The sequence below is a fragment of the Allobosea sp. GW821-FHT09G06 genome, from assembly GCF_059416005.1.
Map to the genome: position 1 here is coordinate 562,358 of NZ_JBWKOI010000003.1, position 43,574 is coordinate 605,931.

Here is a 43,574-nt window from a genome sequence, read left to right on the forward strand (position 1 = left end):
TCGGCTGCCCGCACGGCACCGGCACCGGCGGCTCGAGCTATCCGGACCTGAAGCAGGAATTCAACGCCGAGCCGCATGTCCGCGGTATCTGCTCGATGGCCCGCGCCCAGAACCCGAACTCGGCCAACAGCCAGTTCTTCATCGTGTTCGACGATGCCCGCTTCCTCGACAAGCAGTACACCGTCTGGGGCGAGGTCGTCGAAGGCATGGACAATGTCGACAAGATCAAGCGCGGCGAGCCGGTGCGCGACCCCGACTCGATCGTCTCGATGAAGGTGATGGCCGACGCGGCCTGACCTTCGATACTTTGAGGCGAGCCCTCATCCCGGGACGCGAGCGGCGCTCGCGGCCCGTCGGGTGAGGGCTCGTTGCGTTTTGCGGGAAGGACGTTCCGACCGTGGATGTCGATCTCTTCGATTTCGACCTGCCCGAGGATCGTATCGCGTTGCGGCCCGCGAGCCCGCGCGATGCGGCGCGGCTGCTCGTGGTGCGCCCGGACGCGACCGAGCCGCTGGAAGATCGCGGCATCCGCGACCTCGTCTCGCTGCTTCAGCCCGGTGACGCGCTCGTCCTCAACGATACCCGCGTCATCCCGTCCCGCCTGCGCGGGCGGCGCTATCGCGGCGCGGATTCGGCGCGTATCGAGATCATGCTGCATAAGCGTGAAAGTGAGGATCGCTGGCTCGCCTTCGCCCGGCCGGCCAAGAAGCTGGCGCTTGGCGAACGCGTGGTTTTCGATTCGGAAGCCGCCAGCAATGCTTGCGAGCTTGGCCGCCTGCAGGCCGAGGTCATCGCCAAGGGCGAGGGCGGCGAGGTCGAGCTACAGTTCAGCCTGACCGGCGCCTATCTCGACGAGGCGATCGCGCGGCTCGGCGAATTGCCGCTGCCGCCCTATATCGCCGGCAAGCGCCCCACCGACAGCGCCGACACCGCCGACTACCAGACCAATTTCGCCCGGAAGGACGGCGCCGTCGCCGCCCCGACCGCAGGGCTGCACTTCACGCCGGAACTGCTGGCGGCATTGGACGCGCGCGGCGTCAGCCGGCATTTCGTCACGCTCCATGTCGGCGCGGGCACCTTCCTGCCGGTGAAGGCGGGTGATACCGACGACCACCGCATGCATGCCGAATGGGGCACGGTCTCGCCCGAGACCGCCGCGGCCCTCAACGCCGTCAAGGCGAAGGGCGGGCGCATCGTCTGCGTCGGCACGACCTCGCTGCGCCTGATCGAGAGCGCAGCAGTCGAGGATGGCACGATCCGGCCCTTCTCGGGCGATACGGCGATCTTCATCACGCCGGGGTACCGCTTCCGCGCCGTCGACCTGCTGATGACGAATTTCCACCTGCCGCGCTCGACGCTGTTCATGCTCGTCTCCGCCTTCTGCGGACTCGACATGATGAAACGGGCCTATGCCCATGCGATAGCAGCGAATTACCGCTTTTATTCCTATGGCGACGGCAGCTTGCTGTTTCGGGCGGCCCCGGCGAAGGCCTGAGATGCCGATCCGGCTCGCATTCCCGGCTTGAAAATGCTACCGGGCTCCCAACAGGGATTTTGACAGTCAAATGGCCGATATTTTTCGCGAGATCGATGAGGAAGTCCGCCGCGACAAGGCAGCGGAACTCTGGAAGAAATATGGCTGGGTGATTTCCAGCCTCGCCGTGCTGGCGGTGCTGGCCGTTGCTGGTTGGCAGTTCTGGCTGCATCGCGAGAATCAGGCCTCGCAGGCCGTCGGCGCGCGCCTCGAAGCCGCGCTGAAATCCTCGCGCGACGGCGACGCCACCCAGGCCGAGACCATCCTGAAGGAGCTCTCGGCGACGGCGCCGGCCGGGTATCGCCTGATCGCCCGCTTCCGCCTCGCCGCCGAGACGGCCAAGCGTGATCCGGCCGCCGGCGTGACCGCCTTCGATGCGCTCGCCAACGACGCCTCGCTCGACCAGACCTATCGCGACCTCGCCAAGCTGCGCGCCGGCATCCTGCGCGTCGATCTTTCCCCCTATGCGGAGGTCAAGGCGGCGCTGGAGCCGCTTGCGACTGCGCAGGGTGTCTGGCGCCACACGGCGCGCGAATTCCTCGGCATCGCCGCGCTCAAGGCCAATCTCTTCGAGGATGCCGGACGCTGGTTCGATGCCGCGATCACCGATCCGCAGGCGCCGCAGGGCCTGCGCCAGCGCGTCGAACTCTATCTCGCCCTGGTCCGTGGCGGCCCCGTCACGGTGAAGAACTGAACCGGAGCCTCGCTCCAATGGCGCCGCCGCCCCGGTCTTTCGCTTCGGCGGCCGGGACGACGGCGAAAATGTGTGAAATCTGATGACAGCCATCGTCGCCCTGATCGGGCGCCCCAATGTCGGCAAGTCGACGCTGTTCAACCGGCTGGTTGGCAAGAAGCTCGCGCTGGTCGACGACCGGCCGGGCGTGACGCGCGACCGCCGCGAGGGTGATGCCACCCTCGGCCATCTCCGCTTCAAGGTGATCGACACCGCCGGCCTCGAAGAGGCCGACAAGGATTCGCTCGCCGGCCGCATGCGCGCCCAGACCGAGACCGCGATCGCGCAGGCCGATGTCGTGCTCTTCATGATCGATGCCCGCCTCGGCATCACGCCGATGGACCAGCCCTTCGCCGATCTGGTGCGCCGCTCCGGCAAGCCGGTCATCCTGCTCGCCAACAAGGCCGAGGGGAAGAAGGGCACCGACGGCATCATCGAGTCCTACGGGCTCGGCCTGGGCGATCCCGTGCCGTTCTCGGCCGAGCATGGCGAGGGCACCTCGGACCTGCTCGAGGCGCTGATGCCCTTCATCCCCGACGAATCCGAGGATGAAGACGAGGAAGCGGCCTGGACCGACGTTCCCGCGGCCGATTCGGACGGCGAAGAAGATATCGATCCCGATCGCCCCTTGCGTGTCACGATCATCGGACGTCCGAACGCCGGCAAGTCGACGCTGGTCAACCGGATGATCGGCGAGGAGCGGATGCTGACCGGTCCGGAGGCCGGCATCACCCGCGACACCATCTCGGTCGACTGGGAATGGCGCGGCCGCAAGGTCAAGCTCTTCGACACCGCCGGCATGCGCAAGCGCGCCCGCATCGAGGAGAAGCTGGAGAAGCTCTCGGTTGCCGATTCGCTGCGCGCGATCCGCTTCGCCGAGGTCGTGGTCGTGCTGCTCGACGCGACCATCCCCTTCGAGAAGCAGGACCTGACGCTGGTCGACCTGACCGAGCGCGAGGGACGCTCCGTCGTGATCGGCCTCAACAAATGGGACCTCGTCGCCGACAAGCAGGGCCTGCTGGCCGAGCTCAAGGAGAAGGCCAACCATCTGCTGGCGCAGGTGCGCGGCGTGCCGATCATCCCGCTCTCCGGCCTCGCCGGCGAGGGCATCGACAAGTTGATGCAGGGCGTGTTCTCGGCTTATGGCGTCTGGAACCGCCGCGTCTCGACCGCGCGGATCAACCGCTGGCTCGAAGGCGTGCTCTCGGCCCATCCGCCCCCGGCCGTGGCCGGCCGACGCATCAAGATCCGCTACATGACGCAGGCCAAGGCCCGGCCGCCGACCTTCGCGCTGTTCGGCAACCAGCTCGACCATCTGCCGGTCTCCTACACGCGCTATCTCGTCAATAACCTGCGGGATGCTTTCGAGCTTCCGGGCACGCCGATCCGCCTGCATCGTCGCGGCGGCGCCAATCCCTATGACAAGGAGCGCAAGGGCTGATGAGGCAAGGGGCATGAGGATTGCGGTCGTCGGCGCCGGTATCGCCGGGCTTTCCACCGCCTGGTCGCTGAACAAGCGCGGGCATGAGGTGACGCTGTTCGAGCAGGCACCGCAGATCCCCAACCCCTATGCGGCCTCCGGCGACCAGCACCGGATCATCCGCAGGGCCTATGGCGGCGCCGACGGCTATGCCCGCACCATCACCGAGGCCTTCGAGGCCTGGGGTGAGCTTTGGGCCGATCTCGGCAGGCAGCATTACGCGCCTTGCGGCGTGCTCGGCATCTCCCAGACCGAGGGCGACGAGGGCGAGGAGTATCGCGAGGGCCTTGACCGCATGGCCTCGCCCTACGCGCTTTACGACGCGGCCGAGACCGCCCGGCGCTATCCCTTCATCGACGCTGCGACCATCCGCTACGCCTATCTCAGCCCCGAGGGCGGCGCGCTCTTCCCGGCGCGCATCGCTGCCGACATGGTGCGCCTGCTGCGCGAGCGCGGCGTCACCTTGCGCGAGGGCGCGGCGGTCATTTCGATCGATCCCGAGAGCGGCCGCATCGTCCTTGCCGATGGCGAGGCGGCGAGCTTCGACCGCATCGTGGTCAGCTCCGGCGCCTGGGTGCTGAAGCTCCTGCCGAAGCTTGCGGACGTGCTGACGACCTATCGCACGGCCGTTGCCTATCTCGCCACGCCAGATGACCTGAAGGCCGCCTGGGAGGCGGCGCCGGTCATCGTCGATGTCGGCGGCTCGGTCGATGGCTATGTCCTGCCGCCGGTCGATGGCACCGGCCTCAAGGTCGGCGCCGGCGTGCACAAGCGTCCGCGCCAGCCCGACGAGGAGCGCGAGCCGCGGGCGGGCGAGGGCGAGCAGATCCGCGATTATTTTGCGCCGCCCTTCGCGCGCATCGGCGAGTACCGCGTCGAGCGCGTCGTTACCTGCGCCTATACCTTCACGGCGGACCGCAAGTTCCTGTCGCGGCAGATCGGGCGCGTCACGGTGGTCTCGGCCTGCTCCGGCCATGGCTATAAATTCGGCGCGGCCGTCGGCCGGCGCGTCGCGGCTGCCGTCGAGAGCGGCGATCAGGCCGGCCTGCTGCGCTGGCTGCGGGCCGAGTAGCGATTGCGGGCGCGCATGCTCGAAACCGTCAGCGCGCTTTTCGTCGATGCCGATCGGAAGGTCCTGCTCGGCCTGCGCGCGGTCTGGAAGCAGGCCTGGCCCGGCCATTGGGATGCGATCGGCGGCCGCGTCGAGCCCGGCGAAGCGCTGGAACAGGCCCTGCTGCGGGAATGTCGCGAAGAGGTCGGGCTGACGCCGACACGCTATGAGCTGGTGCTGTCGGAAGCCGAGCGCTTTCCCGAACGCTACGGCGCTGCGCTGCACCACATCTATGTCGTCAGCGCCTGGGAAGGCGGAGCGGCCGTCAATCTCGTCGACGAACACGACGAGATCCGCTGGTTCCGCCTGGACGAGATGGCGGCCCTGCCGAACCTCACCATTCCCGATCTGATCACGCTGGTGCAGGCCGCGCTGGCGCGCGGCTGAACGGCCTCAGACCGGCAATTGCGGGGTCAACACCTTGCCCTGCGGGAAGTCGAAGATCTTGCCGCTCTCACTCCAGTCGGGCGAAGCCAGCTTCACCAGATGCGGCGCCAGCTCCTCCGGCGTCTTCAGCGTCTCCGGGTCTTCACCCGGCATCGCCTCGGCCCGCATCTTGGTGCGCAGCGGCCCCGGATTGACCAGCATGAGCTTGACTGGCGTCGTCGCCGTCTCGGCCGCATAGGTGCGCCCCAGAGCCTCCACGGCGGCCTTGGAGACCGAATAAGGGCCCCAATAGGCCGTGCACTTATGAGCGGCGCCTGAGGTCATCAGCAGCACGCGGCCGGCATCGGAGGCGCGCAGCGCCGGGTCGAGCGCCTTGAGCAGGCGCCAGTTGGCGGTGACGTTGATGTCGAGGACCTTGGCCCAGTCCTTCTCGGTGACATGGTCGAGCGGGCTGAGCGAGCCGAGCACGCCGGCATTGGCGAGCAGGATGTCGAGCTTGCCCCAGCGCTCCGCTACGGCATGGCCGAGCTTCTCCAGCCCGCCGGCATCGGCGAGGTCGAGCGGAACGAGGGTCGCGCTGCCGCCGATCGCGACGATCTCGTCGTCGAGCTCCTCGAGGGCTCCGGCGGTGCGGGCAAGCGCAATGACATGCGCGCCCGCTTCGGCGAAGGCCAGCGCCGCAGCACGGCCGATGCCGCGCGACGCGCCGGTGACGAGCGCGACGCGCCCCTTGAGCGATTGGGTCATGGTGAGAGTTGCCCCGCTTCCCCTACGCCGTCATCCCGGACAAGCCGCGATAGCGGCGCCGATCCGGGATCCATTCCGGAGCGCTGCCGATGAAGGTTCAGGCATGGATCCCGGGTCGGCGCTGCGCTTGCCCGGGATGACAGCCCGTCCGTGAAAAGATCAGCCGGCTTCGGCCAGCAGCGAGATCTGCTGCTTGGCGCTCTCGCCGACCATGTCGGTCAGCGAGGTCGGGTAGTCGCCGGTGAAGCAATGGTCGGTGAATTGCGGCCGGGCCGGGTCGCGGCGCTCATGGCCCATCGCCCGATAGAGACCGTCGACCGAGATGAAGGCCAGCGAATCCGCGCCGACGAACTGGCGCATCTCCTCCAGCGAATGGGTCGCGGCGAGCAGCTTCTCGCGGTCGGGCGTGTCGATGCCGTAATAGTCGGGATGGGTGATCGGCGGCGAGGAGATGCGGAAATGCACCTCCTTGGCGCCGGCTTCCCGCATCATCTTCACGATCTTGAACGAGGTCGTGCCGCGCACGATCGAATCATCGACCAGGATGATGCGCTTGCCCTCGACCACCGAGCGGTTGGCCGAATGCTTCAGCTTGACGCCGAGCTCGCGGACCTTCTGCGTCGGCTCGATGAAGGTGCGGCCGACATAGTGGTTGCGGATGATGCCGAGCTCGAACGGGATGCCGCTGGCCTGGGCATAGCCCAGCGCCGCCGGCACGCCGGAATCCGGCACGGGCACGACGACGTCGGCCTCTGTCGGCGCTTCCTGAGCCAGCACCGCGCCCATCGCCTTGCGGCGCTCATAGATGCTGCGGCCCTTCACGATGGAATCCGGGCGGGCGAAATAGATGTACTCGAAGATGCAGGGGCGCTCCGCCACGGGCGGGAACGGCTTGTGGCTCTCGATCCCGGCTTCGGAGATGATCACGACCTCGCCGTTCTCGACCTCGCGGATGAACTTGGCGCCGATGATGTCGAGCGCGCAGGTCTCGGAGGTCAGGATCGGGCAGCCATCGAGCTCGCCGAGCACGAGCGGGCGGATGCCGAGCGGGTCGCGGGCGCCGATCAGCTTCTTGTTGGTGATGCCGACGAAGGCATAGGCGCCCTCGATCTGGCGGATCGCCTCGATGAAGCGGTCGACGAAGTTCTGCTTGCGGCTGCGGGCGACGAGATGCAGCAGCACCTCGGTATCCGAAGTCGATTGGTAGATCGCGCCGTCGCGGACGAGGTTGCGGCGCAGCGTCAGCCCGTTGGTCAGGTTGCCGTTATGCGCGACGGCGAAACCGCCGCCATGCAATTCGGCGAAGAGCGGCTGGACGTTACGCAGGATCGTCTCGCCGGTCGTCGAATAGCGGACATGGCCGATCGACTGCTTGCCCTTGAGCTTGTCGATGACGCTCGCTTCCGAGAAGGCGTCGCCGACGAGGCCGAGCCGGCGCTCCGAATGGAAGCGCTTGCCGTCGAAGGAGACGATGCCGGCCGCCTCCTGGCCGCGGTGCTGCAGCGCATGCAGCCCGAGCGCGGTCAGCGCCGCAGCATCGGCATGGCCATAGATGCCGAAGACGCCGCATTCCTCCCGCAGCCGGTCGGCATTGGGGTCGAAGGCGTCGTCACGTCCGGTTTGCGAGATCATGTCGCGCTCCACACAGGGGGCTTGAGCTGTCGTTCTACGCGCTAATTAGGGACGGGCTGGGGCAGGTGCAACCGGTGCCGGCGTCGCGGGGCTGCGCGGCTCCTCCGCCGGGGCCTCAGTGCCTTCCTCCGGCTTCCGCTTCTTGAGCACGTTGTTGACGATGACATTCAAGTCCTGCGGCAGCATCGCTTGCAGCGAGCGGCCGGTTTCTTCGAGGATCGGTGTGGCCTTAGCGTCCTTGGCCCAGGCCGGCAGCTTCTCGTTGCCGACCAGCGCGGTGAAGAACAGATAGCCGATCACCGCCAGCAAAAGGCCGCGCGCCGCGCCGAAGACGAAGCCGAGCGTGCGATCCAGCGCGCCGATGCGCGAATCCAGCACGAAATCGGAGATACGGGCCGTGATCAGCGAGACGACGATCAATGTGCCCAGGAAAAGCGCCGCGATCGCGGCGACCAGCGCGATCGTGTCCTGCGCCGAGCTTGCCGGAACATACTGCTTGATGAAGGGCACGAGCTGCGGGTGGAACACCCAGGCCACGGCCGCCGCGGCGATCCAGGAGGCAATCGCCAGCACTTCGCGCGTGAAGCCGCGCACGGCTGCGAGCAAAGCCGAGATCAGAACCACGCCGATGACGACGAGATCGAGAATGGTAACAGGCATTGGGAGGGCCGCTTTGCTGTGGTCAGGTGCCGACCGGCCGGAGGCAGGGCGGCCGTTTCGGCTTTGCTATACGCGTTCCGGGGCTTTCAGTCACCCTTCGGGCGAAGTCATTTCACATCTCTGCGAGGTGCCCGCGCAGCGATATCGGCAACGAGTTCCGTGACATGGCCGAAACGGCGCAGGTTCAGGCCGTTGCCGTCGCCATGATCGGCACCGCCGGCCGGCATCAGCGCGGCCTCGAAGCCGAGCTTGGCCGCTTCCCGGAGGCGCGCTGCCGCGACCGCAACCGGCCGAATCGCGCCGGAGAGCGCGATCTCGCCGAAATAGACCGCTTCCTGCGGCAAGGTCGCGCCGCTGAGCGACGAGACCAGCGCCGCGGCGACCGCGACATCGGCCGCAGGCTCGTTGACGCGCAAGCCGCCGGCGACGTTGAGATAGACGTCGTGCTGGCCGAGCCGCAGGCCGCCATGCGTTTCGAGCACGGCGAGCACCATGGCGAGCCGGCTGTTCTCCCAGCCGACGACGGCGCGCCGCGGCGTGCCGAGCGCTGTCGGCGCGACCAATGCCTGGATCTCGACGAGGACCGGCCGAGTGCCTTCCATGCCCGCGAAGACGGCGGCGCCCGGCGCCGGCTGGTCGCGGCCCGCAAGGAAGAGCGCCGAGGGGTTGGTGACCTCCGACAGGCCCTTGCCGGTCATCTCGAACACGCCGATCTCGTCCGTCGCGCCGAAGCGGTTCTTCTGGCCGCGCAGGATGCGGAAGGAATGCGCGCCTTCGCCTTCGAAGGAGAGCACGGCATCGACCATGTGCTCGACCACGCGCGGGCCGGCGATCTGCCCGTCCTTGGTGACATGGCCGACGAGGATCAGGCAGACGCCTGATGTCTTGGCATAGCGGATCAGCGCCTGGGCCGAGCCGCGCACTTGTGTCACCGTGCCCGGCGCGCTCTCGACCTCGCCGGACCACATCGTCTGGATCGAATCGATCACAACGAGGGCAGGGCGCTCGCCCTGACCGAGCGTCGCGACGATGTCCTCGACATTGGTCTCGGCCGCGAGATCGACAGGCGCTTCCGCCAGCCCCATCCGTTCGGCCCGAAGCCGGACCTGCCCGGTCGATTCCTCGCCCGAGACATAGACGACGCGGCGACCGCCCATGGCCAGCGCCGCGCAGGCCTGCATCAGCAATGTCGACTTGCCGATGCCGGGATCGCCGCCGATCAGCAGCACCGAGCCCGGCACGAAGCCGCCGCCGGTGACGCGATCCAGTTCCCCGATGCCGGAGACGATGCGCGGCGCATCCTGCGTCTCGCCCTTCAGCGTCTCCAGCGCGAAGACACGGCCGCGCGGGCGTCCACCGGATGAGGGCCGGCCGCCGCCGGGAACGGGCGCAGCCTGCGCATCCTCGACCAGCGAGGACCATGTCCCGCAGGCGTCGCACTTGCCCTGCCAGCGGTGATAGACCGCGCCGCAGGCTTGGCAGTGATAGGTCGGACCGCGCTTGGCCATCGCTACTTTGTCATTCCGGGGCACGGCGTAGCCGTGAACCCGGAATCCACGATCGCGCGCGAGCTTTGCCGAGCGCCGTCAAAGCCGCTCACCCGGTCGTGGGTTCCGGGTTCTTCGCTGGCGCGAAGCCCCGGAATGACAAGGGGATTTATCACGGCCTCAAAGCCCCAAATAACGCCGGTGATAGCGGCGGCCGAGGCTGGTCAGGATCTCGTAGCCGATCGTCTTGGCGCCGCCGCCGACGGTCTCCAGATCGAGTGGGCCGCCGATCAGGGTGGCGCTCGCGCCACGCTTGGCCGCATCGGCCGGGGCATTGGTCACGTCGATGATGATCAGGTCCATCGAGACGGAGCCGACGAAGGGGCAGGAGACGCCCTCGATCAACACGGAGCCGCCGGTCGTGCTGTCGGTCCAGCTTCCGTTGCGTGGATAGCCGTCGGCATAACCGAGGCAGATCGTCGCGAGCTTGCGCTTGCCCTTGGCGGTCCAGCGCCCGTTATAGCCGACCTGCGTGCCGTCCTCGACCTCTCGGGTCTGGATGATCGTCGCCTCCAGACCCACGACCGGCTTCATCGGGTTCGGCTGCCCCGGCGTCGGGTTGCCGCCATAGAGCGCATAGCCCGGCCGGGTGAGCTGGTAGGACGGGCAGTCCTTGAGGAAATGCCCGGACGAATTCTTGAGCGAGGCCGGCACTTCGGGCAGGGCCGCCGCGATCTCGGCGAAGGCTGCGATCTGGCGGGCATTGGCCGGGTCGGTCTCGACCTCGGACGAGGCGAAATGGCTCATCACCAGCCCGATTCCCGCTGCCGCGATCACGCCCGAGCGCTCGCGGGCGAGGTTGAGACCCTCGCCGGGCCAGAGGCCGAGCCGGTTCATCGCCGTGTCGACATGCAGCGCCGCCGGCCGGACCTGCGCGCCCGTCTGCCGGAACGAGGCCCATTCCAGCAATTCCTCATGCGAGCCCAGCACCGGCGACAGGCCATGCGCGGCGAAGGTTTCGGCCGCGCCGGGCAGCAGCCCGTTCAGCACATAGATCGTCGCGTCCGGCGCGACCTTGCGGGCCCGGATCGCTTCCGAAATATGCGCGACGAAGAAGCTCTTGCAGCCGGCCTTGGCGAGCGCGGTGACGGCCGGTTCGATGCCGATGCCATAAGCGTCCGCCTTGACCACCGCCCCGGCTTCAGTGCCGGCGCGCTTGCCGAGCAGGCGCCAGTTCGAGACCAGCGCGTCGAGATCGATGGTGAGCGTCGCGCCGTAAGCGGCGGAATCTGGCAGGTCGGCAGGCATCATTCACGGTCCGGCAGGCGCATCTCATCGGCGCGGTCGGAGAAGCGTGTCACATCCGCGTCGAACTGCAAGGCCACCGCGCCGGTGGGGCCGTGGCGCTGCTTGCCGATGATCAGTTCGGCGACGCCGTGCATGGCCTCCATCTCGATCTGCCACTTGTTGTGCTCTTCGGTGCCGGGGCGCGGTTCCTTGCCCTTGAGGTAATATTCCTCGCGATAGACGAACATCACCACGTCGGCGTCCTGCTCGATCGACCCGGATTCGCGCAGGTCCGAGAGCTGCGGGCGCTTGTCGTCGCGATTCTCGACCTGACGCGAGAGCTGCGAGAGCGCGATGATCGGGACGTTGAGCTCCTTGGCCAGCGCCTTCAGGCTGGTCGTGATCTCGGTCAGCTCCTGCACGCGGTTCTGGCTGTTCTTGGACGAGCCGGAGAGCAGTTGCAGGTAGTCGATGAACAGGACGTCGAGGCCCTTCTGGCGCTTGAGGCGCCGGGCGCGGGCCATCAATTGCGCGATCGAGATGCCGCCGGTCTGGTCGATATAGAGCGGCAGTTTCTCGATCTGGGCGGCGACGTCGGTCAATCGAGCGAAATCGCCTTCGGTGATGCGGCCCTGCCTGATCTTGTAGGAGGAGATGCTCGACTGCTCGGCGACGATACGGGTCGCGAGCTGGTCGGCCGACATTTCGAGCGAGAAGAACCCGACGATGCCGCCATCAACGCTCTTGATCGAGCCGTCTTCCTGCCGCTCGCCGCGCCAGGCCTTGGCGATGTTGAAGGCGATGTTGGTGGCAAGCGAGGTCTTGCCCATGGCGGGGCGCCCGGCGAGCACGAGCAGGTCCGAGCGCTGCAGGCCGCCCATGCGCTGGTCGACGTCGCGCAGGCCAGTCGAGATGCCGGAGAGGCCACCGGCGCGCTGATAGGCGCTCGCCGCCATGTCGATGGCGAGGCGCAGCGCCCCGTCGAATTTCTGGAAGCCGCCCTCGTAGCGGCCCTTTTCGGCGAGCTCGTAGAGCTTGCGCTCGGCATCCTCGATCTGCTCGCGCGGCGCCATCTCGACCGGCGCGTCATAGGCGACGTTGACGAGGTCCTCGCCGACGCCGATGAGCTGGCGGCGGATCGCGAGGTCGTAGACCGTCCGGCCGTAATCGGCGGCGTTGATGACCGTCGTCGCCTCGGCCGCGAGGCGGGCGAGGTATTGGCTCGGCGTGATGTCGCCGAGATCGAGGTCGTTGACGAAGGTCTTGAGCGTGATCGGCGTCGCGATCTTGCCGGCGCGGATCATGCTCGACGCCAGCTCGTAGATGCGCTGGTGGATCGGCTCGAAGAAATGGTCCGGCTGCAGGAAGTCGGAGACGCGGTAGAATGCGTCGTTATTGACCAGGATCGCGCCCAGCAGCGCCTGCTCGGCCTCGATATTGTGAGGCTGGACGCGGAATTCCGCCTCGCGGTTGTCGAGGCGGGCGACGAGAGCTGTAGCGGTGGCCATGGCCGTCCCGATAAATCAATGCTGGGTGAATTCAAGCCGACAATCAGCCGCGCAGGCTTGCGGCTTGGCGAAGCTGATTCGGGCAGAGAACTACCTTAACATTCTGACAATCGGTGCCAGCATCTCCCGGTTCCATCCACGCCTTTGCACAGGCTCCAAAATGAAAAAGGCGCCGTGTTGCCACGGCGCCCTTGACTCGATTCGGGAGTGATAAGGCTCAGAGCTCGACGTCGCCGGCCTCGGCCAGCGCCGCACCGACCTCGAGGCCGAGATCGTCGAGATCGAACTTCTCCTGGGTCGTGACGTTCTCGCCGGCGGCCTGGCGATGAGCCTCTTCAGCCGAGCGGGCGATGTTGACGGTGATCGTGACCGAGACTTCCGGGTGCAGCACGACCGGAACGGTGTGCAGGCCGAGCGTCTTGATCGGGGTGTTCAGCGTCACCTGGCCGCGCGAGACGTTGAAGCCGTCCTTGGTCAGGGCCTCGGCGATGTCGCGGGTCGAGACCGAACCGTAGAGCACGCCGGACTCGCCCGACTGGCGCAGGATGGTGACGCTCTGGCCGTTCAGGCGCTCGGCGACGGCGTCGGCTTCCGACTTCAGCTCGAGGTTGCGGGTCTCGAGCTCGAGCTTCTGGCTCTCGAAGCGCTTCTTGTTGTCCTCGGTGGCGCGCAGCGCCTTGCCGCGGGCGAGCAGGTAGTTGCGGCCGAAGCCGTCGCGAACCTTCACGATGTCGCCCATCTGGCCGAGCTTGGCGACGCGTTCGAGCAGGATCACTTCCATGGGTCTTCTCCTTGTTTTTGTCTTCAGACGTGGGTTTCAGGAATGGTTAGGCGGAGGCGGCAGCGCGGCCCGCTTGCGCAGGCCGAGCAGCGTGTCGATGACACCCGCGATCGCGAGCAGCGGCGTCAGCACGGCCTGCATCACGACGAGGGCGACATAGATCGAGATCAGCATCGGCAGCCGCCAGGCGCGGCCACGCGAGATGTCGTGCAGGGTTGCGAGCCCGCTGAACATGAAGGCGGCGAGCAACGCGCCGGCCATGGCCATGGCGGCGACGCCGATGAAGCCGCCCGTCGTTGCGACGAAGCCCGTGGCGACCAGCAGCAGCAGCGCCTGGCGCGGCAGCGTGGTCGACGGGATGAAGGGCCAGGGCCGCGGCAGACGATCCGACATCTTCACGGTGCGGGCCGCGAGCCAGAGATTGGCGGTGATGGTGGTGACGAAGGAGGCGCCGATCCCGAGCGGCACGGCCGGAGCGAGACTCTGCGCCAGTTCCTTGACCTGGACGTCGCCGGGCAGGGCGATCAGCTTGCCGCGCACCATCTCGTTCAGCAGGTTCTCGATCATGCGCGCGATCACCGAGCGGTAGGTCTCGTAATCGGTGGTCATGACCAGCGCGCTGCCGACAGTCGCGAGCGCGGCGGTGGCGGCGATCCAGAGCAGCAGGTTCCCGAGCGGATACCACTCGACCCGGCCATCGGTGTCGCCACGGGCGAGAAGCGCGAGGTAGGCGATCCACCAGGCCGGCAGGCCGATGATCAGGGCGAAGGCGATGCCGCCGGTCGGGGCCAACGCAATGGCCACGGCAAGCGCACCGGCAGCCGTGGCGAACAGCCCGGAGCGGTGGTTCCAGCCCAGCGATGCGATGAAGATCGGGAGGGGAGCGGCCGAGTACAGCAAAGCGGCCAGCGGCGATCCGGTGATCACCACTGAGAAGAGCAGGGCCGAAACGAGGCCCGCGCCGATGCCGACAATCGGAATCATTAAGTCCGTCCTGCTGTCCCGCTGCTCGCAAGCCTTTTGGGCTCGGCAGGGTGAGAGGCCCCTTGGCCTCAACGAACCCGATGGAGTTGCACCGCCGGGCGACTGGTTGATCTTGAAAGCGAGAACCGGAGGCACACGAGGCGCCTCCGGGAATTGTCAGTATCCGGATCCGAATGAACGGATCAGCGGATGACGTAGGGCAGCAGGCCGAGGAAGCGGGCGCGCTTGATCGCCTGGGCGAGCTCGCGCTGCTTCTTGGCGGAGACCGCCGTGATGCGGGACGGAACGATCTTGCCGCGCTCGGAGATGTAGCGCGAGAGCAGACGCACGTCCTTGTAGTCGATCTTCGGAGCGCCTTCGCCCGAGAACGGGCAGGACTTGCGGCGGCGGAAGAAGGGGCGACGGGCGCCAGCGGATGCAGTCGACATTCTCAGGCCTCCGCTTCGGCGGTTTCGGTCGCTTCGTCTTCACGACGCGGACGGTCACGGCGCGGGCCGCGGTCGAAACGGTCGCCGCCACGCTCCGGACGGTCCTCGCGGTCACGCTTCTGCAGCATGGCCGACGGACCTTCCTCGAGCTCCTCGACCTTGACGGTCATGAAGCGCAGGATGTCCTCGTTGATGCGCATCTGGCGCTCCATCTCCAGCACGGCGGCGGAGGGAGCCTCGATGTTCAGCAGCGTGTAGTGAGCCTTGCGGTTCTTCTTGATGCGGTAGCCGAGGGACTTGACGCCCCAGTACTCGACCTTGCGGATGGCGCCGCCATTCGCTTCGATCACGCCCTTGAACTGCTCGACAAGAGCTTCGACCTGCTGCGCGCTGACATCCTGCCGCGCGAGCAGCACATGCTCGTACAATGCCATATGTGGCCTTCCTTGTTTCACCCTGCTTCGCCCGGCGCGGAGCCCTCCGAGCCCTGGATAAGGCCCGACAGGATTTCATCGAAGGCGGAGACACGGGATGACGGTTCGGGAAACGAGCCTGCGCCGATCCTTTCGGACATGCGCCATCCGTTCAGCCTCCGGCCGAACAAGCAGGATGCGGTCGTTACAGTGTCCGGTGCGCCATGGCAACCGGAATCTGCCGGAAAACACCGCTCCAGGAGCGGAAAATTCGGGCGCCGCGCTTGACTTGGCGAGGGAAGCGATGTGACAGCCGCGTCATATAAGACGAATGACTGATAATGAAGACCGGGACGTTCACAGCATGACCACAGCGTTCATCTTTCCGGGCCAGGGCTCTCAGGCGGTCGGCATGGGCAAGAGCCTGGCCGACAACTTCCCAGTCGCGAAGGCGGTCTTCGACGAGGTCGATGCAGCCCTGTCGCAGAAGCTCTCGGCCGTGATGTGGGAGGGGCCTTCCGAGGAACTGACCCTGACGGCCAATGCCCAGCCGGCCCTGATGGCGGTCAGCCTCGCGGTCGTGCGCGTGCTCGAAAGCGAAGCCGGGCTCGACCTGAAGCGCGATGCCGCTTTCGTAGCCGGCCATTCGCTCGGCGAGTATTCGGCGCTGGCCGCGGCCGGCACCTTCTCGATCGGCGACGCCGCCCGCCTGCTGCGGATCCGTGGCGATGCCATGCAGAAGGCCGTGCCGGCGGGACAGGGCGCGATGGCGGCCCTGCTTGGTGCCGAACTCGATCTCGCCCGCGAGATCGCGGCCGCCGCGGCCCAGGGCGAAGTCTGCGAAGCGGCCAACGACAATGGCGGCGGCCAGGTCGTGCTTTCCGGCGCGAAGGCCGCGATCGACCGCGCCATCGTCCTTGCCGGCGAGCGCGGCGTGAAGCGCGCCATGCTGCTGCCGGTTTCCGCGCCTTTCCATTGCGCCCTGATGCAGCCTGCCGCCGATGCGATGCGTGATGCACTCGCCAAGGTTTCGATGCAGGCTCCGGTCGTGCCGGTCGTCGCCAATGTCGGTGCCGCGCCGCTGAGCGATCCTGACGCGATCCGGGCCTCGCTCGTCGCCCAGGTCACCGGCACGGTGCGCTGGCGCGAATGCGTACAGGCGATGGCCGCAGCCGGCGTCACCGATTTCGTCGAGGTCGGCAGCGGCAAGGTGCTGGCCGGTCTCGTCAAGCGTATCGCTGCAGGCGTTACGCCGGTCTCGATCGGCACTGCCGACGATATTGCAGCCTATAAAGCCCGCGGCGCGTGACGGCTCGGGCCCAGAATAGGTAAAGACGGCAGAATGCCGGAAAAGGGAGCGAACATGTTTGATCTGACCGGCCGCAAGGCCCTGGTCACCGGCGCGACCGGCGGCCTCGGTGGAGCCATCGCCCGGACGCTGCATGCGCAAGGCGCCAGCGTCGCGATCTCGGGAACACGCGCGGAAGCGCTGGAGGCGCTGGCGGCCGAACTGGGCGAGCGTGTCGTGATCGCGCCCTGCAATCTCTCCGACAAGGATTCGGTCGAGGCGCTGGTGCCGACGGCCGAGGAGAAGCTCGGCGGGCTCGACATCCTCGTCAACAATGCCGGCATCACCCGCGACAACCTGTTCCTGCGCCTCAAGGACGAGGACTGGGACAGCGTGCTCGCCGTCAACCTGACCGCGGCCTTCCGCTTGTCGCGCGCCGCCGTGAAGTCGATGATGCGCCGCCGTTACGGCCGAATCGTCGCGATCGGCTCGGTCGTCGCCACCACCGGCAATCCCGGCCAGGGCAATTACGCCGCCGCCAAGGCGGGCCTGATCGGCATGTCCAAGGCGCTGGCCGCCGAGGTCGCGAGCCGCAACATCACCGTCAACGTGGTCGCGCCGGGCTTCATCGAGTCGCCGATGACGCAGGCCCTCAACGACAAGCAGCGCGAGGGCATCCTCTCCGGCGTGCCGATGGGCCGGCTGGGCGAGGGCGCGGATGTAGCCGCGGCGGTCGCCTTCCTCGCCAGCACGGAAGCGGGGTACGTGACCGGGCAGACGCTGCACGTCAACGGCGGAATGGCAATGATCTAGGTGCGTTAGCGCCCATTTTAGATCGGTTTTGATAAGTCTGCGGCGCACTCGCCAGCCCGTAAAGGGTGTGTTAACTAGCGCCGTCGCGCTGCCGCTGGGCGATCCGAGGGGACTTGACGAAACCTCGGTTGTTGCGTTTGTGCAGGCTTCGAGCTTTCCGGATCGCGGACATCGTCAGGTGGCGCGGCGGCTCGGAATGAGATCCCTCCACCGCGTCGCACCCCTGCGATGCGTTTTCAGTTTCTAAGTCTAAGGAAGAGACCCATGAGCGATGTTGCCGAGCGCGTGAAGAAGATCGTGGTCGAGCACCTCGGCGTTGAGGCCGACAAGGTCGTCGACGGCGCCAACTTCATCGAGGACCTGGGCGCGGACAGCCTCGACACCGTCGAACTCGTGATGGCCTTCGAGGAAGAGTTCGGTGTCGAGATCCCGGACGATGCCGCCGAGACGATCGTGACCGTCGGCGACGCCGTCAAGTTCCTGTCGTCGAAGAGCGCCTGATCGGCCTTTCGGGTCGGTCTACGCAGAAAGAGCCATGGCTTCTCGCAGTTATCCGATGCGGCGTGTTGTCGTGACCGGGCTCGGCATGGTGACGCCGCTTGCATGCGGCGTCGAGCCGACTTGGTCACGCCTTCTTGCCGGCGCCAGCGGCGCCGGCCCCATCACGAGTTTCGACGCCAGCGACCTGCCGGCGCAGATCGCCTGCAACATCCCGCGGGGTGACGGCAGCGACGGGACCTTCAATCCCGACGAGTGGATGGAGCCGAAGGAGCAGCGCAAGGTCGACGATTTCATCGTCTTCGCCATGGCGGCGGCCACGCAGGCGTTGAAGGACGCCGGCTGGAAGCCGGAAAGCTATGAGGACCAGATCCGCACCGGCGTCGCCATCGGCTCCGGCATCGGCGGGCTCGGCGGCATCTACGAGGCTTCGCTCCTGCTCAAGGAGCGCGGTCCGCGCCGTCTCTCCCCCTTCTTCATTCCCGGCCGCCTGAGCAATCTGGCGGCGGGCTATGTCTCGATCGAGCACGGGCTGAAGGGCCCGAACCATGCCGTCGTGACGGCCTGCTCGACCGGCGCCCATGCGGTCGGCGATGCGGCCCGCATGATCGCGCTCGGCGACGCCGAGGTCATGGTTGCCGGCGGCGCCGAATCGGCGATCAACCGCATCGGTATTGCCGGTTTCTGCGCCTGCCGCGCGCTCTCGACCGGTTTCAACGATACGCCGGAGAAGGCCTCGCGCCCCTATGACAAGGATCGCGACGGCTTCGTGATGGGTGAGGGCGCCGGTGTCCTGGTGCTCGAGGAACTCGATCACGCCCTGGCTCGCGGCGCCCGCATCTATGCCGAGATCGTCGGCTACGGCATGTCGGGCGACGCCTATCATATCACCTCTCCGTCCGAGGACGGTGACGGCGCCTATCGCTGCATGCAGGCTGCGCTTGATCGCGCCGGCATCACGGCCGCCGATCTCGATTACATCAACGCCCACGGCACCTCGACGCCGCTTGGCGACGAGATCGAACTGCGCGCGGTCGAGCGCCTTCTGGCCAATGCGCCGAAACGCCCGTCCATGTCGTCGACCAAGTCGTCGACCGGCCATCTGCTCGGTGCCGCTGGCGCGATCGAGGCGATCTTCACCGTGCTCGCGATCCGCGATCAGGTGGCGCCGCCGACGATCAATCTCGACAACCCGTCCGTCGAGACCGAGATCGACCTGGTGCCGCATGTCGCCCGCAAGCGCGATATCGACTACGCGCTGTCGAATTCCTTCGGCTTCGGCGGGACCAATGCCTCGCTGGTGATGCGGCGCTATCGACCCGAGCAGTGAACCGCTGCGAGATAGCGCGGTTTCGCCATAATCTTGGGTAGAGTTTGCGGCAGCTGCGGCCGAATGCGTGATTCCGCGTTCACAGCCGCGAGGAAACCGGCTCTAATGCGACCGTCCGGCTTCGGTGCGGTGGCTTGTCCACTCCGGCAGGCGCGGTCCAGATGGCACCGTGCCGATATCAATTACCCCGTGCTGCGAGCGTCTTGATCGTGAATGATACGCCCCGCGTCGCCCCGAAAAGCCCGAGCGAGGCCCTCAAGCCCGTAGCGCCGCCCGCGCCGCCGCCCAAGGCCCGCCGCCGCCGGCGCAGCCCGTTCCTGTCGATGCTGAGCGGCTTGTTCACGATCGCGCTGGTTGGTGCCGGCGTGGTCGGTGCGGGCATCGCCATCGTCTCGAACCAGAGCAAGGCGCCGGGGCCGCTCGCCAGCGACCGCACCCTCATCATCCCGAAGGAAAGCGGGCTCACCGAGATCACCGAGCTGCTGCAGCGCGAGGGCCTGATCGAGCACCCGCTGACCTTCCGCATCGCGGCGATCGTCAGCGGCGACTGGCACAAGCTGAAGGCGGGCGAGTACCTGTTCAAGGCGCGCGTCAGCCCGCAGGAAATCCTCGGCGTCATCTCCAGCGGCAAGTCGGTCGAGTATTCGATCACCATTCCCGAAGGGCTGACCAGCGAACAGATCGTCGAGCGGCTTCGGAGCAACGAGCTTCTGACCGGCGACATCGCGGAGGTGCCCAAGGAAGGTTCGATCCTGCCGGACACCTACCGCTTCCCGCGCGGCTTCTCCCGCAAGGGTATCCTCGACGTGATGGCGCGCAGCCAGCTCGCGGTCCTCAAGAACATCCGCATTCCCGCCGGCTTGCCGATCAAGACCACGGATGAACTCGTCATCCTTGCCTCCATCGTCGAGAAGGAAACCGGCCGTGCCGACGAGCGGCCGCGTGTCGCGGGCGTCTTCATCAACCGGCTCAACCAGAAGATGCGGCTGCAATCCGACCCGACGATCGTCTACGGCCTCGTCGGCGGAAAAGGTACGCTCGGCCGGCCGATCCTGCGCAGCGAGATCACGCAGGCGACGCCCTACAACACCTATGTCATCAACGGCCTGCCGCCGGGCCCGATCGCCAATCCCGGCCGCGCCGCCATGGAGGCGGTGGTCAACCATTCGCGGACCAAGGACCTCTATTTCGTTGCCGATGGCAGCGGCGGCCACGCCTTCGCCGAGACGCTGGAGCAGCACAACCGCAATGTCGGGCGCTGGCGCCAGATCGAGACGACGCGCAGCCAGCAGCAGGGCGGCAAGCCGCCTGCCGACAGCGTCGACAAGGTCGAACCGCCGGCTGGCCCCGACAATCGTACCGAGGCGCCCGCCACGACCCAGCCCGCCTCCGACAATGCCGGCTCTGCCGGTGTGCCGGTCGCCCAGCCTGTCGGGGCGGTGGCGGGAACGCGCGCGCGCGCCTTCGATGCGTCCGAAGGGACAGCGCGGGACCCGCTGCTGAACAAGAGCTTCGACTTGAACTCGCCGAAGCAGGTTCCGCAGCTCAAGCCCTGACCTGCGGGCCGGAAGGCTCTCAATCCCCATTTTCCGGCAGCGGGCCGCTTGCTGTCGCTGATATGCGCCACTACGGTCCCGCCGATCTTGAACAAAGGCGGCAGGGGCAATGGCCATCGAAAGCATGACGGGGTTTGCCCGTACGGCAGGAACGGCCGGGGTCCATGGCTGGGCCTGGGAAATCCGCAGCGTCAACGGGCGTGGGCTCGACCTGCGCGTCCGTGTCCCGCCCGGCTTCGAAGTTCTGGCTGAGGCCGCCCGCAAGAAGCTGGGCGCGGCCTTCTCGCGCGGCACGCTCCACGTCAACCTCGCCGTCACCAGCGATGCCGGGCCGCCGCGCCCGCGCGTCAACGAGGCGGTGCTTACCGCGCTGCTCGAGGCGGTCGAGAAGCTGCCGCCGGCTGCCGGCATCAATCCGCCTTCCTATGACGGGTTGCTCGGCATCCGTGGCGTGGTGGAATACGCCGACGAGGCCCAGGATGCGCTTGGCGCGGTCGAGGCGCCGGCCCTGGCCGGTCTCGAAGCCGTCGCCAAGTCCCTGAAGGAAGCGCGGGCCTCTGAAGGCCGTGCGCTCGAAACCATCGTCCTCGGCCATCTCGAAACCATCGCCCGGCTCGCTGGCGAGGCGGAGCATCATCCCGCTCGCAGCAGCGAGGCGATCCGCGCCCGCATCGCCGCACAGGTCGAGACGCTTCTGGGAGCGAATAACGGCTTCGATCCGCAGCGCCTCCATCAGGAGGCGGCATTGATCGCTGTTCGCGCCGACATCCGCGAGGAGATCGATCGGCTTCAAGCCCATGTCGAAGCTTTGCGCGAGCTTTTGGCCAAGGGCGGCCCTATCGGCCGCAAGCTCGACTTCCTCTCGCAGGAATTCGGCCGCGAGGCTTCGACGCTCTGCGCCAAGGCCAACGACCCCGGCCTGTCGCGTATCGGCCTCGAACTCCGCACGGTCGTCGACCAGATGCGCGAGCAGGTTCAGAACGTGGAGTGAGCCGGATGGCTGCCGAGACCCTTCGCCCGGCCCGCCGCGGCCTGATGCTGATCCTGTCCTCGCCCTCCGGCGCGGGCAAGACGACGCTGACGCGCAACCTCAAGAGCGAGAACAATCTCGATCTCTCCATCTCAGTCACGACCCGCGCCAAGCGCCCGTCCGAGATCGAGGGCGTGCATTATCGCTTCATCGACCGCGCCGCCTTCGACACCATGCGCCAGCACAACGACCTGCTGGAATGGGCGGAGGTCCATGGCAACGGCTACGGCACGCCGCGCCGGGAGGTCGAGGCGTCATTGGCGGGCGGGCGCGACGTGCTCTTCGATATCGACTGGCAGGGCACCCAACAGATCGTGAAGAAGGCGCGTGCCGACGTCGTCACGATCTTCATCCTGCCGCCATCGATGGCGGAGTTGCGCTCGCGCCTGATCCGCCGCGCCGAGGATGCCGAGGAGGTCATCGTCAAGCGTCTGGCCAATGCCCGCGACGAGATCGCGCGCTGGAGCCAGTACGACTACGTCATCGTCAACCACGATCTTCAGGCGGCCTATGAGTCGATCAAGGCGATCCTGACGGCCGAGCGCCTGAAGCGCAGCCGCGCCGTCGGCCTCAACGACTTCGTCGATCAGCTCCTGACCGAGCAGCTGCCCTGATCAGCGGGCGCCACAACCCCTTGTCATTCCGGGGCGGCCGAAGGCCGAACCCGGAACCCACGACCGGGTGAGCGCTTTCAGCCGCACGATCGCCAACGTTCGCCCAGTCGTGGGTTCCGGGTTCTTCGCTGCGCGAAGCCCCGGAATGACAAGGGTGTATCTAGCGCTGGGCGGCCAGCGCGTTCGCCAGCCTGACGAAGCCCGATACCGGGATCTCTTCGGCCCGCGCCGTCTCCGCGAGCCCTGCGGCCGTGATGATCGGCGACGGGTCCGGCAGCACGGCCTTGAGGCTCTGCCGCAGCATCTTGCGGCGCTGGCCGAAGGCCGCGAGTGTCACCCGCTCCAGCAGGCGCCGGTCGCACGGCTCCGGCTGCGCGCGCGGAGTTAGCTGGACGATGGACGAGGTGATCTTCGGCGGCGGCACGAAGGCGCTGCGCGGCACGTCGAACAGGATCCTCGTCTCGCAGCGCCAGTTCGACAGCACCGCGAGCCGGCCGTAATCGGCGCGTTCGTCCGGCGTCGCGACGATGCGCTCGGCGACCTCGCGCTGGAACATCAGCGTCAGCGAATCCCACCAGGACGGCCACGGTTCAAGGCTCAACCAGCCGACCAGCAGCGGCGTGCCGATATTATAGGGCAGGTTGGCGACGATCCGCGCCCGCTCGCCACCAAGATGAGGCGTGAGGTCGACCGCAAGCGCGTCGCCGTCGATGACTTCCAGACGGCCCGGATAATGCGCCGCGATCTCGGCGAGCGCGGGCAGGCAGCGCCGGTCGCGCTCGATCGCGATGACACGCCCTGCGCCATTGGCCAGCAGCGCCCGCGTCAGCCCTCCGGGACCAGGGCCGATCTCAACCACAGTCTGGCCCTCCAGCGGGCCGGCAGAGCGGGCAATGCGGCTCGTCAGGTTGAGGTCGAACAGGAAGTTCTGGCCAAGCGCCTTCTGCGCCATCAGCCCATGGCGCTCCACCACATCGCGCAGCGGCGGCAGGTCGTCGATCTGGCTCATGCCGCGGCATCCGTGGTGGTACGCTCGGCCATCCGGGCGGCGAGCTTCAGCGCGGCGCAGAGGCTATCAGGCCGCGCGATGCCTTTGCCGGCGATGTCGAAGGCCGTGCCATGGTCCGGCGAGGTCCGGATGAAGGGCAGGCCGAGCGTGACATTGACGCCTTCGTCGAAGGCGATCGTCTTGATCGGGATCAGCGCCTGGTCGTGATACATCGCCAAGGCCGCATCGTAGCCGGCCCGTGCCCGCGCGTGGAACATCGTGTCGGCCGGATAAGGGCCGCGCGCATCGATGCCTTCGGCCTGCAATTGGGCGATGGCGGGCGCGACGATGGTCCCGTCCTCATGGCCCATCGTGCCGCTCTCGCCGGCATGGGGGTTGAGGCCGCTGATCGCCAGCCGCGGGGCGGCGATGCCGAAGCGGCTGCGCAGCTCCGCGGCGACGATCCGGCCGGTCTCGACGATCAATGCGGTGGTCAACAGCTCCGGCACCCGGCGCAGCGGCTCATGGATGGTGACCGGCACGACCGCGAGTTCTTCGCACCAGAGCATCATGACCGGGCGGGGTTCTGTGCCGCCCTGGGCGGCCAGATGCGCGAGGTATTCGGTATGGCCGGGATGCTTGAAGCCGGCGCTGTAAAGCACTGATTTCGCGATCGGATTGGTGACCACGGCCGCGGCCTCGCCGGAGCGGACGGCCGCGACCGCGCTGTCGATCGAGCGGATCGTTCCCGCAGCGGTCGCAGGATCCGGCTTGCCCGGTACGACGCTGGTCGTGGCGTCGAGCGGGATCACGGGCAGCGCCTCGGCAAAGATGGCCGCGGCATCGCCCCAGCTGCACGCGCGCACCGGCACGCTCCAGCCGAGCTGGCGTGCGACGGTCGTGAGATGGCCGGGGTCACCGATGCAGGCGAAGGCGGGCAATCCGCGTCCGCCCCGTTCCAGCCAGGCTCGCAACGTCAGCTCCGGCCCGATCCCGGCCGGATCGCCCTGGGTCAATGCGAGCGGCGTTGCCGGCAAGACGAACTCCGCGACCTGAAGTGAGAGCCGGCCCGTCATCGCGGGCCGGCGATTAGTTCGACGAGCCGACGCCGTCGCTTGAGGAGCTCGAGCTGAGGTTCTGCGAGTAGCTGATCTCGCCCAGCGTGCGCAGCTCGAGGCGGAACATGACCGTGCGCGTGTCTTTCGTCGATCCCGCCTGGCGGTCGGCATAGCTCTGCGAATAGCTGATGTCGAAGACCGTGCACTCGTCGGTGTAGTTGATACCGAACGAGGTCGAGGCGGTCTGGAACGGCCCGGTATTCGGATAGATCGGCATCGCGGCGACCGCCGGGGCGGCCATGTAGGACGCGTAGGCGTCGCGATAGCGCTCGCGATCGTACTTGTACTTGTCGAGATCGAACAGCACGCCGGCCCGCAGGCGCCAGTTCTCGGCCACGCGCAGCGAGCCACTCAGGGAGAGGCCTTCGCGGCGGCGCGAGATGCCGAGATCAGGCTGCGGCTCGTAGCGGCCATAGCCCACCGAGGCGGTGATGACGCTGTTGGCATAGGTCGCGGCGGCATCGATGCGCTGGGCCTCGAAGGTCGTCGCGTTGAGGCGCGTCGCGCCGGTCAGGAAGAAGCCCTTGAACGGCGAGAGCTGCGCGCGGGCGACATAGTCGGAATTGCGGGTCTCGAGACCGGAGTTCAGGCCGGTATTGAGCAGGTCGCCGCTGGCGAAGGAATTGCGCCCGGCGAGCTGGAAGGACTGGCCGATGAGCAGGTTGGCGAAGGCTTCCTTGCCGAAGCGCCCGGTATAGAGAGCGCCGACATTCGCGCGGGTGCCGCCTTCGACGCGGTCGAAGCCGGAGAACTTGCCGCTCCATTCGAACAGGTTGTTGGCGTCGAAGACCAGGCTCTGCGCGTCTTCGTTGGCGACGCGCAGGCTGTTCGTCTCGTTCGGGCGCGCGACGATCTGCGCGACCGGCTCGATGATATGCGTGCCCCAGTCGGTCTTGGCGACGAACGGATAGCGATACATCAGGCCGATGGCCGGCATGACCCGCCCGAACACCTCGTCCGAGGTGTCGGCGATGGTCGCGACGCGCGAATTGATCGGTCCGGTCGTGTCCGGGTTGATCGAGAAGATATCGGCCCGCACGGAGGCGTAGGGCGTCCACATCTGCCCGAGCGGGTCGATGAAGTTGCGGCGCCATGAAACCTGCGCCGTCGCCCGCGAGACATTGCCGGCAAGGCCGCGAACGAGGCAGCGATTCTTGTCGTAGACGGCGCAGCCGTCATAGAGCGAATAGCTCGGCGTCGTGATCAGGTAGCTCTTCTGCTGCGGCAGCTCCGAGAAGGCTGCGGTGTCGCGCGTCAGGCTGGTCAGGTTGACGTTGAACGACAGCTCGCCGCCGAGGAAGGACGGCTTGTGGACGCGCTTGTCGTAGTCCAGCACCGGCAGCACGACGGGCTGCTGCTTCTGCCAGTCCTGGTAGTTCAGGGGCTGGAAATAGTAGCCACGCAGATCGAACCACGCGCTCTCGCTCTGGCCATTCAGATAGGCGGTCGAGATCGCTTCCTGCAGATAGGTGGTGGTGCTGAGGCTCTCGTTGCGGATGCGATAGTTCTTGTAGAACCACCGATCCGTCGACATCGAGGCATTCCAGCCGACCGTCCAGCGCGGATTGATGAAGAACTTGCCGTTCGTCTCCACCGAACCGCGGAACTCCTTGTCGCGGGGGCCGAGCGGGCTTGGCAGATAGGCGTCCTGGTCCTGCTGGAAGATGCCGGAAGCCCGGATCGCGTAGGAGCCGCTCACCAGGCGATGCCGCCATTCCATCTGGCCGAGGAAGCCCTGGCGGCTGAAATAGGTGGGCGTCACCGTGAGATCGTAGTTCGGCGCCAGGTTCAGGAAATAGGGCAGCCCGACGCCGTAGCCGAGCGCCGAGGTGTTGATGAACCGCGGCGACAGGAAGCCTGACTTGCGCTTCACCGTGGAGTCCGGGCCGGACATGTAGGGGATATAGGCCATCGGGATGCCGGCGAACTCGACGCGCGCATCCTCGTAATAGATCGTCTGCTCGGACTTCTTGTGGATGATCCGCGCCGCGCGGACCTGCCACAGCGGCGGCCGCTCCGGGTTGTCCTTGCAGGGTTCGCAGGCGGTGTAGATGCCCTTGTCGAAGACGAAGGTCTCGCCGTCCGTGCGTTCGGCGCGGGGCGCCGAGAAACGGGTCTTGTCCGGATTCACGACCCGCAGGGAGTCGATGAAGCCGTCGCGGAAGTCGTCGGTCAGGTTGAACTTGTCGCCGGTGATCACCGTGCCGTTGGCTTCGGTGATCCGGGCATTGCCGACGGCGATGACGCGCTTGCTGCCTTGGTCGTAGGTGACGCGATCGGCCTCGATCGTCCGGCCCTGATACAGGATCTGGACGTCGCCGACGGCCGCGACCGTCTTCTTGTCGTTGTCATAGACGAGCTCGCGCGCGTCCACGACCATCCGGTCCTGCGGCTTGGCCGCAGCGGCGGTCGCGGGCTTGGGTTGCGCGCCCACCGCCCGATTCTGGGCATGGGCAGGCTCGGCCAGCAGATAGGCCAGGCTGGAGGCGAGAGCCGTCGCCGCCGCAAAGCGTGCTAGCCGGTTCACTCCTGGCCCCATCTCGTAAACTCGAAATTAACCATAGGCACAGTACGTTTCACCCATCTTCCTGATGGAGGAGGGCGAGTGCTCCCAGCATTGCCCCCAATGCTGCAGGCAACCACGCCGCGACAACCGGATTGACGATTCCCGACGATCCGAGTTCCTCCGACAAGTGCGTCGCCACATAGAGCACGAACCCGGCCGCGACGCCACCTATCACCAGTTTGGTCACACCACCAAACCGGAAAAATCTTAAAGAAACGGATGCGGCCACCAGCACCATCGCAATGAGCAGCAGCGGGCGCGCCATAAGCGATTGATAGCGCAGCTCATAAGGGGTCGTGTCGAGGCCGGCGCGCTGTGTCCTGTCGATCACAGCCGGCATGGACCAGAAGCCCACCGCGTCGGGTGGGGTGAAGCTCTGGCGCATCTGTTCCGGCTCCAGCGTCGTGGCGAGCACGTAGCTCTTATAGCTCTGTGGCTCTTCCGTGGCGGAGGTGGAGCGCGCGTCGGCGAGCTCCCAATGGCCTGGGCGCAGCAGGGCCTGCCGGGCGTCGATTCGTTCCTTGAAGCTGCCATCCGGGTTGAAGATGAAGAACGCGACCTGCGACAGGCCGTCCTCGTCCGGGAGGGCGCCGGCGGCACGGATGATCGCTTGCCCGTCGACGCTGCGCTGCCGGAGCCAGATTTCCTGGGACAGGCCGGACTTGCCGCCGGTGCGGACGAACAGGCGTGTCTCCAGCGCGGTGGCCTTGCGCTTCAGCTCGGCCGCGACCGGGTTGTAGATCATGATCGAGACCAGCCCGACGATGCCGGCGACGGCGGCGGCCGGCTGCAGGAACTGCCAGGCCGATACGCCGACGGAGCGGGCGACGACGAGCTCGAGCTTCCGGCTCAGCGTGAGCAACGCGAACATGCCGCCGAACAATGCCGCGAAGGGGAAGATCTGCTCGGCCACGGCCGGCGCCCGGAAGAGCGCGAGCTGGACGATGCGCGGCGTCGTCGCGATCGGGGAATCGCCGGCGCGGCGCATCAGCTCGACGAAGTCGAGCGTGCCGATCAGGAAGAAGAAGGTGCTGAAGACCCCGACGATGGCGCGCGTGAAGCGCTTCGTCAGATAGCGGCCGAAGGTCGTGAACAGCAGCATCAGGCGCGCCGGAACCGGGCCGCGAGATTGACCAGCGGCGTTGTGAGGGGGGCAAGCAGGCGAGCCAGGACTGGCTGGATCCGGGCGCCGTAGAAGATGAAGGCCGTGGACAGGACGATGGCCCCGATCGGCAGGATATAGAGCAGCGCGGCCGCGAAGGGCGAACGCACGCTCGCGGTCCAGGCGGCATAGGCCGCGATGCGGGTGGCACCGACGATCATGATCGCCGACTGGATCGCGAGAGCTCGTCCCTGGCGGGTCGTGCGCGCCTCGCCGATGGCGGCAAACGCGATCAGCATGAAGGCGAAGGGATAGAGCGGCGACGAGAGCCGGTTGTGCAGCTCCGCCCGGAAGCGGCCTTCCTGGATCTTGTAGTAGGCCTCGTTCTTGTCCTGCCTGAGCAGCTCCCAGGTCGAGCGCTCGCGCGGCTTGTAGATCACCTTGTCGCCATCGCCCTCGCCGGGGCCTCCGCTGGAATCGCCGGTCAGCGCCGACAGGTTCAGGGCGTAGCGCTCGAAGGAGATGATCGAGGTCGTGCTGGTGTTCTTGGCTTCGCGCTGGATCGTGCCCTTCTCCAGCATCAGGAAGCTCTGGCCCTCGGCCTCGACCGTCCGGCCGCGCTCGGCGAGATAGATCGAGGGCTGCGACGGGTCGCGGCGATCCTGCATGAAGATGCCGATCAGCGCGTCGCCGGCCTTCTCGCGGTAGTGGAAGGTCACGCCGGAATCGAGCGAGACGAACTGGCCTTCCTTGACCACGTTGGCGACGAAATCGGCGCGGATCAGCGTGATCAGGTCGCGCAGCATGCGGAAACTCGCGGGCATGACCGAGATGGTCATCCAGGCCACGACCAGCGAGGTCGCGAGCGTCAGCACGATGAAGGGCCGCGTGATCCGCTGCGGCGCCACGCCGGCGGCATTCATCACGATCAGCTCGGAATCGCCGTTAAGCCTGTTGAGCGTGTAGAGCGTCGACATGAACAGCGCGACCGGCGCGATGCCGGCGATCAGCGCCGGCAGCGAGAGCAGCGTCACGGTCAGGAAGATCAGGACCGTCTGGCCCTTGCCGGTGATGAGATCGACCTCGCGCAGCGCCTGCGTGACCCAGATCACGCCGGTCAGCCCGAGCAGCAGCACGATCGCCGCCACCGCCGCGATCTTCAGGATGTAGCGATCGAGGCGGTTGAGAAGCACGCGTCGGTTCCGGAGCTGGAGAGCCTTGAGCCCTCCGAGGTGGTTCGTCGGACACACCCTATGGTATAGGCGCGGCGAGGGCGCAAACGGGAATCGTTTGCCGTCTGCCGTCAATTGTCCTTCCCCTGTCATTTTCGCAAGATTGTGAGCGGATCATGTCGCAGCGCCTGAAGCTCGAAATCAAAGCCCTGGATGCCGTCGAGGCGCAGGATCTGGTGATCCTTGTCTCGGATAAGCTCACGGTGCCCGGCGCGGCGCAGGAATGGGCGGGCGAGGGCGCGCAGGCACTGCTGACGCGGGCGGCGGCTGCCGAGCGCTTCAAGGGCAAGGCGCTGGCCGGCCTGACCTTGCCTTCGCCTGAGGGCGCCTCCTATGAGCGCCTCATCGTTGTCGGCGTCGGGCCCGAGGACGAGCGCGCCAAGCTCGATTTCGTCAAGCTGGGCGGTGCCGTCGCCGGCCGGCTCGGCACCGGCCGCAGCGCCGAGATCGTCCTCGCGTTGCCCGAGGGGGCGATCGAGGCGAGGCAGGCCGCCGATATCGCTTTGGGACTCAGGCTGCGCGCCTATGCCTTCGATCGCTACAAGACCAAGAGCAAGGACAAGGACGAGGCCGAGCCGCTGACGGTCACCCTGCGTGCGGCCGACGCGTCTTCCGTCAAGAAGGCCGTGAAGACGACTGACGCCATCGCCGCCGGCGTCCTCCAGGCTCGCGACCTCGTGAACGAGCCGCCGAACGTCCTCTATCCCGAGGAGTTCGCCGATCGGGCCGCCAAGCTGGAGAAGCTCGGCGTCGAGATCGAGATACTCGATGAGAAGGCGCTGAAGAAGATCGGCATGCGCGCGCTGCTCGGCGTCGGCCAGGGCTCCCGCCGTGAAAGCCGCGTCGCCATCATGCGCTGGAACGGCGCGAAGAAGGACGAGAAGCCCGTCGCCTTCGTCGGCAAGGGCGTGACCTTCGACACCGGCGGCATTTCGCTGAAGCCCGGTGCCGGCATGGAGGACATGAAGGGCGACATGGCCGGAGCTGCCTGCGTCGTTGGCTTGATGCAGGCCTTGGCCGGCCGCAAGGCCAAGGTCAACGCCATCGGTGTGATTGGCCTCGTCGAGAACATGCCTGACGGCAATGCCCAGCGCCCCGGCGACATCGTCACCTCGCTCTCCGGCCAGACCATCGAGATCATCAACACCGACGCCGAGGGCCGCCTCGTGCTCGCGGATGTACTCTGGTACACGCAGGAGCGCTTCGAGCCGCGCTTCATGATCAACCTGGCGACGCTGACCGGCGCGATCCTGGTGGCGCTGGCGCAGGAGAATGCCGGCCTGTTCAGCAACAATGACGAGCTGTCCGAGCGCCTGACGGCGGCCGGCATCGCCACCGGCGAGACGGTCTGGCGCATGCCGCTCGGCAAGGCCTACGACAAGATGATCGATTCGAAGTTCGCCGACATGAAGAACTCGGCCGGTCGCTATGGCGGCTCGATCACCGCGGCGCAGTTCCTGCAGCGCCATGTCAACGACACGCCCTGGGCGCATCTCGATATCGCGGGAACCGGAATGGCCGCCGCGAATTCCGAGATCAACCGGTCCTGGGGGCCGGGGTGGGGCGTGCGCCTGCTCGACCGGCTGGTCGCCGACCACTACGAGGATTGATTCGATTTCTGCGACAATGCCGGCAACCCGTTAGGATATAAGGCTTCGATGGCCGAAATCCTGTTCTTCCATCTGCAGTCCCGCCCGCTGGAGCAGGTCCTGCCGACGATCCTCGACCGCGCCCTGTCGCGCGGCCAGAAGGTCGTCGTCGAGGTCGGCGGCCAGGAGCGTCTGAGCGTGCTCGACGATCACCTCTGGACATATTCGGATGAAAGCTTCCTGCCGCATGTCACGGCGCTGGAGGCCGATGCACCGCAAAATCCGGTCGTGCTGACGACGCAGGCGCATAATCCGAATGCCGCACAGGTCCGGATCTGCGCCGACGGGGTTCGCATTCCCGACGCAATGCAGGACTACGAGCGCGTCGTCCTGATATTCGATGGAGGCGATCCCGAGGCGCTCGCTGCCGCCCGCGAGGATTGGAAGAAGGCCAGGGCCTCGGGTCATGCCGCCAGTTACTGGCAGCAGGACGACGCCGGCCGTTGGGAGAAGAAAGCGTGAGACTGCCTGTTCTGTTGCTCTGCACCGCGGCCCTCGCCGGCTGTTCGGTCGATATGGGCGGTTTTGCCTTCCAGTCCGAGACGAAGGGGGGCGTCACCACGACGACGACCACCACCGCCAGCGCCGGCATCTCGACGCGGGAGCCGGTTTTGACACCGGAAGGCGAATGCAGCGTCGGCGTCTCGCTCGATCCCTCGACCCGGCCGCTGCCGAAGGAGATCGCGCCCGGCATCACCGAATGCGAGCTGCTGAAGCTGAAGGGCGCGCGCCCGACCGACGTGCTCGTCGGCGAGAGCGGCAAGGGCCAGCGCGAGGTCCAGGTGCTCTATTCCGAGCCCGGCGGCCGTGAGATCTATCTCTTCACCGACAATCGCCTGACCCGGATCGTGAAGCCCGGCCAAGGCTGAGGGCATTTCTTGCGTCAGCCGCAGGTCGGGCCGGCTTGCTGATATCTATCAAGCGCCGCATGCATGAACGATAGAGGACGGAGCTTCCGGGCCTGCCGGGATCGAGCCCCTTCCGAATGCATCCCCTCGCGATGACCTCATGAGCGTATCCGCCGACTGGAGCTGGCAGCGCGTCGCGCTGGCCGGCATGCGCGATGCGCTGATGCTGCCGGCCTGGATCGTCGGCTTCGGATTGATCGGGATCGGCTCGCTCGCCCGCGATGTCGGCTATCCCGTCGACGTCGCCGTGCTCTCGACGATCCTGGTCTGGGCCGGCCCGTCGCAGGTGCTCTTCTTCGCTTCGATCGCGGCCGGCGCCGCCTGGAGCGCCATCGCGATCGCGATCGGCTTTGCCTCGTTGCGTTTCCTGCCGATGACGATGGCGATCCTGCCGCTGCTGCGCCGTCCCGGCCAGAGCGTCTGGCAGCAGCTTTTCCTGGCGCATTACGTTGCTGTCACTGCCTGGAGCGAGGGCCTGCGGCGCCTGCCCGGCATCGCTCCGCATCAGCGCGTCGCCTACTTCCTCGGCTTCGCCAATACCTGCATGGCGGTGAGCTCGATCGGCACTTTCGCGGGCTATTACCTGCTCGGCGCGCTGCCGATCCCCTTCGCCGCCGGTCTGTTGTGCCTCACGCCCATGTTCTTTCTGGTCTCGCTGATCGCCGGCTTGCGCCATCGCGGTGACGTGGCGGCGCTCCTGCTCGGGCTTGCGCTGGCGCCGATCTGCGAACGCTTCATCGGGGGAGGCTTCGACCTGATCGTCGCGGGCCTTGTCGCAGGAACCATCGCCTTTCTCATCGGGCGGAAGCGGAGGCCGGCATGACCCAGCCGATCGCCCTGCTCGACGGGCCGCTCTGGCCCTATCTCGCGCTGATGCTCTTCGCCGTGCTGCCGACGGAAATCTGGCGCTGGCTCGCGGTCGGCTTCGCGCGTGGCCTCTCCAACGATTCGCCATTGCTGGAATGGGTGAGGGCGGTCGCGACCGCGCTGCTCGCAGGGATCGTCGCCAAGCTGATCGTCTCGCCGCCGGGTGTGCTGGCGGCAGCTCCGGGCTGGGTGCGTATCGCGGCATTGGCTGCCGCGGCTGCCGTGATGCTGTTCGACAAGCGCCGGATGATGCTCGCGGTCCTGGCCGGTGAGACGGTCCTGATCGGGGGCGTCTGGCTGTTCGCGGGCTAGGCGCACCCTTGTCATTCCGGGGCGCGCCACAGGCGCGAACCCGGAACCCACGACTGGGTGAGACGCTAGGTGTCCGATTGTAGGGACTCGCCCAGTCGTGGGTTCCGGGTTCTTCGCTGCGCGAAGCCCCGGAATGACAAGCGTGGTTCGCTTTATCTAAGCTTCCAGCAAACGCCGGACATGGCCGAGCTTGTCGGGGTTGCGGATGACGTAGATCGCTGCCACCGCCCCGTCGCGAATGTCGAGAGCCATAGCCTGCACGGTCTCGCCGCGCTCCAGGCTGACATAACCTGGCAGCCCGTTGATCATCACGAATTGATAGCGCGTGGTCGCCCGTGCCTCCCGTTCGACATGGCGGCTGACACCGGCGAAGAAGCGACCGATCTTGTCGCTGCCAAGGATCGGGTTCAGCACCGAATTGACCTTGCCGCCGCCATCCGCGCGCAGGATCGCGTCATGGGCGAGCATGCTCTTGAGGATGGTGGCATCGGTACTGTGGGCGGCCTCGAAGAAGGCTTTTGCATAACGTCTTGCCTCTTCCGGTGAGAGCGGATGGCGCGGGCCGTCTTCCTCGCGCGCATGGCGGCGCGCCCGTGAGACCAATTGCCGGCAGGCGGCTTCGCTGCGCCCGAGCGTATCGGCGATCTCCGAGAAGGGCAGGTCGAAGACATCGTGCAGCAGGAAGGCGGCGCGCTCCAGCGGGGAGAGCCGCTCCAGCGCGAGCTGGAGCGCATAGGGCACGTCGATCGCTTCATCGGCGCTCGGAGCCGCGCCGATCGTCTCGATCAGCGGCTCGGGCAGCCAGGCACCGACATAGGTCTCGCGCTTGCGCCGCGCCGATTTCATCAGGTCGAGGCAGAGCCGTGTCACCACGCGCCCAAGCCAGGCGCGCGGATTGGCGATCGCCTCCGGCGCGGAGTCATGCCAGCGCAGCCATGCATCCTGCACCACATCCTCGGCATCGCTGAGCGAGCCGAGCATGCGGTAGGCCAGGCGGGTCAGGTAGGACCGGTTGGCCTCGAAGGGGCTGGCGGGCGCGCTCGTCATGCGCGCCGGGCTGGTGTCATCAGGCGGCAGCCTCGCTCTTGCGCGGCCGGTCGGCCGGATGGCGCGTGCGGAAGCCGACATTGATGCGGTTCCAGGTGTTGATCGCGCCGATCGCGAAGGACAGGTCGACCATGTCCTTATCGCTGAAATGCTCCTTGAGCTCGGCATAGGCCGCGTCGCTCGGGCTGCGCTCGGAGGCGCGGGTCAATTCTTCCGTCCAGCGCAGGGCGGCGCGTTCACGCGGCGTATAGAGCTCGGATTCCTCCCAGGCATTGAGCACGTTGATGCGCGCCTCGGTCTCGCCGGCCTTGCGCGCGTCGAGCACATGCATGTGCAGGCAATAGGCGCAGCGGTTGATCTGCGAGGCGCGGATCTTCACCAGCTCCATCAGGCTGTGCTCGAGGGCCGACTTGTTGACGTAATCCTGCAGGACCAGCATGGCCTTGTAGGCTTCGGGCGCGATCTGGAAGGCGTTGAGGCGTTGGCTCATGATTGTCTCCATCGGTTGATGACGACAAGACGAGGCAGCTCACCCCGCTGTGACATGGCCCGTCAAATTTTTTTCAGGGCCTCGCGGATTTTCTCGGCATTGCTGGCGAGCACCTCGTTCTTCTCCATCGCGCCGGTATGCGGGCGCAGCGCCACGCCGTCGAAACGCGGCATGACATGGACGTGGAGATGGAACACGACCTGGCCGCCGGCGGCCTCGTTGAATTGCTGGATGGTGACGCCTTCTGCCGAGAAGGCAGCCTTCACCGCGCGCGCCAGCTTCTGCGTGGTCAGCGCCACCGCCTTCAGCGCATCGGCCGGGGCATCGAAGACATTGCGGCAGGCTGCCTTCGGGACCACCAGCACATGGCCGTCGGCACGCGGCATGATGTCCATGATCGCGAGCGTATCAGTGTCCTCGTAGACGGTGTGGGAGGGCAGTTCGCCACGCAGGATCTTGGCGAAGACGTTTGAGGGATCATAGGCGGTCATGGCGGGTCCGACGGGATCAAAAAGGGTCGGCGCAAGCTGCGGCGCGCCGGCCGGGGCGTCAAGGCCGCGGACCGGCTGCCGGCCCCGCCTCAGGCGCCGAGCGGCAGAACCGTCTCGACATGGGCGTCGAGCACGAGGTCGTCGCTGGCGCCCATGACCTGAAGCTCCGTCACGGTGAGGCTGAGCAACGGCTTGCCCCACCAGCGTGAGATGATCTCGGCCAACGCTGCGGTCTCGGCAGCGTCGAGATCGTCGGTGAGGTTGTAGAGGCCGATCAGCCAGAGGTCGCCCGGCGCCCGGCCGAAGGCGGCCTGGACCTCCTGCAGCATGTTCCGGCCGGCGCGCTTCTCCGGATAGACCGGCAGATAGAGCCGCCCGCGATTGACGTTGCCGGAGAAGAGCCCGCGCAGCTCGACCGTGAAGGGCTCGATCTTGCGCAGGGCTTCGCGCGTTTCTGCGGCGATGACCGGGGCCTCGGCGAGACTGAGCGAGCCGCAAACCGTCGCATGCAGGCGATCCTGCCGTTTCGGCAGGATATCCCAGGCGATCTTGCCGGCGAAGGGCGCGGCCTTCAATTCGGCCTCCAGCGCGCGGAAGGCAGAGGAGGCGCGCAAGGCGCCGTCTTCCACCGGCAGAACCAGCGAGTAGACCGCCGGGTGGCGGCCCATCTCGTAGAACTTGCCCTCGCGCCGGGCGATGATTCCGGGATGCTCCGGCGCGACCAACGGCAGATGGGCCAGCCGGTAGCTCTCGTCGAGCGTCAGCGGCGTCGTGAAATCGGTGAGGCTGCGGCGATAGCCGAGTTCGTCGTCCTCGCAGAAGATTGGAGCGGAGGCGGCAGTCGCGAGCGCGGCGTCAGTCATCGGAGGTCTCTGTCTTGCGGAAGGGGCTTTCGGCTGCCAGCGCTTCGCGCGCCGCCGCGATCTGCTCGCGCTCCTGCGCGAGATAAGCGGCGACGGGCCGGCGCAGGCCGGGATCGGCGATATGATGCAGCGAGCGGGTGATCACCGGCCGGTAGCCGCGGGCGAGCTTGTGCTCGCCCTGCGCACCGGCCTCGACACGGGTCAGGCCATGGGCGATCGCATAGTCGATGGCCTGATGGTAGCAGACCTCGAAATGCAGAAAGGGGTGATCCTCGATGCAGCCCCAGTTGCGCCCGTAGAGCGTATTGGCGCCGCGGAAATTGATGGCGCCGGCGATATAGCGCCCGGCGCGTTTCGCCATCACCAGCACGATCCGCTCTCCCATCGCCGCGCCGACTGCTGAGAAGAACGCGCGGTTGAGATAGGGACGGCCCCATTTGCGCGAGCCGGTATCCTCATAGAACGAGAAGAAGTCGTCCCAGACCGTTTCGTTGAGATCGTTGCCGGAGAGGACATCGATGCTGATGCCGTTAGCGAGCGCCTCGCGCCGCTCACGCTTCAGCGCCTTGCGCTTGCGGGAGGCCAGCGTCGCCAGGAAGTCGTCATAGGTGCCGAAGCCTTCGTTCTGCCAATGAAACTGCAGGTCGTTGCGCTCGACATAGCCGGCCTGCTTCAGCGCGGCGATGTCCGGCTCCTGCGCGAAGGTGACATGGACCGACGAAGATTGTGTCTGTCCGCGCAAGGCCTCCAGCCCGCCGATCAGGGCGGCGCGGGCCTCCTCGGCGCGAGGCGTATCCGCGACCAGCAGGCGCGGGCCAGTCGCCGGAGTGAAGGGCGCGGCGACCTGGAGCTTGGGATAATAGCGCCCGCCCGCTCGCTCATAGGCATCGGCCCAGCTGTGGTCGAAGACATATTCGCCCTGGCTGTGGCTTTTCAGGAAGCTTGGCGCCGCCGCCAGCAACTGACCGGCGTCGCCCTCGACGAGGAGATAGGCAAGCGACCAGCCGGTGCGGCCGCCGATGCAGCGGCTGTCTTCCAGCGCCATGAGGAATTCATGGCTGACGAAGGGATTGTCCCGGTCGAGCGCGGGATCGGTAGACTGCGTAGCGGGCGCCGATATTGCGTCCGCCAGCGCATGAGGATTGGCGCAGGCATTCCATGCGCCTGCGGGGACGGCCTTGAGGGAGGTCGCGACACGAACGGTGAGATCGCTACCCTCCGCTTCGCTCAAGGGCGAAAGCCCTCGAAGACCATCTGGTCGGCCATGGCCGCGGCCCGCTGCCGCTCTTCCGGCGTGCGCACCGTCCAGCTCATCAGGGGCAGGCCGAGCGCGTTGCGGCAGAGATAGGGCGCGGCGCTCTCCAGATCCGTGACCTTCCAGGAGATGAAGTCCGGCCGGCTCTCGGTGAAGTGCAGCAAATTGGCCAACGCATGCTTCCGCTCCGGCGAGAGGCTGACATAGTCGCCGTAATCATAGGCATTCATCGCCACGATGCCGCGCGGAATCTCCGGCGCCAGCTCGCGCAGGGCCGCCACGATGTCGGGATCGAAGGATTTGATCACGATCGGGTGACCCTTGTAGCCCGCGACGACCTCAACGGTCCGCTTGGTCAGGGTCAGATCACCGTCGAACCGGCTCTTGATCTCGATCACGAGCGGCACGCGCCCGCCGATCAGGTCGAGGAAGGCCGAGAGCGTGAGGATGGGATCGTTCGACCCCTTGAGCGTGATTGCGCCCAGCTCCGCCGCCTTGCGCGAAACGACGGCGCCGGTCTCGCCCGTAAGGCGGTCGAGCACGAAATCGTGGAAGACGACCGCCTCGCCATCGGCGGTGAGCTGGACGTCGCATTCGATGCCGAACCCGCCCGCGATTGCGGCCGTGGCAGCGGAGGGGCTGTTCTCGATCACGCCGGAAGCGAGATCATGCAGGCCGCGATGCGCGATCGGCTTCGCCACCAGCCAGCCCAGATCGGGCCGGCCGGCATTCTTGTGGGACCCTGCGGGCATCAGGCGATCTCGAACATCGCTTCGACCTCGACGGCGGCATCGGCCGGCAGTTCGGCGACGCCGACGGTCGAGCGGGCATGGCGGCCCTTGTCGCCGAGCACCTCGACCATCAGGTCGGAAGCACCGTTCATGATCGCCGGCAGGGCGGAGAAATGCGGCGCGGAGTTGATGAAGCCACCGAGGCGGACACAGCGCACGATGCGGCCGAGATCGCCGCCCAGCGCTGCCTTGGCCTGTGCCAGCACGTTGATGGCGCAGAGGCGCGCGGCTTCGAGACCGGCCTCGTTGAAGATTTCGGCGCCGAGCTTGCCCTTGTGCTTGTCCGCGAGCTTGCCGTCGAGCCCGAAGCAGATCTGGCCCGAGATGATCAGAAGGTTGCCGGTAATCACATAGGGCACATAGTTGGCGATGGGCGCGGCCGGGGACGGCAGGGTGATGCCGAGTTCGGCGAGGCGGGTATCGGCGGCGTTCATGGGCTTGGCTCCGCGAGCGAGGCAGGGTGCCTTCGGGCAGGCCTTTCATGGCCGATGGCCGGGCGGCTCGCAAGCACCGTGGCATGCCGGACGGGCAGGGCCGATGCGACGGATGCGAGCGCCGCCTCCGCCATGTTTGCGCCATTGCCGCGATGCACCTAGATTTCGCAGCAGGCCACAACGGACAAGCGACGCATGAACGGAACAGTCTCGAAGCTCGCGACCCAGGCGAGCGGGGTTTTGGCGGGAGCGCTGGTTCTGGCCGCGATGCCGGCCTGGGCGCAAGCCGCGCCCGAGCGGGTGGTGCTGTCGCCGCATCGCGCGGTCTATGACCTCGTGCTCGACAGCACCAAGCCATCCGGCAACATCGAGACCGCGAAGGGCCGCATCGCCTTCGAGTTCACCGGCGATGCCTGCGAGGGCTATGCGCTCTCCTTCCGACAGGTCACGCAGCTCGGCACCGAGGCTGGGCCGCGGCTGATCGATGCCCGCACCACCAGTTTCGAGGCCGGCGACGGCGCGAATTACCGCTTCAAGACCGAAAGCACCGCCGCCGGCGCCAAGCCGGACACGGTCGACGGCACCGCGCAGAAGAGCGATGGCGGCTATGAGGTGAAGCTGCGCCTACCCAAGGTCGAGACGCATCGCGAGGCGAGCGACGCGCTGTTCCCGAATGCGCAGATGAAGGCCGTGATCCAGGCCGCGCGCGCCGGGCAGAAGACGCTGAGCGTCAGGCTCTATGACGGCGCCAATTCCGGCAAGGAGGTCTATGACACGCTCTCGATCATCGGGAAGCGCATCGAGGCCGCCCCCTCCGAGAAGCCGTTGCAGCGCCCCGAATTCGAGAAGCTGGCGCGCTGGCCGGTGACCATCTCCTATTTCAAGGCGGGCTCCGGCGAATCGACGCCGGCCTACAGCATCAATTTCGAGCTCTACGAGAACGGTGTCACCGGCGCGATCCGGCTCGATTACGGCTCGTTTGCGCTGCGCGGCACGCTCACGCGTCTGGATCTTCTTCCTCAGGAGCCTTGCGCGAAATAGCGGGCTCCGACGAGCGGCGCTGCGGCAGCCTCAGGCTCAGGCCCTTGCCGATCGCCTCGTCGCCGAAGCGGGCGCGCAATTTGTCGAGCGCGCCCTCCATCGCCTTCAGGCGCGGTGTCGCGGTGTCGGCGAGGTCGCCATGGTCGGCGGCGTCGGGCGGGCTGAAATCGCTCGCGCCGATGCCGATCAGGCGGTAATGCGCGCCGTTGCACTCGCGCTTGAGGAGGTCGCGCCCGGCCGCGAAGAGGCGCGCGGCGAGCTGCGTCGGCTCCGGCAGGCGGGCGGCACGGGTGATGATGTGGAAGTCGGCCGTCTTCAGCTTCAGCGTGATGGTCCGGCCCGCAAGCTCCTGTGCCTTCAGCCTTTTCGATGTCTTTTCGCAGAGCCGCCACAGGATCGGTTCCAGCTCCTCGAAGCGAGCGAGATCGACATCGAGCGTCGTTTCGCTTGAAACGCTCTTGGTTTCGCGCTCCGGCGTGACCTGGCGGGAATCGATGCCGTTGGCGAGGTTCTTCAGGCGCGGCCCGTCCTTGCCGGCAAGCTTGAAGAGTTTGTCGACGGGCGCTTCGCGCAGGTCGCCGATCAGCTTGAAGCCGCCTTCCGCGAGCCTGGCGACACCGGCCGGACCCATGCCGGGAATGAGGCTGATCGGCTTGGTCGCGAGAAAGGCGACGGCCTCGCCCCGCCCGATGATCGAGAAGCCGCGCGGCTTGTCGAGATCGGACGCGACCTTGGCGAGGAACTTGGCATAGGACAGCCCGACCGAGATAGTGATGCCGAGCTCGGCTTCGACATGTCTCGCGAAGCGCGCCAGCGTCACAGCCGGGCTGGCATGGTGCAATCGTTCCGTGCCGGAGAGATCGAGGAAGGCTTCGTCGATCGAGAGCGGCTCGACCAGCGGTGTCAGTTCGCGCATGAGCTGGCGGACCTGGCGGCCGACCGCGACATATTTCGCCATGTTCGGCTTGACCACCACCGCCTCGGGGCAGGCCTTCAGCGCCTTGAACATCGGCATGGCCGAGCGCACGCCATAGGTCCGGGCGATATAGCAGCAGGTCGAGACCACGCCGCGCTTGCCGCCGCCGACGATGACCGGCTTGTCCTGCAGGCTCGGATCGTCGCGCTTCTCGATCGTGGCGTAGAAGGCGTCGCAATCGATATGGGCGAGGCTCAAGCTGTCGCGCTCGTCATGGCTAAGCAGCCGCGGGGAGCCGCAGGCCGGGCAGCGTTTCGCTGGCCCGGATGAGTCGTGGTCCGCGAGGCAGTCGCGGCAGAGCCAGCGCGGCGAGGGCGCGCCCGTGCTCAAGAGAAGTCGTCCGGCTCCGGCCCGGCGAGGACGCGCCTGGCATCGGCGACGATTTCGGGATTCAGCCTTAAATTTCCGGCAAACTCCAGGAGGAGCGAATCGCTGCTGCCGATATGGTCGAGTACGGCGGCGAGGAAACCGGGTTCTCCGGCGGCCTGGCGCAGATTGGCCGGGTTGAGGCCTGTCGTGCTCAGAAAGAGCTCGATCCGCTCGGGTTCGGAGGCCAGGAAGGCAAGGGCCTGGAGCGCGAGCGCCTCGGCCTCGTCTGTGGTCGGTCGTCGTATCATGGGGGCTTCAGTCGCGTATCCGGTTTGCGTTTCGTCAACTGCTCGCGTGTTACGCAATCATCTGATGATGCCGCCAATTTGGAAAGCCCGCCTTCGGCGTGGCGCTCCCGGCACAAATGAAGGGCGGCCCGATGAAGACGGTTCTGATCGTCGAGGACAACGAGCTCAACATGAAGCTCTTCAACGATCTGCTCGAGGCCCATGGCTACGCGACGCTGAAGACGTCCGATGGCATCGAGGCGATCGAGTTGGCGCGGACGCATCATCCGGCGTTGATCCTGATGGATATCCAGCTTCCGGAGGTCTCCGGGCTCGAAGTCACCAAATGGATCAAGGAGGATGACGACCTGAAGATGATCCCGGTCGTCGCGGTCACGGCCTTCGCGATGAAGGGCGACGAGGAGCGGATCCGGGAGGGCGGCTGCGAGGCCTATCTCTCCAAGCCGATCTCGGTCGCCAAGTTCCTGGAGACCGTCCGCACCTATGCCGGCGCGGCCTGAGCCGGCGAAAGCACAGCCATGACCGCCCGCGTCCTCGTCGTCGACGACATTCCCGCGAATGTGAAGCTGCTCGAAGCCAAGCTCTCGGCCGAGTATTTCGGCGTGGTCACGGCGACGAACGGGCGCGACGCGATCGCGCTTTGCGAGCGCGGCGAGGTCGATATCGTCCTGCTCGACGTGATGATGCCGGGCATGAACGGCTTCGAGGTCTGCCGGCGCCTCAAGGGCGCGCCCTCGACCGCGCATATCCCCGTGGTGATCGTCACCACGCTCGACCAGCCTCGCGACCGCCTGCAGGGTCTCGATGCCGGCGCCGACGATTTCCTGACCAAGCCGCTCGACGATACCGCGCTCTTTGCCCGCGTGCGCAGCCTTGCCCGGCTGAAGGCGATGACCGACGAATTGCGCAGCCGCGCCGTGGCCTCGGTCCGCCTGGGGATCGCCGACCCGCTTGCGACGGCGGCGGCCGAGACCGGGCTGAATGGCCGCATCCTCGTGATCGAGGATCGACCGAGCGCTGCCGAGCGGGTGCAGAGCGCGCTTTCGGCCTTCCATGCGGTGGAGATCGAGGACGACGCCCAGCAGGCCGTGATGCGCGCCGCCGAGGGCGATTTCGATGCCGTCGTGATCAGCCTGGGCCTGCAGGGGCAGGACGGCCTGCGCCTGTGCAGCCAGCTGCGCTCGCTGGAGCGGACCCGCAACATGTCCGTGCTGCTCATGGGCGAGGCCGAGGATCGTGAGCGCATCCTGCGCGGGCTTGAGATCGGCGCGCATGATTTCCTGCTCCGCCCGATCGACCGCAATGAATTGCTGGCGCGCGTGCGCACCCAGGTGCGCCGCAAGCGCTTCACCGAGCGGCTGCGCGACAGCGTGCAGTCCTCGATGGAAATGGCGGTGATGGACCAGCTCACCGGGCTGCATAACCGCCGCTTCATGGACAACCGGCTCTCGGTGATGTTCGACGAATCGGCGCTGCGTGCCCGTTCGCTCTCGCTGCTCGTGCTCGACATCGATCATTTCAAGTCGGTCAACGACAGCTGGGGCCACGATGCCGGCGACGAGGTCCTGCGCGAATTCGCCGACCGCGTCCGCGCCTGCACGCGCGGCATCGATCTCGTTGCGCGCATGGGCGGCGAGGAGATCGTCGTCGTGCTGCCCGATACCGGGCGCGATGCCGCCTATCGCGTGGCCGAGCGCATTCGCGAGCGGGTCGAGAGTTCGCCTTTCGCGGTCCAGAGCAATACCCGCGACATCAAGGTCACGGTCTCCGTCGGCGTCTCGAACCGGCGCGCCGGCGATGCCTCGTCTGCCGACATGATGAAGCGGGCGGACGACGCGCTCTACCGGGCCAAGGCCGGCGGCCGTAACCGCGTGATCGTCGCCAGCGCGGCGTAAGGCGCAGACCCCTTCGCTGCAGCCCCTCGCAGCGTCATCTTCAAGCTTATTATCAGGCGATTGCGCCAAGTTTCTGAAGTCGACCAGTAATACGGCTTGGCATTCGCGCGTGCGCTGAAGGCTTTAAGCTTAGCAGGTAGGGTTAACGATCGATGAATTCGGCCGATCGGTCGGATTTGATTGATTCAGATACGGCGTATTGTAGAGATTGTGCAACGCAGTGATCACGCAGATCGCTCCCAAATGCCCCTCGGGTGCTCAGGTCCGCCGCATCTCCTGGGAAACCGAAGGGCTCGGCCGGTCGGTAACGGATTTCTGGCCTCCTCAGAACCGTCGCCGGCCGGCCACCTTGCGTTGCCGTACGATAGCTGAAAATCAGCTTCGCTATACTTGCCGTTTCTAGCTCGCCTTGAATGTGCGGCGCCGGGTCTTCTTCGCGAGCAGCCCGCCGTCACCAATCGGGATGTCCGCGTTCCCGATCTTGCCTCCAAGCATATGCGAGAGCGCACGGCGCGCGTTGGTGGCGCAGTCGATGTCGTCAGGCTTCGCCTCGATGTCAAACGGCGCGCAAAGTTGCCCCCCGATCGGCGTCCAATGTTGGGTCTGACGCAATCCCGCTGACATTTGAGAT

Annotated in this window: 45 protein-coding genes and 1 pseudogene (1 of these 46 cut by a window edge); 21 read left to right on the plus strand and 25 right to left on the minus strand. The window is 66.8% G+C overall.

Annotated elements, in window-relative coordinates; translation table 11 throughout:
- The 6 genes from AC07NY_RS18880 to AC07NY_RS18905 all read left to right on the plus strand — a co-directional run.
- Positions 1–296: the 3' portion of a peptidylprolyl isomerase gene (locus AC07NY_RS18880; protein WP_293806363.1), read on the plus strand. 175 nt of this gene lie to the left of the window's left edge; the window shows 296 of its 471 coding nt (coding positions 176–471); the start codon falls outside the window, past its left edge; it ends in the stop codon at positions 294–296.
- A gap of 101 nt (positions 297–397) precedes the next feature.
- Positions 398–1,495 (plus strand): tRNA preQ1(34) S-adenosylmethionine ribosyltransferase-isomerase QueA, encoded by a 1,098-nt coding sequence (gene queA / locus AC07NY_RS18885; RefSeq protein ID WP_494585106.1) that lies wholly within the window; start codon positions 398–400, stop codon positions 1,493–1,495.
- Between the two features lie 70 nt (positions 1,496–1,565).
- Complete coding sequence (locus AC07NY_RS18890; RefSeq protein WP_494585107.1) at positions 1,566–2,228, plus strand: tetratricopeptide repeat protein; 663 nt, start codon at positions 1,566–1,568, stop codon at positions 2,226–2,228.
- 82 nt (positions 2,229–2,310) lie between these two features.
- Positions 2,311–3,708, plus strand: a complete 1,398-nt coding sequence (gene der, locus AC07NY_RS18895; RefSeq protein ID WP_494585108.1) for a ribosome biogenesis GTPase Der — start codon at positions 2,311–2,313, stop codon at positions 3,706–3,708.
- A 13-nt stretch (positions 3,709–3,721) separates the two neighbouring features.
- On the plus strand, positions 3,722–4,819 hold the full coding sequence (locus tag AC07NY_RS18900; RefSeq protein ID WP_494585109.1) for an NAD(P)/FAD-dependent oxidoreductase: 1,098 nt from the start codon (positions 3,722–3,724) through the stop codon (positions 4,817–4,819).
- A gap of 15 nt (positions 4,820–4,834) precedes the next feature.
- Positions 4,835–5,245, plus strand: a complete 411-nt coding sequence (locus AC07NY_RS18905) for an NUDIX hydrolase (RefSeq protein ID WP_494585110.1) — start codon at positions 4,835–4,837, stop codon at positions 5,243–5,245.
- Positions 5,246–5,251: 6 nt separating this feature from the next.
- Here the strand turns inward: AC07NY_RS18905 and AC07NY_RS18910 are convergent, their stop codons facing one another.
- The 10 genes from AC07NY_RS18910 to rpsF form a co-directional block, all read right to left on the minus strand.
- The gene (locus AC07NY_RS18910) at positions 5,252–5,992 is read right to left on the minus strand and encodes an SDR family NAD(P)-dependent oxidoreductase (RefSeq protein WP_494585111.1); all 741 of its coding nucleotides are present in this window, start codon (positions 5,990–5,992) and stop codon (positions 5,252–5,254) included.
- Positions 5,993–6,151: 159 nt separating this feature from the next.
- The gene (gene purF, locus AC07NY_RS18915) at positions 6,152–7,624 is read right to left on the minus strand and encodes an amidophosphoribosyltransferase (RefSeq protein ID WP_492283432.1); all 1,473 of its coding nucleotides are present in this window, start codon (positions 7,622–7,624) and stop codon (positions 6,152–6,154) included.
- A gap of 45 nt (positions 7,625–7,669) precedes the next feature.
- Positions 7,670–8,284: a CvpA family protein gene (locus AC07NY_RS18920; RefSeq protein ID WP_492283431.1), complete on the minus strand. Its 615-nt coding sequence runs from the start codon at positions 8,282–8,284 to the stop codon at positions 7,670–7,672.
- 107 nt (positions 8,285–8,391) lie between these two features.
- A complete protein-coding gene (gene radA, locus AC07NY_RS18925; RefSeq protein ID WP_494585112.1) occupies positions 8,392–9,792 on the minus strand; it encodes a DNA repair protein RadA in 1,401 nt (466 codons plus the stop codon).
- Between the two features lie 159 nt (positions 9,793–9,951).
- Positions 9,952–11,079 (minus strand): alanine racemase, encoded by a 1,128-nt coding sequence (alr, locus tag AC07NY_RS18930; RefSeq protein WP_494585146.1) that lies wholly within the window; start codon positions 11,077–11,079, stop codon positions 9,952–9,954.
- Positions 11,079–12,566, minus strand: coding sequence for a replicative DNA helicase (locus tag AC07NY_RS18935; protein ID WP_492283429.1), 1,488 nt, complete (start codon positions 12,564–12,566; stop codon positions 11,079–11,081). Before AC07NY_RS18935 ends, alr begins: the two co-directional genes overlap by 1 nt.
- 217 nt (positions 12,567–12,783) lie before the next feature.
- Positions 12,784–13,347 (minus strand): 50S ribosomal protein L9, encoded by a 564-nt coding sequence (gene rplI, locus AC07NY_RS18940; protein ID WP_494585113.1) that lies wholly within the window; start codon positions 13,345–13,347, stop codon positions 12,784–12,786.
- A 36-nt stretch (positions 13,348–13,383) separates the two neighbouring features.
- Positions 13,384–14,331 (minus strand): DUF2232 domain-containing protein, encoded by a 948-nt coding sequence (locus AC07NY_RS18945; protein ID WP_494585114.1) that lies wholly within the window; start codon positions 14,329–14,331, stop codon positions 13,384–13,386.
- A gap of 182 nt (positions 14,332–14,513) precedes the next feature.
- Entirely contained in the window at positions 14,514–14,759 is a 246-nt protein-coding gene (gene rpsR / locus AC07NY_RS18950) for a 30S ribosomal protein S18 (RefSeq protein ID WP_038367644.1), read from the minus strand.
- A 2-nt stretch (positions 14,760–14,761) separates the two neighbouring features.
- Positions 14,762–15,193, minus strand: a complete 432-nt coding sequence (rpsF, locus tag AC07NY_RS18955; RefSeq protein WP_265059203.1) for a 30S ribosomal protein S6 — start codon at positions 15,191–15,193, stop codon at positions 14,762–14,764.
- 343 nt (positions 15,194–15,536) lie between these two features.
- Here rpsF and fabD point away from each other — a divergent pair, with 343 nt between their 5' ends.
- From fabD to gmk, 7 genes are all read left to right on the plus strand, one after another.
- Positions 15,537–16,481 carry an ACP S-malonyltransferase gene (gene fabD, locus AC07NY_RS18960; protein ID WP_494585115.1) on the plus strand — a complete coding sequence of 315 codons (945 nt, stop codon included), beginning with the start codon at positions 15,537–15,539 and terminating at the stop codon, positions 16,479–16,481.
- 54 nt (positions 16,482–16,535) lie between these two features.
- Complete coding sequence (gene fabG, locus AC07NY_RS18965) at positions 16,536–17,273, plus strand: 3-oxoacyl-[acyl-carrier-protein] reductase (protein WP_492283425.1); 738 nt, start codon at positions 16,536–16,538, stop codon at positions 17,271–17,273.
- 264 nt (positions 17,274–17,537) lie between these two features.
- Positions 17,538–17,774: an acyl carrier protein gene (locus AC07NY_RS18970; protein WP_061968116.1), complete on the plus strand. Its 237-nt coding sequence runs from the start codon at positions 17,538–17,540 to the stop codon at positions 17,772–17,774.
- 55 nt (positions 17,775–17,829) lie between these two features.
- Positions 17,830–19,101, plus strand: a complete 1,272-nt coding sequence (gene fabF, locus AC07NY_RS18975; RefSeq protein WP_494585147.1) for a beta-ketoacyl-ACP synthase II — start codon at positions 17,830–17,832, stop codon at positions 19,099–19,101.
- Positions 19,102–19,310: 209 nt separating this feature from the next.
- A complete protein-coding gene (mltG, locus tag AC07NY_RS18980) occupies positions 19,311–20,657 on the plus strand; it encodes an endolytic transglycosylase MltG (protein ID WP_492283424.1) in 1,347 nt (448 codons plus the stop codon).
- A gap of 109 nt (positions 20,658–20,766) precedes the next feature.
- On the plus strand, positions 20,767–21,648 hold the full coding sequence (locus tag AC07NY_RS18985; RefSeq protein ID WP_494585116.1) for a YicC/YloC family endoribonuclease: 882 nt from the start codon (positions 20,767–20,769) through the stop codon (positions 21,646–21,648).
- Positions 21,649–21,653: 5 nt separating this feature from the next.
- On the plus strand, positions 21,654–22,301 hold the full coding sequence (gene gmk, locus AC07NY_RS18990; RefSeq protein ID WP_492283422.1) for a guanylate kinase: 648 nt from the start codon (positions 21,654–21,656) through the stop codon (positions 22,299–22,301).
- A gap of 160 nt (positions 22,302–22,461) precedes the next feature.
- Here gmk and rsmA read toward each other — a convergent pair whose 3' ends face one another.
- The 5 genes from rsmA to lptF are packed head-to-tail and all read right to left on the minus strand — an operon-like array spanning position 22,462 to position 29,268.
- Positions 22,462–23,310, minus strand: coding sequence for a 16S rRNA (adenine(1518)-N(6)/adenine(1519)-N(6))-dimethyltransferase RsmA (rsmA, locus tag AC07NY_RS18995; protein WP_494585117.1), 849 nt, complete (start codon positions 23,308–23,310; stop codon positions 22,462–22,464).
- Complete coding sequence (pdxA, locus tag AC07NY_RS19000; protein ID WP_494585118.1) at positions 23,307–24,326, minus strand: 4-hydroxythreonine-4-phosphate dehydrogenase PdxA; 1,020 nt, start codon at positions 24,324–24,326, stop codon at positions 23,307–23,309. The genes rsmA and pdxA overlap by 4 nt, the downstream gene beginning before the upstream one ends.
- Positions 24,327–24,378: 52 nt before the next feature.
- The gene (locus tag AC07NY_RS19005) at positions 24,379–26,934 is read right to left on the minus strand and encodes an LPS-assembly protein LptD (protein WP_494585119.1); all 2,556 of its coding nucleotides are present in this window, start codon (positions 26,932–26,934) and stop codon (positions 24,379–24,381) included.
- A gap of 49 nt (positions 26,935–26,983) precedes the next feature.
- Positions 26,984–28,075 (minus strand): LPS export ABC transporter permease LptG, encoded by a 1,092-nt coding sequence (lptG, locus tag AC07NY_RS19010; RefSeq protein ID WP_492283418.1) that lies wholly within the window; start codon positions 28,073–28,075, stop codon positions 26,984–26,986.
- Entirely contained in the window at positions 28,075–29,268 is a 1,194-nt protein-coding gene (gene lptF / locus AC07NY_RS19015) for an LPS export ABC transporter permease LptF (RefSeq protein WP_494585120.1), read from the minus strand. Before lptF ends, lptG begins: the two co-directional genes overlap by 1 nt.
- A 155-nt stretch (positions 29,269–29,423) precedes the next feature.
- Between lptF and AC07NY_RS19020 the strand changes: the two genes are divergently transcribed.
- The 5 genes from AC07NY_RS19020 (at position 29,424) to AC07NY_RS19040 (ending at position 33,043) form a co-directional block, all read left to right on the plus strand.
- Entirely contained in the window at positions 29,424–30,917 is a 1,494-nt protein-coding gene (locus tag AC07NY_RS19020; RefSeq protein ID WP_494585121.1) for a leucyl aminopeptidase, read from the plus strand.
- 48 nt (positions 30,918–30,965) lie between these two features.
- Positions 30,966–31,418, plus strand: a complete 453-nt coding sequence (locus tag AC07NY_RS19025; RefSeq protein ID WP_494585122.1) for a DNA polymerase III subunit chi — start codon at positions 30,966–30,968, stop codon at positions 31,416–31,418.
- Positions 31,415–31,825: a hypothetical protein gene (locus tag AC07NY_RS19030; RefSeq protein ID WP_336812968.1), complete on the plus strand. Its 411-nt coding sequence runs from the start codon at positions 31,415–31,417 to the stop codon at positions 31,823–31,825. The genes AC07NY_RS19025 and AC07NY_RS19030 overlap by 4 nt, the downstream gene beginning before the upstream one ends.
- A 139-nt stretch (positions 31,826–31,964) precedes the next feature.
- Entirely contained in the window at positions 31,965–32,687 is a 723-nt protein-coding gene (locus tag AC07NY_RS19035) for an AzlC family ABC transporter permease (protein WP_492283413.1), read from the plus strand.
- Complete coding sequence (locus tag AC07NY_RS19040; RefSeq protein WP_492283412.1) at positions 32,684–33,043, plus strand: AzlD domain-containing protein; 360 nt, start codon at positions 32,684–32,686, stop codon at positions 33,041–33,043. Before AC07NY_RS19035 ends, AC07NY_RS19040 begins: the two co-directional genes overlap by 4 nt.
- Positions 33,044–33,199: 156 nt before the next feature.
- Here AC07NY_RS19040 and AC07NY_RS19045 read toward each other — a convergent pair whose 3' ends face one another.
- From AC07NY_RS19045 to AC07NY_RS19075, 7 genes are all read right to left on the minus strand, one after another.
- The gene (locus AC07NY_RS19045) at positions 33,200–34,090 is read right to left on the minus strand and encodes a sigma-70 family RNA polymerase sigma factor (RefSeq protein WP_494585123.1); all 891 of its coding nucleotides are present in this window, start codon (positions 34,088–34,090) and stop codon (positions 33,200–33,202) included.
- Positions 34,091–34,109: 19 nt separating this feature from the next.
- Positions 34,110–34,580: a carboxymuconolactone decarboxylase family protein gene (locus AC07NY_RS19050; protein ID WP_494585124.1), complete on the minus strand. Its 471-nt coding sequence runs from the start codon at positions 34,578–34,580 to the stop codon at positions 34,110–34,112.
- A 62-nt stretch (positions 34,581–34,642) separates the two neighbouring features.
- Positions 34,643–35,071, minus strand: a complete 429-nt coding sequence (locus tag AC07NY_RS19055; RefSeq protein WP_492283409.1) for an HIT family protein — start codon at positions 35,069–35,071, stop codon at positions 34,643–34,645.
- An 89-nt stretch (positions 35,072–35,160) separates the two neighbouring features.
- Positions 35,161–35,934: a 2'-5' RNA ligase family protein gene (locus tag AC07NY_RS19060; RefSeq protein ID WP_494585125.1), complete on the minus strand. Its 774-nt coding sequence runs from the start codon at positions 35,932–35,934 to the stop codon at positions 35,161–35,163.
- Positions 35,927–37,165, minus strand: a complete 1,239-nt coding sequence (locus AC07NY_RS19065) for a GNAT family N-acetyltransferase (protein ID WP_494585126.1) — start codon at positions 37,163–37,165, stop codon at positions 35,927–35,929. Before AC07NY_RS19065 ends, AC07NY_RS19060 begins: the two co-directional genes overlap by 8 nt.
- The gene (locus AC07NY_RS19070) at positions 37,162–37,941 is read right to left on the minus strand and encodes a glycerophosphodiester phosphodiesterase family protein (RefSeq protein WP_494585127.1); all 780 of its coding nucleotides are present in this window, start codon (positions 37,939–37,941) and stop codon (positions 37,162–37,164) included. The genes AC07NY_RS19065 and AC07NY_RS19070 overlap by 4 nt, the downstream gene beginning before the upstream one ends.
- Positions 37,941–38,414 (minus strand): RidA family protein, encoded by a 474-nt coding sequence (locus AC07NY_RS19075; protein ID WP_492283405.1) that lies wholly within the window; start codon positions 38,412–38,414, stop codon positions 37,941–37,943. Before AC07NY_RS19075 ends, AC07NY_RS19070 begins: the two co-directional genes overlap by 1 nt.
- Before the next feature lie 195 nt (positions 38,415–38,609).
- Between AC07NY_RS19075 and AC07NY_RS19080 the strand changes: the two genes are divergently transcribed.
- Positions 38,610–39,455: a cell envelope integrity EipB family protein gene (locus tag AC07NY_RS19080; protein WP_494585128.1), complete on the plus strand. Its 846-nt coding sequence runs from the start codon at positions 38,610–38,612 to the stop codon at positions 39,453–39,455.
- Here AC07NY_RS19080 and AC07NY_RS19085 read toward each other — a convergent pair.
- On the minus strand, positions 39,412–40,761 hold the full coding sequence (locus AC07NY_RS19085; protein WP_494585129.1) for a DNA polymerase IV: 1,350 nt from the start codon (positions 40,759–40,761) through the stop codon (positions 39,412–39,414). The two genes, AC07NY_RS19080 and AC07NY_RS19085, sit on opposite strands and share 44 nt — an antisense overlap.
- Positions 40,758–41,105 (minus strand): DUF3572 domain-containing protein, encoded by a 348-nt coding sequence (locus AC07NY_RS19090; RefSeq protein WP_494585130.1) that lies wholly within the window; start codon positions 41,103–41,105, stop codon positions 40,758–40,760. Before AC07NY_RS19090 ends, AC07NY_RS19085 begins: the two co-directional genes overlap by 4 nt.
- Positions 41,106–41,179: 74 nt before the next feature.
- On the opposite strand from AC07NY_RS19090, the gene AC07NY_RS19095 reads away from it, so the two are divergent.
- Positions 41,180–41,548 carry a response regulator gene (locus AC07NY_RS19095; RefSeq protein ID WP_492283401.1) on the plus strand — a complete coding sequence of 123 codons (369 nt, stop codon included), beginning with the start codon at positions 41,180–41,182 and terminating at the stop codon, positions 41,546–41,548.
- 18 nt (positions 41,549–41,566) lie between these two features.
- Positions 41,567–42,943 carry a PleD family two-component system response regulator gene (locus tag AC07NY_RS19100; protein ID WP_492283400.1) on the plus strand — a complete coding sequence of 459 codons (1,377 nt, stop codon included), beginning with the start codon at positions 41,567–41,569 and terminating at the stop codon, positions 42,941–42,943.
- A 399-nt stretch (positions 42,944–43,342) separates the two neighbouring features.
- Here the strand turns inward: AC07NY_RS19100 and AC07NY_RS19105 are convergent.
- Positions 43,343–43,574: pseudogene (locus tag AC07NY_RS19105) on the minus strand (hypothetical protein); the annotation flags it as partial.

Excerpts from the sequence above, each read along its gene's own strand:
- AC07NY_RS18890 (WP_494585107.1), top strand. The coding sequence starts at position 1,566 with ATGGCCGATATTTTTCGCGAGATCGATGAGGAAGTCCGCCGCGACAAG.
- der (WP_494585108.1), top strand. The coding sequence starts at position 2,311 with ATGACAGCCATCGTCGCCCTGATCGGGCGCCCCAATGTCGGCAAGTCG.
- AC07NY_RS18900 (WP_494585109.1), top strand. The coding sequence starts at position 3,722 with ATGAGGATTGCGGTCGTCGGCGCCGGTATCGCCGGGCTTTCCACCGCC.
- AC07NY_RS18905 (WP_494585110.1), top strand. The coding sequence starts at position 4,835 with ATGCTCGAAACCGTCAGCGCGCTTTTCGTCGATGCCGATCGGAAGGTC.
- AC07NY_RS18910 (WP_494585111.1), bottom strand. The coding sequence starts at position 5,992 with ATGACCCAATCGCTCAAGGGGCGCGTCGCGCTCGTCACCGGCGCGTCG.
- purF (WP_492283432.1), bottom strand. The coding sequence starts at position 7,624 with ATGATCTCGCAAACCGGACGTGACGACGCCTTCGACCCCAATGCCGAC.
- AC07NY_RS18920 (WP_492283431.1), bottom strand. The coding sequence starts at position 8,284 with ATGCCTGTTACCATTCTCGATCTCGTCGTCATCGGCGTGGTTCTGATC.
- radA (WP_494585112.1), bottom strand. The coding sequence starts at position 9,792 with ATGGCCAAGCGCGGTCCGACCTATCACTGCCAAGCCTGCGGCGCGGTC.
- alr (WP_494585146.1), bottom strand. The coding sequence starts at position 11,079 with ATGCCTGCCGACCTGCCAGATTCCGCCGCTTACGGCGCGACGCTCACC.
- AC07NY_RS18935 (WP_492283429.1), bottom strand. The coding sequence starts at position 12,566 with ATGGCCACCGCTACAGCTCTCGTCGCCCGCCTCGACAACCGCGAGGCG.
- rplI (WP_494585113.1), bottom strand. The coding sequence starts at position 13,347 with ATGGAAGTGATCCTGCTCGAACGCGTCGCCAAGCTCGGCCAGATGGGC.
- AC07NY_RS18945 (WP_494585114.1), bottom strand. The coding sequence starts at position 14,331 with ATGATTCCGATTGTCGGCATCGGCGCGGGCCTCGTTTCGGCCCTGCTC.
- rpsR (WP_038367644.1), bottom strand. The coding sequence starts at position 14,759 with ATGTCGACTGCATCCGCTGGCGCCCGTCGCCCCTTCTTCCGCCGCCGC.
- rpsF (WP_265059203.1), bottom strand. The coding sequence starts at position 15,193 with ATGGCATTGTACGAGCATGTGCTGCTCGCGCGGCAGGATGTCAGCGCG.
- fabD (WP_494585115.1), top strand. The coding sequence starts at position 15,537 with ATGACCACAGCGTTCATCTTTCCGGGCCAGGGCTCTCAGGCGGTCGGC.
- fabG (WP_492283425.1), top strand. The coding sequence starts at position 16,536 with ATGTTTGATCTGACCGGCCGCAAGGCCCTGGTCACCGGCGCGACCGGC.
- AC07NY_RS18970 (WP_061968116.1), top strand. The coding sequence starts at position 17,538 with ATGAGCGATGTTGCCGAGCGCGTGAAGAAGATCGTGGTCGAGCACCTC.
- fabF (WP_494585147.1), top strand. The coding sequence starts at position 17,830 with ATGCGGCGTGTTGTCGTGACCGGGCTCGGCATGGTGACGCCGCTTGCA.
- AC07NY_RS18985 (WP_494585116.1), top strand. The coding sequence starts at position 20,767 with ATGGCCATCGAAAGCATGACGGGGTTTGCCCGTACGGCAGGAACGGCC.
- gmk (WP_492283422.1), top strand. The coding sequence starts at position 21,654 with ATGGCTGCCGAGACCCTTCGCCCGGCCCGCCGCGGCCTGATGCTGATC.
- rsmA (WP_494585117.1), bottom strand. The coding sequence starts at position 23,310 with ATGAGCCAGATCGACGACCTGCCGCCGCTGCGCGATGTGGTGGAGCGC.
- lptG (WP_492283418.1), bottom strand. The coding sequence starts at position 28,075 with ATGCTGCTGTTCACGACCTTCGGCCGCTATCTGACGAAGCGCTTCACG.
- AC07NY_RS19020 (WP_494585121.1), top strand. The coding sequence starts at position 29,424 with ATGTCGCAGCGCCTGAAGCTCGAAATCAAAGCCCTGGATGCCGTCGAG.
- AC07NY_RS19025 (WP_494585122.1), top strand. The coding sequence starts at position 30,966 with ATGGCCGAAATCCTGTTCTTCCATCTGCAGTCCCGCCCGCTGGAGCAG.
- AC07NY_RS19035 (WP_492283413.1), top strand. The coding sequence starts at position 31,965 with ATGAGCGTATCCGCCGACTGGAGCTGGCAGCGCGTCGCGCTGGCCGGC.
- AC07NY_RS19040 (WP_492283412.1), top strand. The coding sequence starts at position 32,684 with ATGACCCAGCCGATCGCCCTGCTCGACGGGCCGCTCTGGCCCTATCTC.
- AC07NY_RS19045 (WP_494585123.1), bottom strand. The coding sequence starts at position 34,090 with ATGACGAGCGCGCCCGCCAGCCCCTTCGAGGCCAACCGGTCCTACCTG.
- AC07NY_RS19050 (WP_494585124.1), bottom strand. The coding sequence starts at position 34,580 with ATGAGCCAACGCCTCAACGCCTTCCAGATCGCGCCCGAAGCCTACAAG.
- AC07NY_RS19055 (WP_492283409.1), bottom strand. The coding sequence starts at position 35,071 with ATGACCGCCTATGATCCCTCAAACGTCTTCGCCAAGATCCTGCGTGGC.
- AC07NY_RS19060 (WP_494585125.1), bottom strand. The coding sequence starts at position 35,934 with ATGACTGACGCCGCGCTCGCGACTGCCGCCTCCGCTCCAATCTTCTGC.
- AC07NY_RS19070 (WP_494585127.1), bottom strand. The coding sequence starts at position 37,941 with ATGCCCGCAGGGTCCCACAAGAATGCCGGCCGGCCCGATCTGGGCTGG.
- AC07NY_RS19075 (WP_492283405.1), bottom strand. The coding sequence starts at position 38,414 with ATGAACGCCGCCGATACCCGCCTCGCCGAACTCGGCATCACCCTGCCG.
- AC07NY_RS19080 (WP_494585128.1), top strand. The coding sequence starts at position 38,610 with ATGAACGGAACAGTCTCGAAGCTCGCGACCCAGGCGAGCGGGGTTTTG.
- AC07NY_RS19095 (WP_492283401.1), top strand. The coding sequence starts at position 41,180 with ATGAAGACGGTTCTGATCGTCGAGGACAACGAGCTCAACATGAAGCTC.
- AC07NY_RS19100 (WP_492283400.1), top strand. The coding sequence starts at position 41,567 with ATGACCGCCCGCGTCCTCGTCGTCGACGACATTCCCGCGAATGTGAAG.